The sequence below is a fragment of the Pseudidiomarina insulisalsae genome, from assembly GCF_003987065.1.
Classification (GTDB): Bacteria; Pseudomonadota; Gammaproteobacteria; order Enterobacterales; family Alteromonadaceae; genus Pseudidiomarina; species Pseudidiomarina insulisalsae.
In genome coordinates this window covers 1-57,671 of the sequence record NZ_PIPY01000012.1, presented here as the reverse complement: position 1 = coordinate 57,671, position 57,671 = coordinate 1, and the positions used below count along the sequence as shown (strand labels likewise).

The 57,671-nt window shown below is 52.0% G+C and carries 48 protein-coding genes, 1 tRNA gene and 1 other RNA gene (1 of these 50 running past the window's edge); 29 read left to right on the top strand and 21 right to left on the bottom strand.

The features are described 5' to 3' along the window. The 4 genes in view from CWI71_RS11100 to phoU are tightly spaced (at most 30 nt apart) and all read left to right on the top strand, a layout consistent with a single transcriptional unit that may run on beyond the window. A protein-coding gene (locus CWI71_RS11100; protein ID WP_126755337.1) for an ABC transporter permease subunit crosses the window boundary here: on the top strand, positions 1–170 show its 3' portion. The gene continues 2,071 nt to the left of window position 1, outside the view; only the last 170 of its 2,241 coding nucleotides appear in the window; its start codon lies beyond the left edge, outside the window; its stop codon occupies positions 168–170. 14 nt (positions 171–184) lie between these two features. Next, entirely contained in the window at positions 185–1,840 is a 1,656-nt protein-coding gene (gene pstA / locus CWI71_RS11095) for a phosphate ABC transporter permease PstA (protein WP_126755336.1), read from the top strand. Positions 1,841–1,870: 30 nt separating this feature from the next. Then, a complete protein-coding gene (gene pstB / locus CWI71_RS11090) occupies positions 1,871–2,689 on the top strand; it encodes a phosphate ABC transporter ATP-binding protein PstB (RefSeq protein WP_126755335.1) in 819 nt (272 codons plus the stop codon). A 12-nt stretch (positions 2,690–2,701) separates the two neighbouring features. Further along, positions 2,702–3,430 (top strand): phosphate signaling complex protein PhoU, encoded by a 729-nt coding sequence (phoU, locus tag CWI71_RS11085; protein WP_126755334.1) that lies wholly within the window; start codon positions 2,702–2,704, stop codon positions 3,428–3,430. Between the two features lie 65 nt (positions 3,431–3,495). On the opposite strand, the gene serA is transcribed toward phoU, so the two are convergent. Genes serA through CWI71_RS11070 form a run of 3 tightly spaced genes read right to left on the bottom strand, consistent with a single transcriptional unit; the run spans position 3,496 to position 6,083 of the window. Continuing rightward, entirely contained in the window at positions 3,496–4,737 is a 1,242-nt protein-coding gene (serA, locus tag CWI71_RS11080; protein ID WP_126755333.1) for a phosphoglycerate dehydrogenase, read from the bottom strand. Positions 4,738–4,742: 5 nt separating this feature from the next. Further along, entirely contained in the window at positions 4,743–5,417 is a 675-nt protein-coding gene (gene rpiA, locus CWI71_RS11075; RefSeq protein WP_126755332.1) for a ribose-5-phosphate isomerase RpiA, read from the bottom strand. 45 nt (positions 5,418–5,462) lie between these two features. Continuing rightward, a complete protein-coding gene (locus tag CWI71_RS11070; RefSeq protein WP_126755331.1) occupies positions 5,463–6,083 on the bottom strand; it encodes a 5-formyltetrahydrofolate cyclo-ligase in 621 nt (206 codons plus the stop codon). Between the two features lie 18 nt (positions 6,084–6,101). Between CWI71_RS11070 and CWI71_RS11065 the strand changes: the two genes are divergently transcribed. After that, positions 6,102–7,664: an amidohydrolase family protein gene (locus CWI71_RS11065; protein WP_241967726.1), complete on the top strand. Its 1,563-nt coding sequence runs from the start codon at positions 6,102–6,104 to the stop codon at positions 7,662–7,664. A gap of 21 nt (positions 7,665–7,685) precedes the next feature. Here CWI71_RS11065 and ssrS read toward each other — a convergent pair. Then, positions 7,686–7,868: non-coding RNA, 6S RNA (gene ssrS, locus CWI71_RS11060), on the bottom strand. 10 nt (positions 7,869–7,878) lie between these two features. Then, complete coding sequence (locus CWI71_RS11055) at positions 7,879–8,187, bottom strand: cell division protein ZapA (protein WP_126755329.1); 309 nt, start codon at positions 8,185–8,187, stop codon at positions 7,879–7,881. A gap of 130 nt (positions 8,188–8,317) precedes the next feature. Here CWI71_RS11055 and CWI71_RS11050 point away from each other — a divergent pair, with 130 nt between their 5' ends. Genes CWI71_RS11050 through CWI71_RS11035 form a run of 4 tightly spaced genes read left to right on the top strand, consistent with a single transcriptional unit; the run spans position 8,318 to position 12,582 of the window. After that, a complete protein-coding gene (locus tag CWI71_RS11050; RefSeq protein ID WP_126755328.1) occupies positions 8,318–8,905 on the top strand; it encodes a UPF0149 family protein in 588 nt (195 codons plus the stop codon). A 34-nt stretch (positions 8,906–8,939) separates the two neighbouring features. Continuing rightward, entirely contained in the window at positions 8,940–10,265 is a 1,326-nt protein-coding gene (gene pepP / locus CWI71_RS11045; RefSeq protein WP_126755327.1) for a Xaa-Pro aminopeptidase, read from the top strand. Further along, complete coding sequence (gene ubiH, locus CWI71_RS11040) at positions 10,247–11,446, top strand: 2-octaprenyl-6-methoxyphenyl hydroxylase (RefSeq protein WP_126755326.1); 1,200 nt, start codon at positions 10,247–10,249, stop codon at positions 11,444–11,446. The genes pepP and ubiH overlap by 19 nt, the downstream gene beginning before the upstream one ends. Beyond that, the gene (locus tag CWI71_RS11035) at positions 11,443–12,582 is read left to right on the top strand and encodes an FAD-dependent oxidoreductase (protein WP_126755325.1); all 1,140 of its coding nucleotides are present in this window, start codon (positions 11,443–11,445) and stop codon (positions 12,580–12,582) included. The genes ubiH and CWI71_RS11035 overlap by 4 nt, the downstream gene beginning before the upstream one ends. On the opposite strand, the gene CWI71_RS11030 is transcribed toward CWI71_RS11035, so the two are convergent. Beyond that, on the bottom strand, positions 12,563–13,432 hold the full coding sequence (locus CWI71_RS11030) for a LysR family transcriptional regulator (RefSeq protein ID WP_126755324.1): 870 nt from the start codon (positions 13,430–13,432) through the stop codon (positions 12,563–12,565). The two genes, CWI71_RS11035 and CWI71_RS11030, sit on opposite strands and share 20 nt — an antisense overlap. Positions 13,433–13,586: 154 nt before the next feature. Between CWI71_RS11030 and gcvT the strand changes: the two genes are divergently transcribed. From gcvT to gcvP, 3 genes are all read left to right on the top strand, one after another. Beyond that, complete coding sequence (gene gcvT, locus CWI71_RS11025) at positions 13,587–14,666, top strand: glycine cleavage system aminomethyltransferase GcvT (protein WP_126755323.1); 1,080 nt, start codon at positions 13,587–13,589, stop codon at positions 14,664–14,666. A gap of 53 nt (positions 14,667–14,719) precedes the next feature. Continuing rightward, positions 14,720–15,109 carry a glycine cleavage system protein GcvH gene (gene gcvH, locus CWI71_RS11020; protein WP_126755322.1) on the top strand — a complete coding sequence of 130 codons (390 nt, stop codon included), beginning with the start codon at positions 14,720–14,722 and terminating at the stop codon, positions 15,107–15,109. 96 nt (positions 15,110–15,205) lie between these two features. After that, entirely contained in the window at positions 15,206–18,091 is a 2,886-nt protein-coding gene (gene gcvP, locus CWI71_RS11015) for an aminomethyl-transferring glycine dehydrogenase (RefSeq protein WP_126755321.1), read from the top strand. A gap of 39 nt (positions 18,092–18,130) precedes the next feature. On the opposite strand, the gene CWI71_RS11010 is transcribed toward gcvP, so the two are convergent. From CWI71_RS11010 to CWI71_RS10995, 4 genes are read right to left on the bottom strand one after another with little or no spacing between them, the layout of a single operon-like run. Next, positions 18,131–18,766 (bottom strand): polysaccharide deacetylase family protein, encoded by a 636-nt coding sequence (locus CWI71_RS11010; RefSeq protein ID WP_126755320.1) that lies wholly within the window; start codon positions 18,764–18,766, stop codon positions 18,131–18,133. Next, the gene (locus CWI71_RS11005; protein WP_126755319.1) at positions 18,744–19,334 is read right to left on the bottom strand and encodes a YkoP family protein; all 591 of its coding nucleotides are present in this window, start codon (positions 19,332–19,334) and stop codon (positions 18,744–18,746) included. Before CWI71_RS11005 ends, CWI71_RS11010 begins: the two co-directional genes overlap by 23 nt. Before the next feature lie 16 nt (positions 19,335–19,350). Continuing rightward, entirely contained in the window at positions 19,351–20,685 is a 1,335-nt protein-coding gene (locus tag CWI71_RS11000; RefSeq protein WP_126755318.1) for an MGDG synthase family glycosyltransferase, read from the bottom strand. Continuing rightward, on the bottom strand, positions 20,682–21,395 hold the full coding sequence (locus CWI71_RS10995) for a TVP38/TMEM64 family protein (protein ID WP_126755317.1): 714 nt from the start codon (positions 21,393–21,395) through the stop codon (positions 20,682–20,684). The genes CWI71_RS11000 and CWI71_RS10995 overlap by 4 nt, the downstream gene beginning before the upstream one ends. Positions 21,396–21,636: 241 nt before the next feature. On the opposite strand from CWI71_RS10995, the gene CWI71_RS10990 reads away from it, so the two are divergent. From CWI71_RS10990 to CWI71_RS10970, 5 genes are all read left to right on the top strand, one after another. Then, a complete protein-coding gene (locus CWI71_RS10990; RefSeq protein ID WP_338050059.1) occupies positions 21,637–23,838 on the top strand; it encodes a putative bifunctional diguanylate cyclase/phosphodiesterase in 2,202 nt (733 codons plus the stop codon). Between the two features lie 20 nt (positions 23,839–23,858). After that, positions 23,859–25,070 carry an NRAMP family divalent metal transporter gene (locus tag CWI71_RS10985; protein WP_126755315.1) on the top strand — a complete coding sequence of 404 codons (1,212 nt, stop codon included), beginning with the start codon at positions 23,859–23,861 and terminating at the stop codon, positions 25,068–25,070. Between the two features lie 115 nt (positions 25,071–25,185). Beyond that, positions 25,186–26,724 (top strand): S10 family peptidase, encoded by a 1,539-nt coding sequence (locus CWI71_RS10980; RefSeq protein WP_126755314.1) that lies wholly within the window; start codon positions 25,186–25,188, stop codon positions 26,722–26,724. A gap of 48 nt (positions 26,725–26,772) precedes the next feature. Continuing rightward, a complete protein-coding gene (locus tag CWI71_RS10975; protein WP_126755313.1) occupies positions 26,773–29,946 on the top strand; it encodes an amidohydrolase family protein in 3,174 nt (1,057 codons plus the stop codon). 86 nt (positions 29,947–30,032) lie between these two features. Further along, positions 30,033–30,968 (top strand): LysR family transcriptional regulator, encoded by a 936-nt coding sequence (locus CWI71_RS10970; protein WP_126755312.1) that lies wholly within the window; start codon positions 30,033–30,035, stop codon positions 30,966–30,968. A 7-nt stretch (positions 30,969–30,975) separates the two neighbouring features. Here the strand turns inward: CWI71_RS10970 and nhaD are convergent, their stop codons facing one another. The 4 genes from nhaD to CWI71_RS10950 all read right to left on the bottom strand — a co-directional run bounded on the left by nhaD (position 30,976) and on the right by CWI71_RS10950 (position 37,951). Further along, the gene (nhaD, locus tag CWI71_RS10965) at positions 30,976–32,379 is read right to left on the bottom strand and encodes a sodium:proton antiporter NhaD (protein WP_126755346.1); all 1,404 of its coding nucleotides are present in this window, start codon (positions 32,377–32,379) and stop codon (positions 30,976–30,978) included. Between the two features lie 179 nt (positions 32,380–32,558). After that, on the bottom strand, positions 32,559–33,365 hold the full coding sequence (locus tag CWI71_RS10960) for an SDR family oxidoreductase (protein WP_126755311.1): 807 nt from the start codon (positions 33,363–33,365) through the stop codon (positions 32,559–32,561). A gap of 11 nt (positions 33,366–33,376) precedes the next feature. Continuing rightward, positions 33,377–35,512, bottom strand: coding sequence for a sensor domain-containing diguanylate cyclase (locus CWI71_RS10955; RefSeq protein WP_198678780.1), 2,136 nt, complete (start codon positions 35,510–35,512; stop codon positions 33,377–33,379). A 63-nt stretch (positions 35,513–35,575) separates the two neighbouring features. After that, positions 35,576–37,951, bottom strand: a complete 2,376-nt coding sequence (locus CWI71_RS10950) for a penicillin acylase family protein (RefSeq protein ID WP_126755309.1) — start codon at positions 37,949–37,951, stop codon at positions 35,576–35,578. 288 nt (positions 37,952–38,239) lie between these two features. Between CWI71_RS10950 and CWI71_RS10945 the strand changes: the two genes are divergently transcribed. From CWI71_RS10945 to CWI71_RS10935, 3 genes are all read left to right on the top strand, one after another. Further along, entirely contained in the window at positions 38,240–38,995 is a 756-nt protein-coding gene (locus CWI71_RS10945; RefSeq protein WP_126755308.1) for a hypothetical protein, read from the top strand. Between the two features lie 99 nt (positions 38,996–39,094). After that, positions 39,095–39,763, top strand: coding sequence for a LiaF domain-containing protein (locus CWI71_RS10940; RefSeq protein WP_126755307.1), 669 nt, complete (start codon positions 39,095–39,097; stop codon positions 39,761–39,763). Then, positions 39,741–40,118 (top strand): VOC family protein, encoded by a 378-nt coding sequence (locus CWI71_RS10935; protein WP_126755306.1) that lies wholly within the window; start codon positions 39,741–39,743, stop codon positions 40,116–40,118. The genes CWI71_RS10940 and CWI71_RS10935 overlap by 23 nt, the downstream gene beginning before the upstream one ends. 43 nt (positions 40,119–40,161) lie before the next feature. On the opposite strand, the gene CWI71_RS10930 is transcribed toward CWI71_RS10935, so the two are convergent. The 4 genes from CWI71_RS10930 to CWI71_RS10915 form a co-directional block, all read right to left on the bottom strand. Continuing rightward, a tRNA-Phe gene (locus CWI71_RS10930) sits at positions 40,162–40,237 on the bottom strand. Positions 40,238–40,331: 94 nt separating this feature from the next. Continuing rightward, positions 40,332–42,248 (bottom strand): biosynthetic arginine decarboxylase, encoded by a 1,917-nt coding sequence (speA, locus tag CWI71_RS10925; RefSeq protein ID WP_126755305.1) that lies wholly within the window; start codon positions 42,246–42,248, stop codon positions 40,332–40,334. Beyond that, complete coding sequence (gene speB, locus CWI71_RS10920) at positions 42,248–43,183, bottom strand: agmatinase (protein ID WP_241967724.1); 936 nt, start codon at positions 43,181–43,183, stop codon at positions 42,248–42,250. Before speB ends, speA begins: the two co-directional genes overlap by 1 nt. A gap of 104 nt (positions 43,184–43,287) precedes the next feature. Next, positions 43,288–44,322 (bottom strand): ATP-dependent 6-phosphofructokinase, encoded by a 1,035-nt coding sequence (locus CWI71_RS10915; protein WP_126755304.1) that lies wholly within the window; start codon positions 44,320–44,322, stop codon positions 43,288–43,290. Positions 44,323–44,406: 84 nt separating this feature from the next. On the opposite strand from CWI71_RS10915, the gene CWI71_RS10910 reads away from it, so the two are divergent. Then, the gene (locus CWI71_RS10910; RefSeq protein ID WP_126755303.1) at positions 44,407–45,462 is read left to right on the top strand and encodes an Ldh family oxidoreductase; all 1,056 of its coding nucleotides are present in this window, start codon (positions 44,407–44,409) and stop codon (positions 45,460–45,462) included. Here CWI71_RS10910 and pdxH read toward each other — a convergent pair. Continuing rightward, positions 45,459–46,100: a pyridoxamine 5'-phosphate oxidase gene (pdxH, locus tag CWI71_RS10905; protein ID WP_126755302.1), complete on the bottom strand. Its 642-nt coding sequence runs from the start codon at positions 46,098–46,100 to the stop codon at positions 45,459–45,461. The genes CWI71_RS10910 and pdxH overlap by 4 nt on opposite strands. A gap of 12 nt (positions 46,101–46,112) precedes the next feature. Continuing rightward, positions 46,113–47,792 carry an amidohydrolase gene (locus CWI71_RS10900; protein ID WP_126755301.1) on the bottom strand — a complete coding sequence of 560 codons (1,680 nt, stop codon included), beginning with the start codon at positions 47,790–47,792 and terminating at the stop codon, positions 46,113–46,115. Positions 47,793–47,947: 155 nt separating this feature from the next. Between CWI71_RS10900 and CWI71_RS10895 the strand changes: the two genes are divergently transcribed. The 4 genes from CWI71_RS10895 (at position 47,948) to glnB (ending at position 51,182) form a co-directional block, all read left to right on the top strand. Further along, positions 47,948–48,574 carry a LuxR C-terminal-related transcriptional regulator gene (locus CWI71_RS10895; RefSeq protein WP_126755300.1) on the top strand — a complete coding sequence of 209 codons (627 nt, stop codon included), beginning with the start codon at positions 47,948–47,950 and terminating at the stop codon, positions 48,572–48,574. A 1-nt stretch (position 48,575) separates the two neighbouring features. Beyond that, the gene (locus tag CWI71_RS10890) at positions 48,576–49,094 is read left to right on the top strand and encodes a DUF1285 domain-containing protein (RefSeq protein WP_126755299.1); all 519 of its coding nucleotides are present in this window, start codon (positions 48,576–48,578) and stop codon (positions 49,092–49,094) included. 74 nt (positions 49,095–49,168) lie between these two features. Then, positions 49,169–50,869, top strand: coding sequence for an NAD+ synthase (locus CWI71_RS10885; protein ID WP_126755298.1), 1,701 nt, complete (start codon positions 49,169–49,171; stop codon positions 50,867–50,869). After that, a complete protein-coding gene (gene glnB, locus CWI71_RS10880) occupies positions 50,844–51,182 on the top strand; it encodes a nitrogen regulatory protein P-II (protein WP_126755297.1) in 339 nt (112 codons plus the stop codon). Before CWI71_RS10885 ends, glnB begins: the two co-directional genes overlap by 26 nt. Positions 51,183–51,222: 40 nt before the next feature. Here glnB and CWI71_RS10875 read toward each other — a convergent pair whose 3' ends face one another. Next, on the bottom strand, positions 51,223–51,975 hold the full coding sequence (locus CWI71_RS10875) for an outer membrane protein assembly factor BamD (RefSeq protein ID WP_126755296.1): 753 nt from the start codon (positions 51,973–51,975) through the stop codon (positions 51,223–51,225). 129 nt (positions 51,976–52,104) lie between these two features. Here CWI71_RS10875 and rluD point away from each other — a divergent pair, with 129 nt between their 5' ends. The 4 genes from rluD to pssA all read left to right on the top strand — a co-directional run bounded on the left by rluD (position 52,105) and on the right by pssA (position 57,343). Then, entirely contained in the window at positions 52,105–53,073 is a 969-nt protein-coding gene (gene rluD / locus CWI71_RS10870) for a 23S rRNA pseudouridine(1911/1915/1917) synthase RluD (RefSeq protein WP_126755295.1), read from the top strand. Beyond that, complete coding sequence (gene pgeF, locus CWI71_RS10865) at positions 53,060–53,764, top strand: peptidoglycan editing factor PgeF (RefSeq protein ID WP_126755294.1); 705 nt, start codon at positions 53,060–53,062, stop codon at positions 53,762–53,764. The genes rluD and pgeF overlap by 14 nt, the downstream gene beginning before the upstream one ends. Positions 53,765–53,841: 77 nt before the next feature. Next, entirely contained in the window at positions 53,842–56,415 is a 2,574-nt protein-coding gene (gene clpB, locus CWI71_RS10860; RefSeq protein WP_126755293.1) for an ATP-dependent chaperone ClpB, read from the top strand. A gap of 100 nt (positions 56,416–56,515) precedes the next feature. Next, positions 56,516–57,343 (top strand): CDP-diacylglycerol--serine O-phosphatidyltransferase, encoded by an 828-nt coding sequence (gene pssA, locus CWI71_RS10855; protein ID WP_126755292.1) that lies wholly within the window; start codon positions 56,516–56,518, stop codon positions 57,341–57,343. Positions 57,344–57,671: the final 328 nt, after the last annotated feature.

The window sequence follows — 57,671 nt, the reverse complement described above, 5'->3', positions numbered from 1 at the left end:
GCACCTTGTCGGCCAACATCGCCGTTGAAATGCCCGAGTCAGAAGTGGGTAGCTCGCACTACCGTATTCTGTTCCTGGCGGCATTTGTACTCTTTGTTTTCACCTTCGCGTTTAATACGGTGGCAGAACTTGTACGCCAGCGGTTACGTGAAAAATATAGCTCGATGTAAGCGAGAGGATTTCCATGAAGCAATGGTTTAACTCAGGAAAACCCTGGATCTGGCTCACTGCTGGATCGGTAAGTATCAGCTTAATCGCCGTCATTGGGCTGTTGGTTCTGATTGGCTGGCGCGGTCTGTCGTTCTTCTGGCCTACTGCCATTCACGAAATGGAAGTACGGGCCAATGATGGCTCGGTGTCGACCATTATCGGCGAAGTCTATGACACTGAAACTATTCCGCTGGAGCGTTTGCGGGAGTCAGGGGTTGAACTGGCGAACTACGATGAAGAAACGCTGGAACGCTGGTTGATCAAAGTCGGTAACCGCGAATATGTTCCGCTTGATTTTACCTGGGTGCTGGCACCACAAATCGTGCGTGACGAAACACCTGCAGATTTAGCGAAACTTGAGCGCTCGAAAGACGGTAACTTCTACGGTTATGTTGTTGATGTGCTGGAAAACGGCGAGTCTGTGGCACACGGCGAGAACGTACGGGAGGTTCTGGAACAGCGTATTGAGCGCGTGGTTGAACTAAACGAGCAAGCGGCAGATTTGCAGGACAGCGAAATCGGTGCCATCAACTATCAGTTGAACGAATTACGCCTGGAGCGTCGTGCGCTGGAGCTTGAAGGTGAGTTAACCGAGGCAGAGAAAGCGCGTATTGCGGCCGAAGAAGAGCAATTACGTCAGGACTATCAGGTTCTTGAAGACAAGCTTTTTGCCCTGCGTGAGCAGGCCAGCCGAGATGCGGTGGTCATGCGTGATATGCGCGGCGCAGAAGTGACCTTACCTATGTATCGCATGTTGGCGGTGTACTATCCGAATGACATGAATATACTTGAGAAAATCGGTCATTTCTTTGGTCAAATTGGTAACTTTGTCAGCGAGAATCCGCGCGAAGCCAATACCGAAGGCGGCGTATTTCCAGCTATCTTCGGTACTGTCTTTATGGTCTTGCTGATGTCGGTAATTGTCACGCCGTTTGGTGTCGTAGCCGCGATTTATCTACATGAATATGCAGGCAAAAACGCAGTGACACGGCTGATACGCATTGCCGTCATTAATCTCGCTGGTGTTCCGTCGATTGTATACGGAGTATTTGGTCTTGGCTTCTTCGTCTACATGGTAGGTGGTTCACTTGACCAAATTTTCTACCCGGAAGCTTTGCCAAGTCCGACCTTCGGTACCCCGGGTGTAATGTGGGCAGCGATTACGCTTGCTATCCTGACGCTTCCTGTAGTGATTGTTTCCACTGAGGAAGGCTTGTCACGGATTCCAAGTACCTTGCGTGAGGGTAGCCTGGCACTTGGCGCAACCAAAGCGGAAACCTTATGGCGTATCATTATACCCATGGCATCACCGGCGATTATGACCGGACTGATTCTGGCGGTAGCCCGTGCTGCGGGTGAGGTTGCACCACTGATGCTGGTCGGCGTCGTGAAGTCAGCACCGATGTTACCGGTCGACGGCAACTTCCCGTATTTCCATCTGGATCGGAAGTTTATGCACTTAGGTTTCCATATTTATGATGTGGGCTTCCAGAGCCCGAACGTTGAGGCTGCACGACCACTGGTGTACGCAACCTCATTCTTACTGGTTACCGTCATTGTCGGTCTGAATTTAACCGCCATCGGTGTGCGTAACCATTTACGTGAAAAATATCGCTCACTTGAGCACTAATTAACGAAGCAGAAGCGAAAAGGTCTTACTATGATTTCGGTAACTCCGACAAACCAACAGACAGAAAGTCTTGATTTGGACAATTTAACTGCGGAACAGACCGCAATGGAAATTCGCAATTTGAATCTGCATTACGGCGATGCTCAAGCTTTGTATGATATTTCCATGGCGATTCCAAAGAACCGCGTCACCGCATTTATCGGCCCTTCAGGTTGTGGTAAGTCAACGCTGCTGCGCTGTATTAACCGCATGAATGACCTGGTAGAAATTTGTAAGGTGAACGGACAAATCCGCTTGCACGACAAAAATATCTACGACAAAGATGTCGATGTCGCAGAACTGCGCCGTCGCGTCGGTATGGTATTCCAGCGCCCCAACCCGTTTCCGAAGTCAATCTATGAAAACGTGGTGTATGGTATGCGCTTGCAGGGCGTCAATGACCGTCGTACCTTAGACGAAGTTGTTGAGCGCTCACTGAAAGGTGCTGCCCTTTGGGACGAAGTAAAGGATCGTCTTAACGCCAGTGCCTTTGGTCTTTCCGGTGGTCAGCAGCAACGTCTGGTGATTGCGCGCGCTATCGCCATTGAGCCAGAGGTTTTACTGCTCGATGAGCCAACTTCGGCACTTGACCCAATTTCAACACTGACCATCGAAGAGTTGATTACTGAGTTAAAAGAGAAGTACACCGTGGTCATCGTTACGCATAACATGCAGCAGGCGGCGCGGGTATCTGATCAAACGGCGTTTATGTACATGGGTAAACTGATTGAGTATGCCGATACCAACACATTGTTTACCACGCCAACGCAGAAACAAACCGAAGATTATATTACTGGCCGCTACGGTTAACAGGAGTCAGGCATGGATAAACTAAATACAGGCCGGCATATTTCCGGCAAATTCAATGACGAGCTCGACGCCGTCCGTACCCAGGTTATGAACATGGGTGGCTTGGTTGAGCAGCAATTGCGCGACTCGTTAACGGCAATTGAGAAGTCTGACCATGAATTGGCCGAAAAGATTTTGCAACGCGATTACAAAATTAACGCGCTGGAAGTACAGATCGACGAAGCATGTGTGCAGATTATTGCTAAGCGCCAACCGGCAGCCAGCGATCTGCGTCTGGTTATTGCCATCTTCAAGACCATTGCTGATCTTGAACGTATTGGTGATGAGGCAGAGCGCATTGCGCGTGTGGCATTAGAGAGCTTCAACAATGACCAGCAGCAGTTTTTGGTGAGCCTGGAAAACCTCGGCCAGCAGGTATTGGCGATGTTGCACGGCGTACTTGACGCTTTCGCCCGAATGGATCTTGATAGTGCCTACGAAGTGCACCAGATGGATGCACAAGCGGACCGTCAGTACGAAGGCCTTACGCGCCAGTTAATGACCTACATGATGGAAGACCCGCGTGGCATTCCAAAGGTCATGAATGTCCTGTGGTCGGCGCGCTCGCTTGAGCGTATTGGTGACCGTTGTCAGAATATTGCGGAATACATTATTTTCTTCGTGAAAGGGAAAGATGTACGCCACGTGTCGCCAGAATCTATGGCCCGCACCGTGGGTCGCGCACAACCTGACAGCGAGTAATTTCTCGCCGATTAAAAAAACCGACATGACCATCCAGGTCATGTCGGTTTTTTTATGTTCGTCAACTAGTAGAGTACGCGGGCGCGAATCGTGCCTTCAATGGCGCGCATTTGCTGCAATAAATCATCAGCAATGGTGCTGTCTTCTGGCGTATCGACGTCAATGACGACATAACCAACTTCGCTGTCTGTTTGCAGGTACTGACCCGAGACGTTGATGTTCTGTTCTGCCAGTAACTGGTTGATTTTGGTAAGCATACCAGGACGATTCTGGTGAATATGCAATAAGCGCCGCGCACCGTGGTGGGCGGGCAGCGATACTTCGGGGAAATTCACTGCCGACAGGGTCGAGCCATTGTCGGAATAATGGGCGAGTTTGCCCGCCACCTCAACACCGATATTCTCTTGTGCCTCCTGAGTCGAGCCACCGACGTGTGGGGTCAGGATACAGTTGTCGATGCCGCGCAAGGGCGACTCGAACACATCATTATTGCTGCTTGGTTCAACAGGAAATACGTCGATGGCGGCACCACCTAAATGACCGTTGCGCAGGCTGTTGGCCAAATCATCAATTGCCACCACAGTGCCGCGGGAAGCGTTAATCAGCAGTGCGCCTTGTTTCATTTTTGCCAGTTGCGGGGCGCTGATCATCCACTGGGTTTGCGCCGTTTCGGGTACATGCAGGGTCACAACGTCGGCCTGTTCGAGTAAGGTGTCTAATGACTCCACCGCGTGCGCATTCCCTAACGGCAGCTTGGTTTCAATATCGTAAAAACGAACTTGCATGCCTAATTGCTCGGCCAGAATACTTAACTGGCTGCCAATGTGACCGTAGCCGATAATACCCAGCACTTTGCCGCGCGCTTCAAAGGAACCATTAGCTGACTTATCCCACTCGCCGCGATGTGCCGCCGCGTTTTTTTGCGGTACACGACGCAAAAGCATGATCATTTCAGCCAGCACGAGCTCAGCCACGCTGCGGGTATTGGAGAAGGGCGCATTGAAAACCACCACACCATGCTGGCGCGCGGCTTTCAGATCCACCTGATTAGTGCCAATACAAAAACAGCCAACGCCAATCAGTTTTTCAGCAGCGGCAAAGACTTTTTCGGTGAGCTGGGTACGTGAGCGAATACCCAGAAAATGTACATCTTTGATGCGCTCGCACAGTTCTTCTTCGTCGAGGGACGTTTTGACATACTCAATGGAATGATAGTCGCGCTGTTTCAGTACATTAACCGCACTTTCGTGCACCCCTTCAAGTAATAAAACTTTGATCCGATCTTTGGCTAAGGATACCTGGCTCATAGGGCTCACTTCAGGGTTTTGATGCCGGCGTCACCGGCAATGATCGCGATATCAGCACCGCGCTGTGCAAACAGACCGTTGGTGACCACACCGACGATATTGTTCAGTTGTTGCTCCAGGTGAATAGGATCAACAATATCAAGATTATGTATGTCAAGGATCCAGTTACCGTTGTCAGTGGTAAAGCCTTCGCGCCAGACCGGGTCGCCGCCTAGTTTAACGATTTGCCGGGCGACATAAGAGCGCGCCATCGGGATGACTTCGACAGGGATAGGAAAGCGCCCCAGACGACCTACCTGTTTTGATTCATCAGCAATACAGACTACTTTTTTCGCCACTGCGGCAATTATTTTTTCACGGGTGAGTGCACCGCCGCCGCCTTTGACCATGCGCATGTGCTCATCAATTTCATCGGCACCATCTACGTAAATGGGTACTTCGGAAACACTGTTAAGATCCACAACACGAATACCATGCTGCTTAAGACGTTCGGTCGAGGCTTCGGAGCTTGAGACTGCGGCTTCAATGTCCTGTTTCAGTTCGGCCAGCGCGTCAATGAAGAAGTTGACCGTTGAACCGGTGCCCACGCCGATAATTGCCTGTGCGGGTAAGTGGTCTTTAACGTAGTCGAATGCTGCTTGTGCAACTTGTTGTTTTAATTGATCTTGAGAGGTTGCCATGCCTGCTTCCTGAGTGAGTGGGCTATGGCGTTTCAGTATACAAGCTTAACTGCGAAAGTCCCATATTTTTGTCGGCGTAATCACCCGCGGCAACGGGACGTCCCAGGGGGCGATCGGCAAGCGCTCGACGCGTTGACAGTCCAGCGCCAGACCAATCGGCTGTAACTGCGGGAAGTGTCCGGCGCGCCAACCCGCCAGAGTGCGATCGTAAAAGCCGCCGCCCATACCCAGGCGATTGCCAATCAGATCAAATCCCACCAGCGGCACCAGCAGAATATCGACGTGCGCCAGCGGCACGATGTGCCGGCAGTCGAGTTGCGGTTCCGGGATGCCATAAGCGTTACTGTGCCAACCTGTAGCGTCACTAATGGCTAACAGCAACAAATGATTTTTGACCACCGGATGTAGCACCGGTAGGGCAAGTTGATGTCCCTGTTGTTGTAGCTTCTCATTAATATCGCCGGTTGGCAGCTCGGCGCGCACACTGTAGTAGCTTCCAACGGTACGGGTCCGTTGCATTTCAGGCAGGGCCAGAAGCTGCCGGGCGATTGCCTGGCCGCCCTGTTGACGCTCTGCGACACTTACCTGCTGCCGTGCGGCTAACAACTGCTTACGCAATTGCTGTCGCTCGGTGCTGCTGTTATTCTGGCTGAATTGTCTTTTCATAGAGCGATTTATAGCATGATGAAACGGTTCCTGACTACGTTAGTTTTAACCGCAGCGCTGAGCACTCAGGTGCTGGCGGCGCCACCGAAAGCACCTCCCCGTGGCGATCAGGGTGAAGGCCCGTACGAGCGGCTGATCCTGCGTGGCGTTAATTTAATTAACGGCGAAGGTGCTCCCATGCAGGGGCCGGTTGATATCGTTATCGAAAACGATCGTATTACCAAAGTGGTCAGTGTCGGAAATCCCGGCGTACCGGTCATTCCCGAGCGCCGCCCGCAGGCGCAGCCGGGTGACAAAGAAATGGACTTAACCGGCCATTACGTATTGCCGGGTTTTGTTGATATGCACGCGCATATCGGTGGCTCTGCTGAGGGCATTCCGGCCGAATACGTGCTGAAGCTGTGGCTGGCGCATGGCATCACGACAGTGCGCGAACCCGGCAGTTTTAACGGTCTGGACTGGACCAGGTGGCATCAGCAACAGGCGCAGAACAATACTATTGTTTCACCGCGCATTATTCCTTATGTGGGCTATGGCATGAATGCCAATGAGCCGATTTTTAAGGCTGAGCAAGCGCGCGAATGGGTACGTGATATCAAGCGCCAGGGCGCGGCCGGCATTAAGTTTTTCGGTGCCCGCCCGGAGATTATCGCCGCCGCGCTTGATGAGGCCCAGCAGCAAAATCTGGGCACCATGATGCACCACGCGCAGCTAAATGTGGTTCGCACCAACGTGGTTGACTCGGCGCGACTGGGCCTTGGCTCCATGGAACACTGGTATGGCTTGCCCGAGGCACTGTTTACCGACCAGGTTATTCAGGATTACCCGGCCGATTACAATTACAATAATGAGCAAGACCGGTTTGCTGCTGCCGGCCGCCTGTGGCAACAAGCCGCAGAACCTGGTAGCGCCAAGTGGAACGCAGTGCGTGACGAACTGATCGCGCTCGACTTTACCATTAATCCAACTCTGACGATTTACGAGGCAAGTCGCGATTTAATGCGCGAGCGGCAGGCCATTTGGCATAACGAATACACGCTGCCACAGCTGTGGGAATTCTTCGAGCCCAGTCGCTATGCGCATGGCTCGTACTGGTTTGACTGGACCACCGACGAAGAAATCGCCTGGCGCAAAAATTACCAGAAGTGGATGACCTTTTTGCAGGACTTTAAAAATCATGGCGGCCGGGTGACGACAGGTTCGGACGCGGGTTATATCTACAAGATTTATGGTTTTGGTCTGATCCGTGAGTTCGAACTGCTGCGTGAGGCTGGTTTTAATGCCCTTGAGGTGATTCAGGCAGCTACGCTGAATGGTGCCGAGGCGCTGGGTCTGGAAGCGGACATCGGCAGTATTGTCCCGGGTAAGAAAGCGGACTTAGTAGTGGTAGCGGAAAACCCACTGGATAACTTTAAAGTACTTTACGGCACCGGTCATTTTAAACTCAATGATAATAATGAGCCGATGCGCACCAAAGGTGTGCGCTATACCATTAAAGACGGCATTGTCTATGACGCGCAGCAGTTACTGGCTGACGTGCGGCGTATTGTGGCGCAGGCAAAAGAAAAAGAGCAACCCTAGGGTTGCTCTCTTTTGAATGGGTGATCACCCGGGATGCCGCTGCGTGCTTTGGCCCTTGAACCCACTGGTTCAAGGCGGGGCGCAAATACACGGCCGTAGGCTTCTCGATACAAGTCGAGCTTGCTCAGTAGCCGCTCAGTGAGCCCCTTTACTGATGACATCGGCTCAGGGACATTAGCGTGCTGGCGAACATCCCAGGCGATCAAAGCTGATTTTATTTCCGCCCTGGTCGCTGTTCGCTGGTAACCTGCTCCAGGGTCTCTTGCAACAACTTCACTTTCTCTTCCAGTTCCTGGATGCGTTGTTGCTGTTCATGTTCTATTTTACTACTTTCATGGCAAAGATTCAGTGCCGCCATGACGGCAATTTGCTCCGGATGACTCAGTCGGGTTGCCTGCCGAATATGTTCCAGCTTCTGATTCAGCTTGTCAGCCGCCTGCTGCAACGCAACCTCTTGCCCGTCGGGGCAATTCACTTTGTAGTGACGGTCCATCAACTTAATGTCCATGGTGCGTTGACTCATCTCACAGTTCCTTGCTGTCTTGTTTGTATTTGCCGTTAGTATGCCATATTCAGGGGGCCGTTGTCAGCTAGCCTGAAAAGCCGGACAGTGGTAGGATGCAGAGTATTATACAGCAATGGAAGACACCGCTATGTCTGATAACACGTCTGCCAGCAGCGATCTGGAAAGTTATGATCGTCTTACTGAATTTTTCGAACGTCACGACCTGCTCTCAAGTGGTGCCGAAGTGCATGGCATTCTGACCGGCATGGTCGCCAGTGGGGCCAGCATTGAGGGTGACGACTGGCTTATGTTGTTAAGTGACTTAATTAACGAAGGTAATTCCTTTGCACCGGACGTCAGACAGCGTCTGAAACTGATCGCTGAAAATACCTGTGCGAGCCTGCTTGATCCGGATCTGGGTTTTCAGCTGATCTTGCCCAGTGACCATGAGCCTTTGCCAGAGCGGCTGCAGGCACTGACCGCCTGGGTGCAGTCATTTTTAGTTGGCTTTGGCGTGAATCAAACCAACCTTGCCGGGCTCTCGGCCGATTTGCGCGAGGCTATTGACGACATGGTTGAGATCGCCAAGCTAGATATCTCCGTAGAAAATGATGAAGAAGCCGAGCGGGCCTATTTTGAAATTGTCGAATATTTACGCATTTCGGCCATGCTTTGTTTCAATGAGCTGGGTCAGCACGCCAACAGTACTTGCACGACCAATAAAACACTTCATTAAAAAGCCCGGTTGAATCAGAAGGAGTGACGCATTTATGACAGTGACGCTGTCGCAAGCTGAATTTCAACAACGCCGGCAACGCCTGCTGGATAAACTGGCAAAAGAAAAGCAAAGCGCGATGGCGATTATTCCCAGTGCGCAACTGCAAACCCGCAGCCGTGATACGGAATTTCCTTTTCGCCAGGACAGCGACTTTTACTACCTGACCGGCTTAAACGAGCCTGATGCAGTGCTGGTGTTAGCGCCCGATACTGAGCTGCCGGTACAGTTGTACTGTCAGCCGAAAGATCCACAGCAGGAAGTCTGGCACGGTCGGCGAATGGGCGTGGCTCATGCTGTTGATCGTCTGGGCGTGGACATTGCCCACCCCATTGATGATCTGGATGAACATTTGTGGCATTTGCTGGATGGCGTGCATAGTGTTTATACCGACCACAGCAAACTCGAATTTTTGCAGCATTGTCAGAGTATTGCCGCAGAACTGCGCGCTGAAGGTAAGCGCGGTGCACAGCCCCCGCGCGCCTGGCTGGATCTTGCGCCCTGGCTGCACCAGTGGCGTTTAACGAAATCAGCGGCTGAGCTTGACATGATGCGCGAAGCAGCACGCATCTCGGTAGCTGCGCATCGTCGCGCCATGCAATTTGTTGAGCCGGGCCGGTTTGAATATCAGGTCGTGGCCGAGCTGCATCATGAATTTGCCATGCAAGGCGCCGCGGGCCCGGCGTACGGCACTATTTGTGGCAGCGGTGATAATGCCTGTATTTTGCACTACACCGAAAACAGCGCGCAGCTTCGGCACGGTGACTTACTGCTGATAGATGCCGGTGCTGAGTATCAGGGCTACGCCGGTGATATTACCCGTACGTTTCCGGTCAGTGGACGCTTCAGCGATGCACAGCGCCAGGTATATGACATCGTGTTGCGCGCACAGGAAGCTGCGCTGGCAACGGTCAAGCCGAAAAGTACCTTAATGCGCGCCCAGGACGCCGCAGCGGAAGTGATTACCGCAGGTTTGATTGAGCTCGGTATTTTGTCGGGGTCAGTAAAAAAGCATATGGAACAGGCCAGTTACCGGCGATTCCTTATTCATGGCATTGGCCACTGGTTAGGCCTTGACGTGCATGACGTCGGTGACCACCAGCAGCCCGACAAAACCACACCTTTTGCGCCGGGCATGGTGATTACGATTGAGCCTGGCGTTTATATTCCTGCCGATGCCCATGATGTCGCTGAGCAGTGGCGCGGTATCGGTATTCGTATTGAGGATGACCTGGTCATCACCGCCGACGGTTATGAAAACTTAACCGCCGACGTGCCAAAAACCATAGCAGAGATAGAAGCGTGGATGCAGAGCAAGTAACACCTATCGTAATTGCCGGTGGCGGCCTGGTCGGGTCGCTCACGGCGGTGTTGGTAGGTCGCAGCCGACCTGATGTTGCGATCAAAATTATTGAGCGCCAACCCCACGGTCCGGTCCCCGATAAGCGCACGATAGCGCTGGCTGCGGCAACCGTGAGGTTGCTTGAGCAACAGCAGTTATGGGGTGAGCTGGCCGCGCAGGCCGAGCCGATCCGGCATATTCATGTCAGTGACCGGGGGTATTTAGGTACCACGCGCTTACATGCTAAACACGAGGGCGTGGCCGCGTTGGGTTATGTGGTTTCTGCTGCAGCGCTGAATCGGGTGTTGTACGCTGCCATTGCCGCGATGCCGCAGATCGAATGGTATGGCGACAGTGCGGTTACCGAGCTTAAACAAGAGCAAAACTACTGCATTTTAAAGGTGCAAGGTCCCGAGGGAATAGCACAGTTACGGACGCAACTGCTGGTGGGCGCCGACGGACAGCGCTCCTTCGTTCGCGAGCAACTGGGTATTAAAATGCACAGTACCGACTATGACCAGGTGGGAGTTATTGCCAACGTGCAACTGAGCGAGTCGCTGGATGGTTGGGCGTATGAACGCTTTACTGAAACCGGGCCAGTGGCGCTTTTACCTTTGCCTGAGCAGCAGGCATCACTGGTCTGGAGCGTGACGGAAGCAGAAGCCGCAGAGCTCATGGCGCTGCCTGACGGGCCTTTTTTAACCCGCTTACAGCAAGCTTTTGGCTATCGCGCCGGCCGTTTCAGCGCGGTGGGCGAGCGGCTACAATTTCCCTTGCAGCTTCATCTGGCCGAACGCAGTATCAGCCATCGCGCGGTTATTGTTGGCAATGCCTCGCATACGCTGCATCCGATTGCCGGGCAGGGGTTCAATCTTGGCGTGCGTGATGCCATCTGCTTAAGTGAGCAATTAACCCGGGCCATTGATCCGGGTGCCTACCGCACTCTCGCGTCCTACTGGCAACAACGCGATGGCGATTACCAGCGGGTGATCGGTTTGACCGATTTGCTGGTGCGCGGTTTTTCCAATCATTACTGGCCGTTAAACAAAGCGCGTAATCTGGCGTTGCTGGGGTTAGATGCCGTAGCCCCTTTACGCCATAATTTTGCGCGCCAGACCATGGGCTGGGCACCTCTTGCCAGCCGGGGAGAGCGATCATGAGTCAACGCTTTTTAATTGTCGGTGGCGGCATGATCGGCCTTACCGCTGCCTTAGGTTTACGCTTGCAGGGGCATCGGGTGACCCTGTTTGAACGCGGCGCCGCGCCAGCGTTTGGCGAGGCTACGGAGCTTCGCGTCAGCGCCATTGCTCATCACAGCCGCACGTTATTGCAGCAGCTTGAGGTCTGGCAAGCTCTACCAGAGGAGCGTATTGGCCCCTATCAGGCGATGGAAGTATGGGATCACGATAGCTTCGGGCAGATTCAGTTTCACGCCAGTGAGGTGAATCAGGATGATCTGGGTGCCATTGTCGAAAATAAAGTACTCGAAGCAGCCCTCTGGCAGCAGGCGCAACGTGCCGGAGTCGAGCTCTTGGCGCAGACCGAAGTCAGCGGACATGTGATTAGTGACGACCAGGTGACCTTAACCACTGCGAGCGGAGACTATGTTGGTGACTATTTGATCGCAGCAGATGGCACCCACTCGCCGTTGCGTCAGGCTGCCGGTCTACCGCTGACCTTCTGGGATTACCAGCAGCAAGGCTGCGTTGCTGTGGTGCGCTGCTCGAAGTCGCATGACGGCTATGCCCGGCAAGTCTTTTTGCCGACCGGGCCGGTCGCCTGGTTACCGCTTGCTGATCCGCATCAGGTTTCGATTGTCTGGTCGGCAGACAATCATCATGCCGAACAGCTAAAGGCGTTATCCGATGTCGATTTCAGCAAACAGTTACAGGCCGCAAGTGACGGCGCTTTAGGGCAACTGGAAGTGATGTCAGAACGGGCCTACTTTCCGCTGCGTATGCAATACGCGCAGCGCTGGCTGCAGCAACGTTTACTGTTGCTTGGTGATGCCGCGCATAGTATTCATCCGCTGGCCGGACAGGGCGCAAACCTTGGCTTTGGCGATGTCGAGGCGTTGCTTGAAATCACCGCAAGTACCTTTGGCCAGCGTCAGTTACGTAACTGGGAGCGCGAGCGGAAAGTCGCTGCGCTGCAAATGATCGCTACCATGGAAGCGTTTAAGCGTGGCTTTGGTAATGATCAGCCGGCGTTTAAGTTGCTGCGCGGCGCCGGACTGCGCCTGGTCAACAAAGTGGCACCCCTCAAACGCGCGTTGATTAAATCCGCTCTTGGATAAAAAGCGCTAACTGCTCTGCGGCGGAGTTTTCCGCCGCGCGTTTTGACAACATGACCCCAACCTCACCGAGTTCAGGTAACTGGATGCCATCACCGCCACGTTGTAACTTCTCCAGATGCGCAGGTACGGTACTTTGCGCCAATACCGTAATACCAAGGCCACTTTCGATGGCTGCGGTGAGACCACTAAAGTCGGTATTGGTATAGGTAATGCGTGAGCTAATACCGGCCTGACGTAACGCGCGCAAGGCTCGGCGGCGGTAAATACAGCCATCAGGCGCAACCACCAGTGGCAGTGGTGAGGGCATCAGCTGACTGTCGGCGTTGCCAACCCACACCAAAGGTTCCTGGCGTAGCTCCAACCACTGCATAGGATTGGCAAGTTGCGCCGCGTCGCGCCCCCCACTTTCAGTAAGAGCGATGATAACGTCAAATTCATCGGCGCTGGCGATAAGATGCCGGCTCAGTGCTGAGGTTACTTCCAAGGCAACGTTAGGATATCCCTGAGCAAACTGGCCCAATACCTGCGGCAGCAACTTACTGGCGAACTCACTGGTAATGCCCAGGCGCACACGGCCGCTTAATTCAGGCTCCGTTAAGCGCGCAATAATCTGATCGTTCATACTCAGCATGGCGCGCGCTGTTTCCAGTAGTTCGGTGCCAGAGGGCGTCAACTGAATGCGGCCACCGACGCGCGCGTACAGGCGCACGCCGAGCATTTCTTCAAGGCGCTGCAGCTGTAGGCTGATAGCCGGCTGCGAGCGGCCTAACTGCTGCCCGGCGGCCGTAAAACTTTGCAGGTCATAGACACTGACAAAGGCACGTAAACTGTCGAGAGATAACTGCTGCATGAATGACCCGCTGAAATAGTTGTATTAAAAAAAGAAATACAAGCCAGGCAAATATAATAAATATAAATAATAGCATAAGGAATTTTAATTTGTTGCCAGCGTCATAGAGTTCTATAATTGCGCCAAATTTTTCCGACAACAGGACGACGTAGCCATGGCAAATCGTACCCCTCTTTATGACGCGCATCTGAAAGCTGGCGCAAAAATGGTCGACTTTCACGGCTGGGACATGCCGCTTAACTACGGCTCGCAAATTGAAGAGCACAATGCCGTGCGTAAAGACTCAGGTGTCTTTGATGTGTCACACATGACCATCGTTGACGTTGCGGGTGTCGACGCCAAGGCTTTCTTACGTTACATGCTGGCGAATGACGTAGCGAAACTGACGGTGCCGGGTAAGGCGCAATATAGTAGTATGCTGAACGAAAAAGGCGGCGTGATTGACGATCTGATTGTCTACTATTTCTCTGATGAGTCGTACCGTCTGGTCGTTAACTCTGCCACCCGCGAGCGCGACATGGCCTGGATTGAATCGGTCGCCCGTCGCTTCCAGGTAACAGTAACCGAGCAATCTGAATTAGCGATGATCGCACTGCAGGGCCCAAAGGCTGCTGATAAGTTGAAACTGGTTCTGGGCGGCGAAGCATTTGCTAAAGTTGAAGGCATGAAGCCGTTTATGTCAGTGCAGGTCGGTGAATTATTTATCGCCACCACCGGTTATACGGGGGAAGCCGGCTATGAAATTATTCTGCCGGCACATGCAGCCGAGAAGCTTTGGAATGAATTATTGAACGTAGGCGTACAACCGTGCGGTCTTGGCGCGCGTGACACCTTGCGTTTAGAAGCTGGCATGAATTTATACGGTCAGGACATGGACGAGAACATTACGCCGTTAGAAGCCAATATGGGCTGGAGTGTGGCGTTGGAGCCTGCCGATCGTGACTTTATTGGTCGCGAGGCACTGGAAAAGCAAAAAGCTGAAGGTCATGCAAAACTGGTGGGCCTGGTAATGCGCGAAAAAGGCGTACTACGCCATGGCCAGAAGGTCGTCGTTGATGGTGGTGAGGGTGTGATTACCTCAGGTACTTTTTCTCCGACCTTGGGCTTTTCGATCGCCATGGCACGCGTACCGAACTCTGTCGGCTCGACTGCAGAAGTGGAAATGCGCAAGAAATTCGTTACAGTTAGCGTGGTGAAACCAAGCTTCGTCAGAAATGGCAAAGCTCTGGTATAATTGCGTCCGCATCAGCTACGTACAACAGAACAATTAAAACTGAGGATCAGAACATGAGCTCAATCCCTAAAGAATTAAAGTATGCAGCAACCCACGAGTGGGTGCGCAATGACGGCGACGGTGTTTTCACCGTTGGTATTTCTGAGCATGCGCAGGACCTTTTAGGTGACATGGTATTTGTCGAGTTACCAGAAGTGGGTGATAACGTTGCCGCCGGTGACGACGTGGCAGTTGCAGAATCGGTCAAAGCAGCCTCTGATATCTATGCACCGATTGCCGGCGAAATCGTCGCCGTCAACGAAGAGCTCGAAGACTCACCGGAAACCGTGAACAGTGATCCTTATGGCGACGGCTGGCTGTTTAAGATTAAAGCCGATGACCCGAGCGAAGTCGAAAGCCTGCTTGATGCTGAAGGCTATCAAGCCGTTATCGACGAAGAATAATCAGGCAATGGAATGCGCAAACCCCGGTCACTGACACCGGGGTTTTGTGTTTCCTTAGCCACTGTATTAACCCCGAAACCGAGGGACGAGAAGTAAATGACCACAGCAACGCTTAAGCAGTTAGAGAATCATGGCGAGTTCATTGGCCGTCACATTGGCCCAAGCGCCGATGAGCAGGCTGAAATGCTGGCCGAACTAGGTGTAGATTCACTTGCAGCCTTAACTAAAGATACCGTGCCGGGCACCATTTTGCGTGAGCCTTTTTTACAGGTCGGTGAGCCGTTATCTGAACGTGAAGCATTAGCCAAGCTGAAGACCATTGCGCAAAAGAACAAAGTTCTGACCTCGTTCATCGGTATGGGTTACTACGACACCCTGGTACCGAATGTTATTTTACGCAACGTGCTGGAAAATCCAGGCTGGTACACCGCTTACACACCGTACCAGCCGGAAATTGCGCAGGGTCGCCTGGAAGCCATTCTGAACTTCCAGCAAATGACCATGGACCTGACGGGTCTGGATCTGGCCAGCGCCTCACTGCTCGATGAAGCTACTGCAGCGGCAGAAGCCATGGCAATGGCAAAACGGGTCAGTAAGAGCAAGTCAAATACCTACTTTGTTGCTGATAACGTGTATCCGCAGACCATCGACGTGGTGAAGACCCGCGCTGAGATGTTTGGTTTTGAAGTGATTGTTGGCCCGGCGCGTGAAGCCACCGAACATGATGTGTTCGGTGCGCTGCTGCAATATCCGGATCGTTTCGGTCAGTTACATAATATTGAGCAGCTGATTGCTGACATTCAGGCGCAAAAAGGTGTTGTTGCCGTAGCAGCTGATATTATGAGCCTGGTAATGCTGAAGTCACCGGGTGAAATGGGTGCCGATATGGTTCTGGGTTCAGCCCAGCGCTTTGGCGTGCCTATGGGCTACGGTGGTCCACATGCTGCCTTCTTTGCGACCCGTGACAAATATAAGCGTTCGCTGCCAGGGCGTATTATCGGTGTGTCAAAAGACAGCCGTGGTAAGCTGGCATTGCGTATGGCAATGCAAACCCGCGAGCAGCACATCCGCCGCGAGAAAGCTAACTCAAACATCTGTACCGCGCAAGTGCTGCTGGCCAATATGGCCTCGTTCTATGCGGTCTATCATGGCCCACAAGGCCTGCGTACCATTGCTGAGCGCATCCACCGCTTAACTGACATTGTCGCGCTTGGCCTGCAGGAAAAAGGCGTACAGCTGGAAACCTCGCACTGGTTCGATACCCTGACCTTTAAGCTCGAAGGCGACGCCGAAGGTATTGCTGCGCGCGCGGTGCAACAAGGTCTGAACCTTCGCATCGACGGTAACAATCAGTTTGGTGTGAGTCTTGATGAAGCGAAAACCCGTGACGACGTTGAAAAGCTGTTCATTGCGCTGTTCGGTGCTGCGCATGGTCTTGATATCGACGTGCTTGACTCGCGCGTTGCATCAGGCGAGCTGACCTCTATTCCAGTTGAGCTGGTGCGTCAAAGCGAAATTCTGAAACACGAAGTCTTCAACACGCATCACTCAGAAACTGAGATGCTGCGTTATATCAAGAAGCTGGAAAACCGCGATCTGAGCCTGAATCACAGCATGATCTCATTGGGCTCGTGCACCATGAAGCTTAATGCTACCGCGGAAATGATTCCGGTCACCTGGCCTGAGTTTGGTCAGTTGCACCCGTTCTGTCCGCAAGAACAGGCTTCAGGTTACTACGAACTGCTACAAACCTTGTCCAACTGGCTAGTTGATATTACCGGTTATGACGCTATGTCAATGCAGCCAAACTCAGGTGCACAGGGCGAGTACGCAGGTTTGCTGGCAATTCAGAAGTACCATGAAAGCCGTGGCGAAGGGCACCGCAACATTTGCTTGATCCCAAGCTCGGCACACGGTACCAACCCGGCTTCAGCACAGATGATGAGCATGAAAGTTGTGGTCGTTGACTGTGACAAGAACGGTAACGTGGATCTGAATGACCTGAAAGCAAAAGCGGCCGAAGCGGGCGATCAGCTGTCATGCATCATGGTGACCTACCCATCAACGCATGGTGTTTACGAAGAAGGTATTCGTACTATTTGTGAGGTGGTTCACGAGCATGGTGGCCAGGTCTACCTTGACGGCGCCAATATGAACGCTCAGGTAGGCGTGACCTCGCCGGGTTACATTGGCGCTGACGTATCGCACCTTAACCTGCACAAAACCTTCTGCATTCCACACGGTGGCGGCGGCCCGGGTATGGGTCCGATTGGCGTGAAGAAGCACTTGGCGCCATTCCTGCCAAACCACACTGTGGTACCGATTCAGGGAACAGGCCTGGATAATGGCGCAGTGTCAGCAGCACCTTTTGGTAGTGCCAGCATTTTACCTATTTCATGGATGTACATTGTCATGATGGGCTCACGCGGCCTGCGTGAAGCAACCGAAGTTGCGATTCTGAATGCCAATTACATTGCGAAGAAACTGGGCGGCCACTATCCGATTCTGTACAAGGGTCGTAACGATCGTGTCGCACACGAATGTATTATCGATCTGCGTCCGCTGAAAGACAGCTCTGATGTTACCGAGATGGACATCGCCAAGCGCCTGCAGGACTACGGTTTCCACTCACCTACCATGAGTTTCCCCGTAGCGGGCACGCTGATGGTCGAACCAACTGAGTCAGAATCGAAGTTCGAGCTGGACCGCTTCATTGAAGCGATGATCAGCATTCGTGAAGAAGTGCGTAAAATTGAACAGGGCGACTGGCCGAAGGACAATAACCCGCTGCATCACGCACCGCACACGCTGGCGGACATTACCGATGCGAACTGGGAGCGTCCATACGACCGCAACACCGCAGTCTATCCGGTAGCTGTAGTTGCCGAGAACAAGTTCTGGCCAAGCGTAAACCGTATCGATGACGTGTACGGTGACCGTAATCTGATGTGTAGCTGCCCGGCAGTGGAAAGCTACCGCTAAATCAGACGTCAACTGTGAAACGCAAAAAAGCCCTCTGATTTAAGAGGGCTTTTTTATGAGCTGGCTGAGGCCGCTAAAACTCAGACGGGTGGCTTTGTCGCTCCGCAGAAACTCCCGCAAGGCGATTTGGCTATTTTCCGGTCGGTTGGCATCGGGTCTGGCATCATGCATTAACACGATATCGCCCGGCTTTACCGCATTAAGGCGTCGGCTGATACCCGCTAAAGTCCCCCATCGACCCCAGTCGACAACGCTGCGATTCCATAGCACGGTAGTTAACTGTAACGCCTTGGCTTCTTGCAAAGTGGCGGGCCGGAACCGGCCGTAAGCAGGGCGGAATAATGTGGGCGGGCTGCCGGTTATGTCGGCCAGCGTATGGTAGCAGCGCTGCAATTCGGCGCGGGCTTCCGCTGCGCTTAAGCGCCAGGGGTGGTCGTGGGTGTAGCTGTGAATACCAATATCGTGGCCACCCTCCGCTAGTTGTCGTATATGCTTAGGATAGGCCTTACAAGCCTCCCCGAGCACAAAAAAACTGGCCCGGATCTCATACTCTGCAAGCAGATCCAATAGCGGAGGTGTGAACCGAGGGTCAGGACCATCATCGAAAGTAAGGTAAACGCGCGGCTCAGAAGATGCTCCCCGGGTGGTAATATTAAGAAAGCCGTTGGGCCACATAAGAGCTTTTTCCTTCAATCGTATCGCGTAGTTGCGTCGGTGTGAGCCAGAACTGATGAGGGATGAGCTGACGGTTCTGATGCGCCTGTAACTGCGGGAACAGCGCTAACAGTAACAGCCGAAAATGCCAGTGCAATAGCCAACGTCGCCAGCCCGGTGGTAACGGGTGGCTCTCGAAGCCTACTTTTTCGCCATGCGTTTTAAACCAGGTCACGCCAGTGATGGCTTTAATCTCATGCTCCGCATAACGTTTTTGTAAGTCGTCGTGGAGTTGCTCCATCGACTTTATTAACGCTTTGCCAAACGCCCAGACCACGCGGCGCGACGAGGTCTGCTTGGGGTCTTGATGCAACTTCGCCATAAAGTCGTTGTTAAAATGCAACACCAGAATTGCATCACCCGGTGCCACCTTGGTACCGTCCTGAAATACCTGAGGCTGGCCCTCGTAGTATTGTTTTTTGACCTGTAAAAAATCGTCCACCGCTTCTAATTTATGCCAGCGGCGATAGGCTCTGTCGTAGCTCAGGTAGCAACTGTTTAAAAGTCGCCAGAGGTGTGATCTCAGCATAATTCGAATCCCTGATTTAATGGGCGATTTTCGGCTCTGTCACGGAACTGCTTGAGGCCGGTAGCACTTCCATAATACGCATGGCTACTTGCTCTGCAGCATTACGATGACCCGCTTCATAGGCACGCTTTTGTGTGGCAGCGAGTAATTCAGGTTCCGCAAATAACTGTGCGATCGACGCGCAAAGTTGTTCAGGAGACAGTTTATCGCCGATACCATTCTGCTTTAAAAACTCGACATTATGCGCTTCCTGTCCACCTAGCGAACAGGTCGCGAAAAAAGGCCGCCCGCACGCCAGCGCCTCGCTCACTGATAAACCGCCGGGTTTACCTACCACCACGTCTGCAGCGGTAATTAGCTGCGCCATATTTTCTACCCAGTCGAACAGTATTAACTGAGACGGGTAGGCTTGCTGTAAACTGCGCAAGCGATGGTAATCATCGCCGCTATTTCCGGCAGTAACCAGTATTTGTAAGTTGCTTCCGGCTTTACACAAGCACTCTACGGTAGGCACCAGCCCAATGCCGTACTGACCGCCGGTGACCAGTGCCGTCGGTTTGTCGCTACTTAGTTTTAATGCGGCCCGAGCCGCACTTTGGGACGGCGGCGTTCGAAACTGCTGATCCAGAGGGATTCCGGTTTCGAAGATACGGTTCGATGGTACGTCCCACGCTGCTAATTGTTCAGCAACAGCACGTGAGGGCACACAATAACCATCGGTCGTCGGTCTGACCCACACTTTTTGCAGGCCGTAATCGGTAAGTACGCTTAGAGCAGGAATATCTCTGAACTGTTGTTTTTCTTTTAGTCGTGAAAATAACGCAGCAGGATACATTTGCGTGGCCACTACCACGTCGGGAGCAATGGCTTCTATGCGCTCCTTTATGCGGCGTAGTAGCACGGTTCGCTTTAATAATAACAGGCTACGTAGTATCAGTGAGTAGTTACTCCGCTCATTCTGGTTTACCAACAAATGAACATAGCTATTTAATAGCGCAGTATCGAGATTATGTTGGCCGATAGACCGCCAGCCGGTCTGACGCGGAAACCAGTGCGACAGCTGGTCGGCTAAGAACTGTTTAATGCCGTTGTCTAACGGAGCCTCGCCACTGAGCTGTTGCCAGACACCTTTGTCAAGATCGTAAAGCTTCTGATAATAGTCCGGGTAGTCCTGGGTCATTCGAAGGTAGCCGCCTTTTACCGCAGCGGCGACTTTCTCATCCATCAGCGACCACAAGTCCAAATATTCACAGCTTAAGGTTGGGAAGTGTTCGTGCAACGCCTGCTCCACCGCATTGGCGGCTCGAATATGACCGTAACCTAGCTGCGAAGTGAGAAATAATACTTTCATCGCGACTCCTTATTCGGAGAATAACTGGCCGACTTGGCGTATTTGGTTAATATCAGTAAAGCAAATGACAAGACGATTCCAAGTCCAATCATACTGTACTGCCAGGGGCCGAGAGAGTCTCCGGCGCTGTAAATGACACGACCAGTCACGCCAAAGTAAACCAGCGCCAGGGTAAAAGGGGCACTGCCCAAAAAAGTGCCCCATAAATACGGCCGCAACTCGGTTCTGGCAGCACCATACAGATAATTGTGTAAGCTGAACGGTACTAAGGGATTTAATCGCAATAAACTGATGATTCTGATATTGCCACTGGTCAGCAGGCGCATGGACTTGGATCGGAATACAGTGACAAAGCGATCGCTTGTTAACCAGTGACGCGTGATTAAGAAGCTAATTAAAGCGCCAACATTTACGGCGATAAGTGCAATGACAGAGCCTTGCAAAAAACCAAAAAAAAGACCTGCTGTTAGCGCAAAGGGCGAGAGTGGCAGCATTAAGATAACGGCCAGAATATACACGCCGGTCAGTGTCAGGCTTGCCGCCCATCCCTGATTTTTAAGCAGATTCTGCAGTAAACTTTGCCACTGTTCAGTAGAAACAGTGATCGCCAGAATAATTGCCGCTGATATGAGAATTAATGCCCCCATTATCTGCCAGCGCGCCAGCTTGGCCGGGGATATCCTGGTTCTACCCAAACGTATTTTTTGCATATCGCGCTATCCTTGACTGCTGGTCGTTTAAAGCATAGACAGAGATCCTCTGCATTACCAATGACATAATGGCGAGTGGAAAGGGACGCGCGACGAAAGGGTGTCTTAAAGCGACCGCATGTGCAACAAAATCCCGCTTTTTTTGTCGTGAACTTTGTTATTGACCTTTGTATGAGTTCCGCTAATCTGTATACATAAGTTAAAAAATAGCTATATCAAAGTGTTGTAGGGAGAACTCACGATTAAACGCATCGATATAGATAAAGCTCTCCATTTACTTGCCGAAAATCTCCGTGAAGCACGGGAGCTCAAGTTTATCGAAAACCTGGCGAAGTTGCTCAGTGAGTTGCTTGACGCTGACCATGTGGTGATTGCTGAAATATTCAGTGATGACCCCACCACTGCCCACATGGTGGCCTGCTTCTCGGGCGGCAGTTATCACCAGCCAGTCAGTTATAGTTTGGCAGGCTCTCCCTGTGAGCAAGTGCTGAGCAATCAGTCTTGCATATTTGAAAATGGCATCTGTGAGACCTTTCCCAACGACGAAATGCTGCAGGACTTAGGCGCGGAAAGTTACGTCGGTGTACCCATGTTAACCGCAGATCGAACTAAGTTGGGTCTGTTAGCGGTGCTCAACAATCAGCCCTTAAATTATCCACATGCTGCGCTTGAGCTGCTACAAGTAGCTGCAGCACAAGCGGCAGCTGAACTTGCGCAACTGCGCATCAGCCGCAACCTGCATGAAAGCCAACGGCGGTTGCAAACCTTAATGAACTCACTGCCGGGCATGGCCTACCGCTGTAAAAACGATGAGCTGTGGACCATGGAAATCGTCAGTCGGGGTGCTCAGGCATTGACCGGCTATCATTCCACCGAGCTGATCGATAATGCGGTGATTGCCTGGGGCGATATTATCCATCCCGAAGATCATGCCACCGTCGTCCAGGCTGTGGATGACGCCGTTGCGCGCGATAAGTATTTTAAAGTGGCATACCGGATTATCTGTGCCGAAGGTCAGATCCGCTGGGTTTGGGAGCAGGGCAAGGGTATTCGCAATCCAGACGGCAAAGTTACCCACTTCGAGGGATTTATCCTCGATGTTACTGAGCAACGGCAACATGAGCAGAACATTGCCGCGATAGCCTTTCGCGATGAGCTGACCGGGCTGGCGAATCGTGCTGCGCTGCTGGAGCATCTGCAACGCGAGTACGAACAACATCCTGATCAGGATTATCTGTTGGTATTGGTCGATATCCGCCATTTTCGCAATATTAATGAACGCTTCGGCTTGCATGCCGGCGACCGGCTGTTAAAGGTAGTAGGGCAACGCCTGGACGAGGGCGCGGCAGACTTCGATGATATTGTGCTCGTAGCGCGGGTTACGGGTGACGAGTTCGTGGTGCTGGTCAAGAGCAGTTTTGAGAAAGTTGAGCAGTTTCTGACAGTTGCGAATAGTCTGAAGCGCTTTTTTGATGATCCTGTACTGCTTGGTGAGCAGAGTCTGGCGTTACAATTACGTATGAGCGGTGCCTATAGCCATAGTGCGAGTTCGGCAACTGAGCTTTTGCAGCAGGCCAGTATTGCCATGTACGAGGCGAAGCTGCATGAACTGTCATTTTGTATTTTTGATGAACAGCTGGAGCGTAAAGTCTCGGCTGAGCGGCATCAAACTGAGCGTTTTTTAGCGGCGCTGGAGAAGCATGAGCTGACTATTTATCTGCAGCCACAGATTGATCTTAAAAGTGGTGAATGTGTCGGTGCCGAAGTATTATGCCGTTGGTTTGATCAGGAACTCGGCACCGTCAAGCCAGATGTATTTATTGACATCGCGCGTAAGCAAGGCGTACTTGCTGAGCTTGGCATTCAGGTATTGAGTAAAACCACTGAGGTATTGCGCAAATGGCAGCGGGATTACGAAGCCATTCCTAAGGTCTCAGTGAATGTCGGCGCGCAACAGTTCACTTCTCCCGAAATAGTAGAAGACTTTCTGTATTGTATCCGAGACGTCCGTCCTGAGCAGATCACGCTGGAAATAACCGAAAGCGATCTGATGGTGGATCCCGTGCTGGCACTGACAGTCACGCGTCGTCTGCGCGACCATGGTTTTAAACTGGCGATTGATGACTTCGGTACTGGCTACTCTTCCCTAGCCTACCTGCAGCAATTCGCCGTCGATATTCTAAAAATTGATATCTCGTTTGTGCAGGCCATGTTGCGTGATGAGCAAAGTAAAACGTTGGTCAACACTATTATTGCCATGGCCCGTTCACTGGGTCTGGAGACCGTTGCTGAAGGCGTTGAGACCACTGAGCAGGCGGCACTGCTAAAAGAACTTGGCTGTCACTTCGGACAAGGCTATTATTTTGGTCATCCGGTGTCACCGGATGATTTCGAAAAACAATGGCTGGCGGACAAAAAAGCGGCCGTGTCCCTTAAAACCTAATAATAATAAAAGTCTTCATTATGATGGCATCAACTTCTCAGCACCGGCTTAAAAGCCTGGGGCCGGGTATCATTCTCGCCGCCGCCGCGGTGGGCGCATCGCATCTGGTGGCCGCGACGCAGGCCGGGGCACTTTTTGGCTGGCAGTTGTGGTGGCTCATTTTGCTGGTGAATGTGCTTAAGTATCCGTTTTTCCGCTTTGGCGTAACTTATACACTGACGCACAATGAAAGCTTAGTAAGTGGTTACTATCGCAAGCATAAGCTTTATCTTTGGGGCTTTATTGTTCTGAACCTGATTGCTGCGGTGGTCAACACCGCAGGTGTTTTGCTTTTAACCGCGAGCTTATTGCAGCTCTTCCTACCGCAACTGAGCCTGACGCTGCTGTGCTGGCTGATCTTACTGGCATGTTTATTGGTGCTGCTGGGCGGGCAATACCGCAGCCTTGATGCCATTTCGAAGTGGATCATGGTCAGCCTGTCGCTGGCTACTTTGGCAGCAGTGGTTATTGCCTGGGTAGGACATCAGCCGCCCCCTGCCGACTTTGTCGCACCGTCACCCTGGGAGCTGTCCGCGCTGGCATTTCTGGTCGCCATGATGGGCTGGATGCCAGTGCCGATTGAACTGTCAGCTATCAATTCATTGTGGTTGCGCAGTAAGCAAAAACTGACGGCGGTAACGCTCAAGGATGGCCTGTTCGATTTTAACCTCGGTTACTGGGCAACCGCGGTGCTGGCGCTGGTATTTATGGCCTTAGGTGCCATGGTGCAATTTGGTGCGGCGCAACCCATAGCCATGGCCGGCAGCACCTTTGCGCAACAGTTTGTCGCCATGTACAGCGCGACCATTGGTGCCTGGTCCGAGTATCTGGTCGGCGGTATCGCGTTTTTATGCATGTTTGGTACTACACTCGCGGTGCTTGACGGTTACGCCCGTACCTTACGTGAAGGACATCGCTTGTTGACGAAGCGTCGCACAAGCTTACGCGGGTGGATTATCGGACAGTCGGTGGCCGGTATGTTAGTGATTCTTTACTTCCAGACCGCGTTAGGCCCGATGCTAAGCTTCGCGATGACCCTGGCGTTTCTGACGACGCCGTTCTTCGCCTGGCTGAACTGTATGCTGGTACGTAAACATGCGATGCCGGGTCTGATGCATGGCTATGCGTGGCTTGGACTCATTTACTTGATCGGCTTCGCCCTGCTTTTTACCTATTGGTTACTGGCCTACTAGCACCTGAAAAGGTGCCAGTTATCCGCAATTCCGTGGCGTTGAACTCACAGCACTTGAGCTTTCGCCACGCATCTCTTTAAATGGTACGACGCTTACAAGAATGAGGTTAAATCCGATGAAATTAGTTTCGCATGCTATCAGTGCAAGTTGTGTGGCTGCCACACTGTTGCTGAGCCCTATGGCGAATGCTGTGCAGGCGCCGGAATTGCCGGTTGCCAAAATCGCTGCCGATGACGTCGTGGTCACCAGTCATCAGGCCACTATTAATGGCGAACGTTTTGAATACACCGCAACGACCGGAACCCAGCCGGTGTTCAATGAAAACGGTGAGGCCACCGCTGCGCTGTTCTTTACTTATTACGAGCGCCAGGGCATAAAAAATCGTGAAAACCGGCCGTTACTTATTTCATTTAACGGTGGCCCTGGCTCAGCCTCAGTCTGGATGCATGTTGCCTACACCGGACCTAAGTCACTACGGGTCGATGATGAAGGCTTTCCTATCATGCCTTACGGCGTAAAAGATAACCCTCATTCGGTGCTTGATGTGGCCGATATTGTCTTCGTAAACCCGGTCAATACTGGTTATTCGCGCGTACTGCCTAACGCTGAGGGTGAAATGCCATCGCGTGACCAGCAACAAAAAATGTTCTTTGGGGTGAACGCCGACGTGCGCTATCTGGCCGACTGGATCAATACCTTTGTCACGCGCCAGGAACGCTGGCGCTCACCGAAGTACCTGATTGGTGAAAGCTACGGTACTACCCGGGTTTCAGGTCTCGCGCTGGAACTGCAAAACCGCCAGTGGATGTACTTAAACGGTGTGGTTCTGGTGTCACCAACTGAAATTGGTATCGACCGTCAGGGACCCGTCGAAGCAGCGAACCGCCTGCCTTATTTCGCCGCGACCGCGTGGTATCACAACGCCCTTGATAATGAACTGCAAAATAAAGATTTGCTCGACATGCTTGAGGAAGTTGAGAGCTATACGTTAAACACCTATCTTCCAGCCTTAGCGAAAGGCACTATGCTACCAGAGGCTGAGCGTGAGCAAGTCGCAGAGCAAGTTGCCCGCTACTCAGGCTTAAGCAAGCAGACGGTACTGCGGGCCAATCTTGATATCAATCCGCGTTTCTTCTGGAAAGAACTGCTGCGCGATCGCGGCCGTACCGTAGGTCGTCTGGATTCACGTTATCTGGGTATCGACCGTGATGATGTCGGTGACAGCCCGGATTACAATTCAGAGCTAACCTCGTGGTTACACTCATTTACGCCGGCAATCAATTATTACCTGCGTGAAGAGCTGAACTATGAAACAGACGTGAAATACAACATGTTCGGTCCGGTGCACCCATGGGATCGCACCAATAACAACACAGGTGAGAACTTACGCCAGGCAATGGCGCAAAATCCTTACTTAAATGTGTTGATTCAGTCGGGCTACTTTGACGGCGCGACCAACTATTTTGACGCCAAGTACACCGGCTGGCACATCGACCCAAGCGGTCGCATGGAAGATCGCATTGACTTTAAAGGTTATCGCAGCGGTCACATGATGTATCTGCGCGCGGAAGATCTTGAGTTAGCTAATGACGACCTGCGCGACTTCATTAAGTCGACGCTGCCAGGCAAAGGCGAGGCCGCCAAATACGACTAAAAGGCCGCCTGAACCGCGGTACCCTGCAACAAATATAAAGGTCTGACTATGAAAAAGTTATCTACGCTGGCCCTTGCGGTCAGCGTTGCACTCTCGCTACCTGCGTACGCGCAGGACGACACCAGCTGGGATGTTCAAAATCCACAAGGCGAATTTAAAGACGTTCAGATTAAGGTGAACGAAGGCACCTGGATGAATGTCGATATGAGCCCCGATGGCCAATATATCGTCTTTGATTTACTGGGTGATATTTATCGCATGCCTGCGAAAGGTGGCGAGGCAGAGTTGCTGGCTGGCGGTATCGCCTGGCAGATGCAACCGGTGTACTCACCTGATGGCAAGTACATTGCGTTTACCTCTGACGCCAGCGGTGGCGACAATATATGGGTCATGGATGCCGACGGCAGCAACGCCCGGGTCGTCACCAACGAAACCTTCCGTTTGCTGAATAGCCCGGCCTGGAGCCCTGACAGCCAGTTTCTGGTTGCCCGTAAGCACTACACCGCACGTCGCTCGCTGGGTGCCGGCGAGGTCTGGATGTATCACGTCAACGGTGGTTCTGGTGTGCAACTGACAGAGCGCCCGAATGATCAGAAAGATCTGGGTGAGCCTGCGTTTTCACCCGATGGGCGGTACATTTATTTTTCTCAGGACGACACGCCGGGCAAAACCTTCCATTACAGCAAGGATTCGCTTGAAGGTATCTACACGCTGAAGCGTTTTGATCGCGAAACCGGTGACATCGATGTTATCCGTGGTGGCCCTGGCGGCGCGATTCGTCCGACACCTTCGCCAGACGGTAAGCACCTCGCTTACATTAAGCGCGAAGACTTTGACAGCGTACTTTACCTTTACAACCTTGAGACAGGTGAAGAGCAACGCTTGTATACCCAGTTAGATCGCGACATGCAGGAAACCTGGGCTATTCATGGCGTGTATCCGACCATGGATTGGACGCCGGACGGCAAAGAACTAGTATTCTGGGCCGATGGTAAAATTATGCGCCTCGAGGTGGCCTCACGGCAGACCCGCGTGATTCCTTTTAGCGTTGAGACCACCAAAAAAGTGCAGACCGCATTGCACTTTAAACAGAACATTGAAGCTGACGACTTTAAAGTGAAAATGCTGCGCAACGTACAGGTCGCACCTGATGGCAGCAGCGTGGTGTACGAGGCGCTAGGTCATTTGTATGAGCGCAGCTTACCTGACGGTCAGCCAAAGCGCCTGACCGAGCGCGAAGGCCAGTGGGAGTTGTACCCAAGTTACTCACGTAGCGGTGACAAGTTAGTTTATGTAACCTGGGATGATCAGGAGCAGGGCCAACTTATTGTTCGTGATCTGCGCAGCGGTAAAGAGCAGATTTTGCCTACCGGCAAAGGAAAGTTCATTGAACCGGTATTCAGCCCCGATGGCAAGGCCGTGGTTTATCGTAAAGTACGTGGTGGGTACATTACGCCTGACAGTTATGGCGTGAATCCGGGCGTGTATCATTTGCCCCTGCAAGGTGACGCGACGCCGCGTCTGATCAGTGAAAATGGTTTTCAGCCGCAGTTTGGTAAGCGTAACGATCGCGTTTATCTGATGGATTCTTCAGGCGCGCAGAAGCTGCTGGCCGTCGACATTGCAACGAAAGATCAACGCACCTTGTATAGCTCGGAGCACGCCACCGAATACCGCGTCTCGCCGGATGGCCAGCACCTGGCTTTTGCGGAGCGTTTTAAGGTATTCGTCACGCCACTAGTGGAACGTGGTGCACCGATCACTATCAGTCCAAACGATAAGCAGTTCCCGGTTGAGCAACTCTCCGTTCGCGCCGGTGAAAATATTTCCTGGACCAAAGACGGTAAATCGATTTACTGGTCACTGGGCCCTGAACTCTATCACGCCTCGGTTGCCGGTCTGTTTGCCATTGACGCCACCGATTCTGAGTTCGATAAAGTCGCCAGCGGTACCGATATCAGCTTCACTCAGGACAAAGCGATTCATGATGAGACCGTAGCGTTTGTGGGTGGCCAGGTCATCACCATGAACGGCGACAAGGTGATTGCTGAGGGCACCGTAGTTGTGCGAGGCAATAAAATTGTGGCGGTGGGTACGAAAGATGATGTTCAGGTGCCTGCAGGCGCGATTATTATTGATACAGCCGGCAAAACTATTATGCCAGGCCTGTTTGATGGTCACGCGCACGGACCTGCCGGTGAATATGAAATTATTCCTGAGCAGAATTGGCAGAGCTATGCGAATCTGGCATTTGGTGTGACTGCCATTCATGACCCGTCGAATGACACGTCGGAAATTTTCACCGCCAGCGAAATGCAAAAAGCCGGTTTGATTGCCGCTCCTCGTACGTTTTCAACAGGTACGATTTTATATGGCGCGAATGGACCCGGCTACACTTCGCACATTGATAGTCTCGATGACGCGAAATTTCATTTAGAGCGTCTGAAGAAAGTCGGTGCGTTCTCGGTGAAAAGCTATAATCAACCGCGCCGGAATCAGCGCCAACAAGTGATTCAGGCTGGCCGCGAGCTGGAAATGATGGTCGTTCCTGAGGGCGGTTCACTACTGCAACATAACCTTTCGATGGTAGCTGATGGTCATACGACCATTGAACACTCGATTCCGGTTGCAGAAATTTATGACGACATTGAGCAGTTTTGGAAACAAACCGATGTCTACTATACGCCTACTTTAGGTGTTGCTTACGGCGGTATCTGGGGTGAGAACTACTGGTATGCCGAAACCGAAGTCTGGAAACATCCGAAGCTGAGCAAATTCGTTCCGCAAGATGCATTAGTGGGTAAAGCGATGCGCCGCGAGAAAGCACCGCATCATCACTATAACCACATCAACAATGCCGAGGTGGCGAAGCGCTTGACTGATGCCGGTGTGAAAGTGGTTTCAGGTGCCCACGGGCAACGTGAAGGCCTGGCTCAGCATTGGGAGATCTGGATGATGGCGCAAGGTGGCATGACCCCACTTGAAGCACTTGCGACAGCAACCATTAACCCAGCAACTGAGTTCGGTATGGGTCACGCCATCGGTTCACTTGAGGAGGGCAAACTGGCCGATATCATCGTTATTGACGGTGATCCGCTGGCCGATATCCGGGTGACAGATCGGGTTACTCACACCATGGTAAATGGACGTCTGTATGATGCGACGACCATGAATCAGCTGGTGCCTGCTGCCGCGCCTCGGGCGAAATTCTTCTGGGAATAGACCAAGGTCGTAACAGCCACGGCTGTATATTTTGGCGAAGCTAGTTATAATCCCGCTATATTCGTATAGCGGGATTTATTTTTTTTATGAATAACATTAAAGATATCGACCTGAATTTGCTGGTTTATCTCGACGTGCTGCTGCGCGAACGTAATGTCACCAAAGCCGCGGCCCAGTTAAACATCACCCAACCCGCAATGAGTAACGGGCTGAAGCGGCTACGTAGTTTACTCAATGATCCTATTCTGGTGCGCACCAGCGAAGGCATGATTCCGACCGAGACGGCAAAACGTATGCAGGAGCCGGTGCGGCAAATCCTTTACTCAGTCGAGGAGATGGTACAGCCAGCCCGTGAATTCGATCCGGCGACGACCGACAGAGTGTTTCGCATTATGGCTTCTGATTATGCCGCATCCACGCTGTTACCAAGGTTATTACCGGCAATTCAGCAACAGGCGCCCGCGGTGACTCTGGATATCATGACCCCCAGCGACATTAGTTTTCACGATGTTGAAAACGGCAAGGTCGACCTGGCGATTAACCGGTTTGAGAAATTACCGCAGTCGTTTCATCAAAAAGCCTTATGGGAAGATGATTTTTCCTGCCTGATGCGTCATGACCACCCGCTACTGGACGACTATTCACTGGATAATTATCTTAAAGCCGAGCATGTCTGGGTCAGTAAAACAGGTTTTGGGGTGGGCGTCGGGATGGACCCGCAGGACGTACAGAAGCTGGGCTGGGTGGATGAAGCGCTGGCAGACCTTGGCTGTAAGCGTGACATCCGGGTTTTTACCCGCAACTATCATGTGGCCATGCACTTAGCGCGACAAGGTCTGATCGCGACCTTGCCGACCCGCGCGGCAAATCTTTATCAGGACGATGACACGCTGACCATCCGCCGTCCGCCATTTGCAATCCCTGATTTGGATCTGGCCATGATCTGGAGCCCGCTATTGCAGCATGACGCCGGCCACCGCTGGTTCCGCCAGTTAGTAGCGGAAACCGCGGCGAGCGGATAATTACTTATCAGTTAAAAACAGCGAACAGCTGCTCGTTCAACCAAAGGTGCACCACGATGCTGGCAAAGAAGCCAACCGCAATAGCTGGTGCCCATTTCAGATGACTGGCAAAGGTGTAATAGCCTCTGGCCTGTCCCATCAGTGCCACACCTGCCGCTGAGCCAATCGACAGCAGGCTGCCGCCAGTGCCGGCGGTCAGTGTGATCAGTAACCATTGGCCATGCGACATATCCGGCTGCATGGAAAGCACGGCAAACATTACCGGAATATTATCGATAACTGCTGACATTAAGCCCAGAGCAACGTTGGCGTAGGTGGGCGACCATTCGTTGTACAGGGTGTCGGAGAGCAGGTGCAGGTATCCCAGGAAACCGAGGCCGCCGACGCACATAACAATACCGTAAAAGAACAACAGCGTGTCCCATTCGGCGCGCTGAACTCGGCTGAAAACATCAAAAGGCACCACGCTACCCAATCGTTTGAGGCGTTCCATGTCGCCGGCGCGCTCTGCCATTGCACGTTTGCGTGCCAAAGAGCCCGGCAGCGTCATGCGCAGGAAGTAACCGAAGAACTGTAAGTAGCCGAGGCCCATCATCATGCCAAGCACCGGTGGTAAATGCAGGAACATGTGGCAGGCCACCGCCGTTGCGATAGTCAGCAGAAAGAGTCCGGTAATGCGCAGGGCGCCCCGTTTTAGCTCAACTTCTTCGTAATGGGCATGCGGTTTTTTATTGTCAATAAAGAAGTTCATAATCAGTGCCGGTAACAGATAGTTCACAAGTGACGGCAAGAACAATACGAAGAACTCCTGAAACTCTACAATGCCAGCCTGCCAGACCATAAGGGTGGTGATGTCACCAAAGGGACTAAAGGCGCCACCGGCATTTGCTGCGACAACAATACTGACGCATGAAAGGCCGATGAACTTTTTATCACCATCAGCAACTTTCATCACCACCGCACACATGAGCAGGGCAGTGGTCAGGTTGTCGGCGATAGGTGAGATAAAAAACGCCAGAAAACCAGAGAGCCAGAACAGCTGACGATAGGTAAAACCTTTCTTTACCATCCAGGCGCGCAGCGCGTCGAACAAACGGCGCTCTTCCAGCGCGTTGATATAAGTCATCGCCACCAGCAGGAACAGCATCAGCTCAGCAAACTCAAGCAGGTTATGGCGAAACGCATCTTCTGCTACGCCGGGAAAACCTTGGTCGACATAGACCCAGCCAATCATAATCCAAATCAAACCGGCGGCGACAAGTACCGGCTTGGACTTACGCATATGCAGGCGCTCTTCGCCCATAACCAATATATAAGCAGCGGTAAAGATGATGATGGCAACAATGCCAACGGTTGAGGTGGTTAAATCAAGCGGACCGGCTGCAGCGAAGGCTGCCGGACTTACCAGCATAGCCGCGAAGGCGAACAAAAGTAGCTTCCACATGTGTCGATTTCCTTGCACACAAAGGTTCTGGGGGAGTTTTGCGCGCATACTAGCACAGAATATGAAGAAGCCGTTGCTGACATTATGAATTTGTTACAGGTCTTTAGGCGTACCTCGGAAGAGGTACGCCGTTACTTGTTTTAAACCTATGATTCATCGTGCTTTTTTACTTGTTTATGCAGCACCCGGCGGTACCAGGCGCGGGGCAGGAAACGCTTCATATACCAGGCAAAACGGCCATGCCGGTGGGGTAATGTATAGCTTTGTTGACGTTCCAGCGCCCGCATGATCGCTTTGGCGATATCGGTCGCATTGAGCTTGCTTTGGCTCATCAGTTTCTCAAGTTTTACGTCCATGCCTTCAATACTTGAGCGCATGCCTTTACCCAGGTTGGTCTTAAAGAAAGAGGGGCATACAGCGGTCACTTTAATATTGTCAGCGGCAAGCTCGTTTTCCAGGGTTTCCGACAGACTTACAACCGCAGCCTTGGTGGCATTATAAGAGGTCATATTAGGGACATCGAGTAAACCGGCCATTGATGCTACGTTAACGATATGACCGCCACCTTGCTGTTGCATGAGCGGAATAAACGCTTTACAGCCCCGCACCACTCCAAGCAGGTTAATATCGATAATCCATTGCCAGTCACTGATGCTGGTATCGGTAAGTTTGCCCACCTGCGCGACGCCTGCGTTATTGACCAGCACATCAACACCTTGCCAACGCTGTTCGAGTACCCTGGCGACATTCTCAAGGTCGCTGATGCGGGTCACGTCGCAGGGAAAGAATAACGTCGCAGGCTGCAGTCGTTGTAAACTCGGCAGTACCGCCTCACCCCGTTCAGTGTCACGGTCGAGAATGGCAACCTGCCAGCCTTTTTGTGCTGCCATTTGTGCCAAAGCATAGCCCAGACCACTAGCACCGCCTGTGATAACAATACGTTTTGTTTGCATGAAAAGACCTGTTAAATGGTTTCTAACGAGATGCGGTTTCGCCCGTTATCTTTACTTTGATACAGTAATTTGTCGGCCTGCGCAACCAGACGACGGAAGCTACCGCCACTGAAATTGTGCCGCACTTCTGCAATGCCCATACTTATGGTAACCGGTATTACCTGGCCGTTGACTTCGCAGTAGGTAGCGAGCTTGTTCTGGAACTCCTCAACCAGTTCCAATACGTTTTCACTGGCACTGACAAAAAGGGCAAATTCTTCGCCACCATAGCGACCGCAGAGACAGCCACGCCGTTCAAAATGTTCTTTTATGAGTGCGCCAACACATTGAATACATTCATCGCCCACCGGATGCCCCATGGTGTCATTGATACGCTTAAAGTGATCGATATCCATCAGAATCAGCGCAATCGGCTCACGGGTCGCCATTGCTTCGTGATAGCGCTGCTCAGCAAGATCATCAAAGGTACGGCGGTTTAATAACTCGGTTAAGCCATCTTCACGCGCAAGCTTTTGCAGCTTGAGGTTCAGGCGCTCGAGATCCGCAGTTTTTTCATTTACCTGCTGCTGTAGCTGACGGTTAAAGTCGACCATGACTTTACGTGCGGCAATAAGGTTATCAGCAATGGTGCGTACTTCGCGCGTCATTTCTCCGCGCTCTACAGCCAGCGGAGTTTCGGTATTATGCCGCAGTTGTTTGGCCAATTGCTCGAGAGGACGATTAAGATCTTGCGCGAAGCGGCGGGTGACAAAGGCAAACAATAACGCGATTAATGCTAAAAACAGCAGCAGAATGATCAGGTTATCAAGAAATAACTGAGTAATAATATGCGGGCTGGAAAATACGTAAACATGCCAGCCGTAACTGTTCAGGCGTTGAGTGTACAGCAGATCGCGACTTTCGATGCGGGTCAGCGGCAAGTCCTGGGTGTATAAGTTAGGTAATAAAACAGGCTCGTAGGTACTTAAGGAGCGCAAGTTAAGTTCGGGTGTTGCGAAAATCACCTGATGTTTATCGTCCGTAACAATCACGGACTGGTAGTTGGCGTCGATATCGGTTCGATGTACTAGCACGGATAATTCGGGCACATTCAGCGAGCCTTCGATAATGCCCCGAAATTCGCCATTCACCATCAGTGGTTCGCTGATCGCAATAATGGGCTGGGTACCAAACCCGCGGCCCCGGAACGCACTTGAGACATAACCAAGACCGTTGGCTTTGGGGGTAAAGTAATACGGGCGATCACTAATATCCCGGTTAACTGCCGGGTTATTTTGCAGTACGGCAAATTGCGCAGCCGGAACACCATGCACAATCTGCCCCTCGTCATTGGCCAGCAGCATTGAGATAAAGCCGGGATGATTCTGCTGAGTGACTTCCATCAGCTTTATTTTCTGGTCGAAGTCCTGCACCACCAGCATGCTGTCGCGGAGATTGTGAACTGCCACCACATAATTATTGACGAAGTCTTCGCTAACCTGACGCAGGCTATTGGCTTTCGCGCCAATGTCCGAAACGATTTGTTGCTCCACCTGCTGCGCCGAGCGCACGGTGTAGAGCAGCGAGAACGAAAGTGAACTGATGATGATGCAGAGAAAGCTTAGATAGAAAACCCGCCCGCGTAGTGAGTCGGACACTGGCTTCATGGCGACGTTGCGCCACGACTTCGGAACCAGCTGGTAAAGTAGTATCGCCAAAGCGGTGTAAAGCAAACCATTGAGTAGCAACTTCGCCAGCACCAGTATTAAAAAACTTTGCGGCACATCAATGATGGTGGGTAAGTAGGCATAGCTTAGTGGCGCACCAATTACCAGCCAATAAATAAGATCCGCCATTAAAATGGGTACGCGGCGCTGATATAAAAACCAGACAACGATGACTTCAGCGGCTAAGGTAACGAAGAAAAAAGAGTTATAGGTGTATAGATAAACCGCAATGGCGGCAATAAAGGTACTGACTAACGCTGCCAGCAGGCCCCGGGTAAAGAGGGCCAGGAACACAAAGGTCTGGCCGAGTAAAATAGTGACAGAGCCGTAGAGTTCGAACGCCAGAAAATAATTGATCAGTGCGGCCACGGCACCAAAGCCAATACCGGCAAAAACCTGGGTCAGCTTGTCGCTCACATTGCCTGCTGGAAGGGCTGCCACGGCGCGTTTATCCTGCCTGTTCATCATATTTCGAGACTACCACAAGTTCGCAACACAAAGATATTAATTTTGTAAAGCGACATGTGGCTCTCGATTTCCCTGAACTTGCTGAGTTTCGACCGTATTTGCTTCGACTTCGCGCTGCATAAAAATAACCTGTCGCCACTGTTTATCTGCGAGCAGCTGCGTCTGTTCAGCATAAAAGGGACTGTCGGGATCTTCAGACTGACCGTAGGTCAGCAGCGCCTCCGCGTGCGGACCTTCAGGAGTAAAAGCCACAGTAAAAATAAAGCTGCCGCCACCGGTAATTGGATAGCCGCGATCGGTGAGTGTTGACCAAGGCTTCAGCCGGTTTGACTCGGGAAACGGCCCGATGGTATCGCTGCCACGTTGGTCCATCATGTTAATGACGCCGTCGTAATGATGCCCGCCATGCAACGGAATGAGTTGTTCATTGCGCGGGGCCTTTTGTTGTTCTCCTAAGCGCGCGTCGAGGGAAATCTCTTGTTGTTCCAGTAGATCCGCAGCGAGCTGGAGTGCCGCCATGGCCTGCTCTGCATTACCTAAACCGCGCGGTGTGGCATAAGGGTCGTCTGCTGAAAAAGGTACCCGGTAGAGTTGTGCCTGCTCAGCATTGACCAGATGTTGGTAAGCGAATATCCACTCGCGGAACAACACGGCCCCACGGCTGGAAATATCGTAATTGCCGGTAAATTGCGACAGTGCCGCGCAGGCCTTGCTGAGCGGTAATTGTTGCGCGCACACATCGGTCAGCTCGGTATAAAAAATGCGGTAGGCCATTGAGCCATTGGTAAAAAGTGCCTGTTGCACTTCTTTTAAGTCAAAACGGGCATCAGTGCCCCGGTACGCCGGCTCGGTCAGATAGTGTAAATTCATCCGTGAGCGCCAGCTTATTGCACTATCAACGGGCCCATACAGCGGACTGCGCTGGATATCCCGTGCATCTTTGTGCGCCACCCAATAGCTGTCGTTGGCATTAAAAACGTAATCGTCACGGATCAGACGTGGCCGCTGCGCAAAAGGAACCGATTCAGCAAGCGGCTGGCCAGAGGTCGGTTGCCAGCGAAAATCGGAGCGACTGCCGTTGAATAACATTAGTTGCCGTTGGTCGTATAGCTGTTGAATTGTCGGACTCTCACTATACATTTGTTGCCACTTTTCAATCGCCTCTTCACTGAGGTTGCCGACGCTGGAGCCGTCAATATAAACCGCTTTGCCCTCACTACCGGTAGCAATGGTATTGACCCAGGGTAAGGCATTCCAACGCTCATGTGCGGCGATAAATTGCGCCATGTTGTCGGCCCTGGCCATATCAAGCCATTGCTCGAGAATGACAAAGTTATCGTAGTTCACGTCGTTGATGGCAAAAGCCGTGGTCTCAGTCCAGTCAAAGCCGCCGAATTTGACCAGTGGACCATATTCACTGAACCATAGGCTATGTTGTTGTTCCGACGTGGCGCCGTCCGGACCTTTAACTTTCACACTAACCTGGCGCTCTTCAAGCTTTCTACTCTGGCCATCAACCATGTAACTTAACGGATCATTTGCAGCCAGTTGCAGCTGATAGACCGCCAGACGGCGACTGGCAGAAACCGTGTGCGACCAGCCAAGGTGCTTATTAAAGCCAATTGCAACCCCGGGAATGCCCGCCAGACTGACCCCGTATACGTCATATTCATCCGGAATGGTCAGGTGCTTTTCCCAGAAGCGATTGCTGCCAAACCATGGGTAATGAGGGTTCCCCATCAGCAGACCCCCCTCATGGGCGGTCAGATCATTGCCGATGGCCCAGGCATTGGAGCCCAGATGATCTAAAGCAAAAGCTGATTCAGCCTGTGCGAGCAGCGCCGCGCCGGCGTCACGACCCGTGATTTCTTGCTGTGGCGGTGTAGCCTGATACATGGCTCCGGCGAGTAAAGGCAAGTTAGTGGTGATCAGGTAGCCTCGCGCAAAGATATCGGTGGCTGACACCTGACTTACCCAGCTTTGTCCCTGACACCAGCTACCGGGCTTATTAGTAGTCGCCAGATAATGGTTCACGCCCGCAGCATAGCCGCTTAACATGTCTCGTAACTGTGGACGCAAGGTGGTAAATGCCTGTTCCGCCCGCTCATAAAGTCGCAAACTTTTCACAGCGGCGTCACTAATAGCGAACCGTTGTTGTGGACCGGCGCCTAAATGCTGTGCCAGCTCGCCTCGTACCTGCGTCACCACGTAGGAAAGATTACAAATCTGATCTCGGGCGGCAGCGTAACCTTCACCGAAGCCTAAACTGCCATAATCGTTTGCTTTTATATGGGGTACACCGTGTGCGGTATAGCGAATTTCAGCCTGATAACCGGGCGTCTGAACTTGCTTGCCAGTGGGCGAGCAGCCAATAAGGGTAACCGCCAGCAAAGGCAGAAGCGTTTTGTGCATGTTATGACTCCGGAACAGACTGAATGTTTATTCAGATGTTAAATCAAATCGCAGAACTTCGGATGCTAAATGCTAACTTTAAGTTTTAGTAAGAAATTTTCCTACCCGCAACTAAAAAGCACGGACAACGACATTCATCTTTGCATCACAAGTTATTCAACAACGCCCACGACAGATGCGTTAGTCCGCAATGCTGCTTGATTTTTGGTCTATTATTCAACGCTTAGGACAGGAGGACCTTTGTAGTGAGGGATGGACTAGCTAAAAGGTGTTTCTGGAGGAATACCGATGCAAAAATTACCCTTTTTACTAACCCTAATGGCATTTGCAATGGGTTATTACCCCAGCACTGCAAGTGCTGATAATCATGAAGACGACGCGAAGTTTTACCTTTCAATGAGCGAAGTGCAGGTCAAGCTCGGCCACAGCACGGCATTCCTTGACGCAGTAAAGGCCTGGAAAAGCTGCTATGAAGGAGCCGGTGGTACCTCACCCTGGAATATCTGGCGCCGCTTACAAGGTGAAAGCAATACTTTTGTATTAACCAGTTCTCATAAAAACTGGCAAGCTTTCTTTGCTGAGGATGAAGCGTCAAAGGCGTGCGAATCTGTGGCGCGTGAACAAATTGTACCGCATATGGAAAAAGCCTGCTTTCACGTGGCTAGCTTTATACCCGAGTGGAGCGATAGTTCTGACGCATCGAGCAGTTATGTTGCCGTTTACAATTTCAAGGTACGCGACTACAGACTCTTCGACAGCACCGTTGAAGCCATCGAAAAGGCCATCGACGATGACGGTGGAACTGATGCTTTCTGGTATTACGGTATGGGCGGCCGCGATCAGGCAGACTACTTTGTGGTAGAGACTTTTGCTGACACGGCAGCGCTGGACGCTGATGACCCCGGCGTGTGGAAACGTCTCGAAGCGGCTGTCGGTGAAGAGAAAAAGAATAAGTTACAAAGCGACTTTATGAAGTCAGTCGATGAGTGGTGGAGCTACCTTTATATCCGCCTGGAGGAGGTAAGTTATTCTGGTGCCGAATAAAAATTAGTCTAATATTAGGAGTAAAGCAGCGAGCTGGTATTCCAGCTCGCGCTTGTTTTGACTTTTTAAAGTTGTTAATCAAGAAGAAGGAAACCGCGGATGCCGGTAAAACTCGAAGACCGACCTATTGCGCAGGTCCGTGAAGAGACCATAGATAAACTGATCGTTAATTACAGTCACGATGTTATTTCGCAAGAGGCGTTTGAGCGTCGCCTGGATGCGGTGATGGCCACCGAAAGCCATCAGGAGATGGTTGACTTAGTAGCGGATTTGCCTCTCGCAGCGGATAGCGAGTACCAACAGCGCAAAGAAGCCACACTCGGCAAACGCGAGCATCGCGAACCCGAGTCAAAGGTGACCTGTATTTTAAGCAATACCAGCCGCAAAGGCTTTTGGGAGGTGCCCGAGCGGCTTAAAGTAGTTGATGTATTGGGCTCGATCACCCTTGATTTTACTGAAGCACAATTACCGCAACGGCATGTTGAGATTGCGCTGAGTAGTTTTCTGGGCTCGGTCAGCATAGTGATTCCTGAGCACTTCAGCGTGACTTCCAGGGTTGGCGATGTTTTGGGTTCTAGCGAAGCTTACGTACCGCCCAGTGACGTTGAAACCAGCCATATTATTACAGTGACCGGCTGGTCTGTTTTAGGATCTGTCGATGTCTCGGTGAAACGCAACCTGCGGGAACGCTGGGTGGCGTTCGCTAATGCCATGCGCGAGACCTTCGGAATGGGGCAGCGAAATAATGGCGACAGTAGAACTAAATAAACTACGGCAAGTTGCGATTACCGTGTCCGATGTCGAGCAGGCATTGGCGTTTTACCACGAACAGTTTGGCCTTGAGCTACTTTTTAAAGCGGGACCGAACCTGGCGTTTCTGGACGCCTCCGGAATTCGCATCATGCTCACCACACCACAAGGTGCCGGCCAGGTAGGCGCCAATTCCATTTTATACTTTCAGGCCGAAGATATTGTCAAAGTGCACCAACAGCTGGTCGAAAACGGTGCCACCGAAGAGCGCGCGCCACAACTTGCCGCAAAAATGCCTGATCATGAGCTGTGGACTAGTTTCTTACGTGACCCCGACGGTAACCTGGTAGGGCTGATGGAAGAGAAGCGCTAAAACGAAAAAAGCCCCGCACATGAGTGCGAGGCCTTTAGAATAATGGTGCCCAGAGGCGGAATCGAACCACCGACACGAGGATTTTCAATCCTCTGCTCTACCGACTGAGCTATCTGGGCAACGGGGCGTATTAAACGAGTTTTTCGGCTTCGAGTCAACCGCTTTTTCGCGATTTTGTGCCGTTTGCTCAGTAAATACGCACTTTGCTCGTTTTTACACCTTAAGGTAGGTGCTACCGGCTAAACATTTCTCGTAATAGTCGGTCCAGCGCACACCTTCCCGAGGGGCAATGTGGCCTTTGCGAACTTCACGGTCAATGCATTTTTTTACGGTTTTCGCCATAAAGTCGGTGTTGTACTGCATAGTTTCGAGCACTTTTTCAGCGGACGTTCCAGGCACGACCTCCTCAATGTAGAAGTCACCTGGCTCGTCGTCGTGTACGTAAACGTGCACTTCGGTCAGGCGGCCGAATAGGTTATGCATGTCGCCCATCACGTCCTGATAAGCGCCGGTTAAAAACATTCCCACATAATAATCCTCACCTTTTTTCAGGGTGTGCATAGGAATGTTTTCACTAATTTCAGTGCCCTCAATATACTTGCTCAGCTTACCGTCGCTGTCACAGGTAATGTCAACGATAGAGCAACGCACCTCAGGCTTCTCCTGTAACCGGCTGACCGGCACAATCGGTAGTACTTGGCCAATGGCCCAAGTGTCAGCAGCCGACTGGAAAATCGAGAAGTTACACAGATACTGGCTGGCCAGCATGTCTTCAAGTTCTTCGAGTTCCTGAAAAACGAAGGCTTCACGGTCAAGTGAGCCATGCAGCTCGCTGAGTAGACGCCAGTACATGGTGTCGAGCTTGGCCATTTCAGTCAGCGACAAAATCCCCAGCTTAAACGCTTCATAAGCGCTTTGCTTAAATGAGGCCGCGTCATTATAACGCTCCTGTGGGTGCAGCTCGGTCGCGGAGACCAGCTCACGCATGTTGCTGACCAGAATGTGCTCGCCGTCTTCGGCGCTGATATCAAACTGCGCGCCGGTATTTTTAATTTCGCCAACAATGTTGGTAACCACGCAGCTATGGTGAGCCGTGATTGCTCGGCCACTTTCACTAACCAGATTCGGGTGCGGAACATTTTCCAGATCACAGATCTGTTTTACGCCGTAGACCACGTCTGCCACGTACTCTTCGGTCGAGTAGTTGCGCGAAGAGTCAGTCGCTGAGCTGGTGCCATCATAGTCAATGCCAAGACCGCCACCGATATCCAGGTATTCCAGCGGCACGCCTTCCTGCACCAGCTTCGCATAGAGGCGCGCGCCTTCAGATACCGCTTCTTTCACCTTACGAATATCAGACATCTGACTGCCGATATGAAAGTGCAGCAGCTTGGCGCAGTGCAGCATGTTCTCTTTCTTGAGCAGCTCGATAATGTTCAGAATTTCAGTAATGCTTAAGCCAAATTTTGCCCGATCGCCACTCGAACCAGCCCATTTGCCGCTGCTACGGACCATCATCTTGCTGCGCAAGCCAATTAGAGGCTCCACGCCAAGCTTTTTGGCCAGCGGGATCAACATTTCCAGCTCACTGAACTTCTCAATGACGATGATCATTTTGCGGCGCAACTGACGGCCGAGCAGGGCGAGCGTCAGATAATCTTCGTCTTTGTAACCGTTCAGTACAGTCAGCGCCTGCGGATTTTCATTATAGGCAAGCACTGCCATAAGCTCAGGTTTTGAGCCGGCTTCAAGGCCGTAGCTGTAGGGTTCGCCCGCGTCGATGATTTCTTCAACCACCTCACGCATTTGATTCACTTTAATCGGGAATACACCCGAGTATTTACCGTCGTAGTTAGCTTCTTCGATGATTTTCGCGAAGGTTTCATTCAGGATCTCAACTTGTGAGCGCAAAATATCATGAAAGCGAATGACCGCCGGCAACTGAATACCTTCAGCGCGGATCTCGTCCAGCACGTCTTTCATATCAATGGTGACGTCCGGCAAGCGATGATTCGGTGCAATCTGAATATTACCGTTATCGCCAATGGAGAAGTAGCCAGCGCCCCAACGGTTCACGCCGTAGAGTTCTTCTGCGTCGTCAATACTCCAGTCGGTGGTGGTATCGCCCATTAGCGAGCTCCTTTTTCGTTTAAAATGATCAGTAATTCACGGACGATTTTTGCTGCAAATACGTCTGAGTTGCCAGTTGGGTCAATCTCCGGAGACAATTCCACGACATCTGCGCCGACCAGGTTTTTATTGCGCAGAATCTTCATCAGACTCACATAGGAATGAAAGTCTTCACCACCTGGCTCAGGCGTACCGGTACCAGGCAAGAATGACGGGTCAAAATAGTCCAGATCTAAGGTCAGATAAATAGGACGTTCGTCCGCAATCGCCGCGACACTCTCAAGAAAGTCTTTGCGCGAGGTACGCACTGTATTGTGCTCTTTCATGTACTGGTATTCTTCGCGGGTACCAGAGCGAATGCCGTACTGAATTAGCTGGTGCTCAGGACCGAAGTGGTCCAGGCAGCGGCGCATAATCGATGCGTGCGAGTAATGGTAGCCCAGAAAACCGTCACGCAGGTCTGCGTGGGCATCCAGGTGCAACAGCACCAGATCAGGATACTGCGCCAGGTACTTGCGAATAGGCGCATATGAAATGGAATGCTCACCGCCCAGGGTCAGCACACGGACGTTGTGCTTGGCCAAATCAAGGTCGCCAAACAAGGTATCAAATTGATCGCTGGCATGCTGCCACTGGCCCTCAATATCCTCGCCATGACCTAAGGATAAATTACCGAGGTCATAGAATGGCAGGTCGAATAAGTCGGCGTCGAGGTAAGGCGAGTACGATTCGATATCTTCGGAAACCGCGCGCAGGCCATCAGGGCCATTGCGGGTGCCTTTACGAAAACAGGCCGTACCGTCAAAGCCGAAACCAATCATGTGAGTCGAGTTGGCGTGAATGGCGTCATCTACTTTGGCGCCAAAAAATTCGCGCACCGGGCTCACAGTCTGGATAGTTACGGAAGTTACCGCGTCAGTTTGATGTTGGCTCAAGGTCAATCACCTCCGTCGTTGCAACAGGGCAGCATAGGTCATAGAAAAAAGGGGGGCTATTATCTGTGCAAAAGTCCCGAAAAGCTATACCTGTGCTGCGTTTTTCAATCTGTTTTTGTACGCCGATCTTTCTTCACTGGATTAAATATTTCATGCTGAATACGTAGCAGATTCTGATCCAGCGGATTTTTCTTCTGCCAGGTGTCCGGTAAAGGTACTGCCACGCACTGATTGGCCTTCTTTCCCGCCATTACCCGGTGCTCGCCGTTTAGCAATAATTCGATGGCATGCACGCCCAGCTCGGAGGCCAGGATGCGGTCGGCCGGAGCAGGGGCACCGCCGCGTTGAATATGGCCTAGCAAGCAAGGACGACACGGCAGATGATGCTCGGCTTCAAGTTGTTCAGCTAAAGCAACCGCGCCACCCGGCCACTGATGCTCGCTCAGTACCATCACGTAGCTGCCTTCACCGCGAATTTCCTGTACCCGCTTGATGTGCTTTACCAGCGCTGCGACCGTCAGTGGCTTGTCCTTTTGTAGCTCGGGTAAAATCATCCGCTCGGCACCTGCTGCCATGGCGCTGCCAAGTCCGATAAAGCCAGCTTCACGGCCCATGACTTCAACAATAAATACGCGATCCATCGCGTCTGCCGTATCGCGAATTTTATCCAGTGCATCCATCGCGATGTTTACAGCAGTGGCATAGCCAATAGTGGCATCAGTGCCATATAAATCATTATCAATAGTGCCCGGCACGCCAACAATTTTTCCCTGCCAATGGTTGGCCAAATGATCAGCGCCACGGAACGAGCCGTCGCCGCCAATAATCACCAGCGCGTCAATAGCTAAAGCATCCAGGTTTGCCGCAGCTTCCTGTGCGGCTGCTGCATCTTTAAAGCGTTTGCAGCGCGCACTTTTAATGATGGTGCCGGAATATTGCAGAATATGCAGCACGTCTTTTGCCTGCAGGACAACATGATCATTATCAAGTAAGCCCTGATAGCCGTGCCGGAAAGCGACGGTTTCAATGCCGTAATGTTCCGCTGCCAACACCACGGCGCGCAGTGCTGCATTCATCCCTGGGGCGTCACCGCCACTTGTCAGTACACCAATTCTTTTTATTTTTTTTGTCGCAGACACGTATCCCTTACTCCTGTGCATTGTGTGTCCTAAGTTATTTGGTAAGCTTATCGAACTAATTACGAATAACAAGCGATCGAGTTGATGACAATAGAAAAAAAGCCTTCAGCAGAGGCAATGCAGGCCTGGGCCACACGTTGTTTGCGCAAACAAGGCGCAAGCGGGGACGTGGCGACGGCGATGGCGGAACATCTGGTGGCCGGCGATCTTCTTGGTTTTCGCACCCACGGCTTATTGCGCTTGCGCTACAACCTACAGGCTTTACAGCGCGGGCATACCAAAGGTCACGGCGCGCCAGAGGTAGTAAAACGTCGCGCGGCCATTGAACTGTGGGACGCGCAGTTACTTTCCGGCTTATACGTATTGCCCCGGGCGGTGGAGAGGGCTATGCAGATGGCTCGTGACTATGGTACCGGAACTCTTGTCGTGCGCCGGGCGCAACATGTTGCGGCATTGGCTGTTTATCTTGAGCAGGCGACGGATGCCGGCATGTTGATACAAATGATGTGCAGTACGCCCGCGCAGCAGGTCGTCGCGCCTTTTGGCGCAAAGTCAGCCTGTTTCTCGCCGAATCCTTTTGCTATTGGTGTTCCGACGTTGCAAGAACCGGTACTGCTGGATATGAGTTTGTCGATGACGGCGGCAGGTAAGGTTCGTACGGCGCTGGCTGAAGAACGCCAGTTGCCGTACCCGGCGCTGATTACTGCCGCAGGGGATTATACCTGCGATCCAGCGACCTTTGTGGCAGATCCGCCGAGTGTGCTGGCGAGTCTGGGCGGCGAGCAACTGGGCTATAAAGGAACCGGCTTAAATCTGTTCAGCGAATTCTGGACCCTCGGCCTGAGCGATTACGGCCGCGAAGACGCGGCTGCGGAAGATGGCGATGCCAATACCGTGTGGCTACAGGTGGTTGACCCAACTGCCATCAGTGAGCCCGGCGCTTTTGCCCAACAGGCCAGTCAGTTAGTGACGGCAGTTAAAAAGGCCGAGCCTATTGATCCTAAGAAACCCGTTCGAGTGCCCGGTGCTGGTGCACTGGCAACGCGGCAGCAGCAATTAGCTGAAGGCATCAGTTACAGCGCAGCCACCTGGCGTCAGTTGCAGTGGTGCGCTGAATTTTGTGATGAGCCGTTGCCCTAGGGCTGCAGGCGTTCGATAACCCACTCACCGTTTGCCTGGCGGGTATAAGTGAAGCGGTCATGCAAACGGTATTTTCCACCTTGCCAGAACTCAAAGAATTGTGGCTCAATGCGATAGCCGCCCCAGCTGTCGGGCATCGGAACCTGTTCGCCTTCATAGTCTGATGTCAGCTCATGATAGCGTTGCTCCAGCTCGTCCCGGCTAGCAATGGGCGAGCTTTGCGCCGATGCCAATGCGCCTAACTGGCTGGCGCGCGGGCGGCTGTGAAAGTATGCCTCACTTACCTCGCGGGTGACCTTGCTGGCGCGGCCTTCAATGCGCACCTGCTGCTCGAGTTGCAGCCAGGCAAAATGCATAGCCACGCGGTCATTGGCAGCAATGTCATCGCCTTTTTGACTGGCATAGTTAGTGAAAAAAACAAAGCCTTGCTGATCGAAGTCTTTCAGTAACACGATGCGCTGGTGAGGCTGGCCCAACGCGTTGACCGTAGCCAGGGTAAAGGCTGTCGGATCAGCCAGCAAGCCACTTTCTTTTGCGCTTTCGAACCATTGCCCAAACTGCTGGAAAGGGTCGGCGCGCAAAACACTGCGACGCAGTTGCGCGCGCTCATAATCCCGACGTTCGTCGTGTAACTTCATAGTGCTTGTTTCCTACTCTTGATTGCGCTGATAAACCGCTTCCCCGGCAACATAAGTGGCCAGGACATCGGCCTGCCATAGTTTATCGTCGCTCACGGCAAAAGGATCTTGATCCAGAACAATAAAATCGGCCCATTTGCCCGGCTCCAGACTACCAAGTACCTGTTCCTGGCCTGAGGCATAGGCGGCGTCAAGTGTGAAAGCACGCAGCGCCTGCTCTAAGGTCATTGCCTCATGCGCATACCAGCCACCTTTGGGCTGATCGTCGCGGTCCTGACGCGTCACAGCGGCGTGCACACCGAAGAACGGGTTGGATAACTCAACCGGAAAATCTGAACCTGCAGCAATAATAGTGCCCTGTTCTAAAAAGGTCTGCCAGGCATAGGCACCCGCCATACGAGCTTTACCTAGACGGTCTTCTGCCATGTTCTTGTCAGAGGTGGCATGAGTCGGCTGCATTGAGGCGATAATGTCGAGCGCTTTAAAGCGCGGAATATCGTCCGGGTGAACGACTTGTGCATGCTCAACACGATGGCGTAAATTGCGTCCGCCAATGGTGGCGAAGGTCTTTGCAAACTTGTCGAGCGCGATACGGTTCGCCCGGTCACCGATGGCGTGAATATTGATTTGGAAGCCGTGTGGGATGACCAACTCAAAGAGCGCCTCAATGGCGCCGGGTTGGGTGACCAACAAACCACGATTATTTGGGTCGTCATGATAAGGTTCAATCAGGGCTGCGCCGCGACTACCAAGCGCACCGTCGGTATAAATTTTCACGCTGCGTACTGTCAGGCGATCATCTGCAGTGGTAATCGCACCTTGTTCAAGCAATTGTGGCAGTTTCGGCTCAGTAGCGCTTAGCATCGCGTAAACGCGTACCGGCATTTGCTGCGCCTGCGCTAGTTCCTGGTACACCTCCAGGTTGAGCGCATCAATACCGGCATCATGTACGCCGGTAATACCTTCAGATACCAGGTGATCAAATGCTGCCTTTAACGCACGACGATGATAGTCGGCATCCTTGGCTGGAATTTTGCTCTCCACCAACGCCATTGCGTTATCAATCAGCACACCGGTCGGTTCACCGTTCGCGTCGCGAATAATTTCACCGCCTTCAGGGCTGACCGTGTCTGCGGTGATACCGGCAAGTTCCAGCGCTTTGCTGTTGGCCCAGCCGGCATGGCCATCCACCCGGGTCAGCCATACCGGACGGTCGCTGACAAACTCATCAAGACTGGCGACAGTAGGAAAGCGCTTGGCAGACCAGTTCTCCTGATTCCAGCCCCGACCAATTACCCAGGGGCCCATTTCGGTGGCGGCGAAGTCGACCACCTGCTTGACCGCTTCTGTTTCAGAGCGAGCATTGCGCAGGTCAACCTGCATGAGATTTTCACCTAAGCCGAGCATATGACCATGGGCATCAATAATGCCGGGTAATACTGTTTTACCGTTCAGGTTTACTTTATCTGCCGCGGCGACGGAGTAAAGCTCTTGTAGTTCTTGAGCGTCGCCCACCGCTGCAACCTTACCGTCTTGCACCAGCAGGGCGTTGAACTCGCGAAGCTCGGCGTTGTTCCCGGGCTCGCCGGTTAGAGTATAGCCTTGTAAATTAAAATAGAGTTTCGTTTGTGCATTTACTGAACAAACGACTAAGCTAAACACAGTAGCTAACAAGGTTAAAACAATTCTCATAGTTTACTCTCTGTAGGGTTTATAACTATATTCGTATTACTTGTTTGATATTTATATTTATTTACAACTAAAACGTTAACTTAATTTTTTTACACTATTTTTAGGTGTAGACTAACTTCACTTTGGTACTTAACTCAGTAAGAGTGCAGAACGCCATGAAAATTCTAATAATCGATCCACAGTTTTTCACTCGCGCCGGCCTGATCCACTTATGCACGAGCTACTGCTCCGAACTGGCCATCTTCGAGGCCCCCAACTTTGAGCTTGCAACTGACTATTTAAAGCATACCAGTCAGTATAATTTAATCTTTCTCGATATCGACTTACCTGACGCCGAACTGCGGCCCACTTTAGCATTTATCAAGAAATACGCACCTACTGCTCATGTGGTTCTGTTTTGTTGGTCGCGACCTATGTCGGAAATCCGGCAGGCATTGAGTGCGGGCGTCCGCAGTTATCTGCCTAAAGATTCCTCCTCGGAAGACGCTAAGTACGCAGTGCGGGCCCTGCTAAAAAATGATCGTTATGTTCCTGATGAATCGCGGCTGACTGAAATTGCTCCGCGCAGCGCTCAAGCTGAGAGTTTCTTATCGCCGCGGCAACTCGAGATCATGCAGCTTCTGGCGCAAGGACTTTCGAATAAAGAAATTGCGACGATTCTGGGTATCACCGAAGGTACCATCCGGGTTCACTTATCTGCTATCTTTAAAGCTATCAAGGTCTCTAACCGCACTGAGGCGACCTTATGGTACCTTTTACGACAGAAACGCCTGGTAAGTTAACATGCAATTAAAGCAGCTTCTAGAATCTTTAGAACTGCGTCACCATGCCCCGACCGAGCAGTGGGACCCGCAATATTGCGGTGAAATTCCATTGCATATCGACGGGGAGGGCAACTGGTTCTATCAAAACTCTCCGATAAAACGTCAACGTCTGATCAAACTTTTCGCGTCTGTTTTAATCTGCAAAGATGGCGAGCACTTTTTAGTGACGCCTGTCGAGAAAGTAAAAATATCGGTGGCAGATGCACCGCTTATTGTTACCCAGTGGCAGCGTGTTGCGGCCGATAACCAGACGGTTATTCAGGTGACGACCAATATTGATAGCAAATATCCGCTGTCCGCAGATTATCCTTTAGTTTTAAAAGAAGACCTGCCTTATATTCAACTTGATCATGGTCTGCTGGCGAAAATACACCGTAACGTTTATTACCAGTGGGCAGAGATTGCTGAGATCGATTCCGCGTCCGGCACCGCCCGGTTACGCAGCGGCAGCGAGGTATTTACGCTGGGTTATGTCTAAGTTCTTGATTTGCTCGCTGCGGGCGCCTGCTATATTATGCGCAGCTTAAATAAGCGCAGAGGTAAATACACTCTATGAAACCGATTACGGTTGCCATCGCGCAACTCGACTTCACTGTTGGCGCAATTAAGCGCAATACTGAGACGATTTTGTCCGTACTGGGTCAGCAAGAAGACGCTGATATCGTCGTTTTTCCCGAGCTGGCGATCACCGGCTACGCGCCTGAAGATCTACTGTTTCGTGCTGATTTCGAGCGTCTGGTCGATGCCGCCGTGCAACGAATTGCCGATGCGGCGCAGCATCAGGTGGCGGTCGTAGGACACCCGCATCGGGTTGGCAATGAGCTGTTCAATAGTGTTTCGGTGCTGCACCGCGGTAAATGTCTGGCGCGTTATCAGAAGCAGCGCCTTCCGAATTATGGCGTATTTGATGAACAGCGCTATTTTATCCCGGGCCACGCGCCCTGCGTGTTTGAATGGCAGGGGCACCGTATCGGTTTGACCATATGTGAAGATCTCTGGCGTCCTGAGCCGCTTGCCCGTACTGTCGCCGAGGGCGTCGACTGGGTGATATCTATTAATGCGTCACCATTCGAAGTGGATAAGCATCCGCAGCGCATGCATGTCATGCAGCAACGGGTACACGAAAGCGGCTGCCCGATCATGTACGTCAATAATTGTGGCGGCCACGATGAGCTGGTATTTGATGGCCACTCTCTGGTGGTCGACAGTGACGGTGAGCTGGTTGTTGAGTTACCGCATTGTGAGCCTTGCTGCGCGCTGGTGCGCTTCGACGCGACCGGTATACGTCCGCTGGACGAAAGGTTCGCTCCTCGTCCGGAGCCGCAGAGCAAAGCTGAACAAGAACAGCTTCGCTACCAGCAAATTCACCAAGCACTGGTGCTGTCGATTCGTGATTATGTGTACAAAAATGGCTTTACCGGGGTTACCCTTGGTTTATCCGGTGGTATTGATTCGGCCCTGACGCTGGCTCTGGCCGTGGAAGCCCTGGGAGCAGAGGCTGTACATGCGGTGATGATGCCGTTTCGTTACACCTCAAAAATGAGCCTTGAGGATGCCCAGCAACAGGCTGAAACCCTTGGCGTACGCTATGATGTCATCGCTATTGAACCGATTTACGAAAGCTTCATTAAGCAGTTGGCCCCGCAACTGGCGGGCTACGCGCCGGATAGCACCGAAGAAAACCTGCAGGCACGGGCGCGCGGCGTAATATTAATGGCTATTTCGAATAAAACTCGCTCACTGGTATTAACCACCGGCAACAAGAGCGAACTGGCCGTGGGTTACTGTACCCTTTACGGGGATATGTGCGGCGGTTTCGCCCCGATCAAAGACGTGCCGAAGATGATGGTTTATGCACTGGCGCAATATCTTAATGACCGGTCTGACATTGACGTGATCCCACAGCGGGTAATTGACCGGCCGCCGTCGGCCGAGCTGGCGCCGGGCCAGAAGGATCAGGACACGCTGCCGGATTACGAAAGTTTAGATCGCATTATCAGTCTTTATGTTGAGCATGACTGGTCGCCCAATGAAATTATTGATGCCGGCTTTACTCATGCGGATGTCTTGCGTGTTGTGCGTCTGATTGATATTAATGAATACAAGCGCCAACAAGCCGCCGTGGGCCCGAAGATTACCGCGCGGAATTTTGCGAAAGATAGACGCTATCCTATTACCAATCATTTTCGCTATGAATTAGAGCGGGAGTTAACCTTAGAGGCAGCAAATGAAAAAAATCGAAGCAATCATTAAGCCGTTTAAACTTGACGATGTGCGCGAAGCCCTGTCTGAGGTTGGTATTGCCGGCATGACGGTCACTGAAGTCAAAGGTTTTGGCCGCCAGAAAGGTCACACCGAGCTGTATCGCGGCGCCGAATACATGGTCGACTTCTTGCCTAAGGTAAAACTTGAAATTGTTGTCGCTGACGATCAGGTCGAAGATTGTATCGATGCAATTATGGAAACCGCGCAGACGGGTAAAATCGGTGATGGTAAGATTTTTGTCAGTACCATTGAGCGGGTGATTCGTATCCGCACCGGTGAGGAAAACGAAGACGCCGTGTAATCACGGCGTCAGTTTGAACTATTAAGAACTTCTCGGCGGCTTACAAATAGCGGCTGCCCGGGAAGTTTGTCTCAAGGGTCGCGCGGGCACTGTCACGTAACTCTTCCAGCCCCAGCACGTCATAACTTTCCATCATAATCGCCAGCGCTTGTTCCGTTTGTGGCACATCAGGATAGTTTTCCAGAACATACTTACCGCGATTTGCCGCTGCCAACCAGGCATCACGCTTCATGTAATACTCTGCTACGGCAATTTCATACTTTGCCAGACGGCTTTTAATAGCGATCATCCGCTGCTTCGCGTCGGCCGCATATTTAGAGTCAGGAAAGCGGCGTAACAAAGTTGAGAAATCATTGAACGCTTGCTCAGCCTTGCTGGGGTCGCGGTCAGAACGATCAATACCGACCATTTCCTGAATCACGTTCGCGTCTGCGCGCTGATTGATCAAGCCACGCATGTACATAACATAATCAAGGTTCGGGTGATTCGGGTTTAACTGCATAAAGCGATCCACTTCGGCCAGCGCTTTATCGATATCACCGAGCTTGTAGTTCACATAGATCTGGTCCATTTGCACCTGGTGGGCATAAGGACCAAACGGGTAGCGCGTGGCGTGTTGTTTCAGAATACGCTGGGCGTTACTGAAGTTACCCGCGGCAATATTGCCTTGCGCGCGCTCGTATAATAACGCGGCGTCGTTAAGTACCTCAGCAGACAAGTCTTCATCCGGAGAACTGGAGCATGCGCCGAGCATGATGGTAAGCGCTAACAGCAAACTAATACGCAGTTTCATAAGTTATTGTTCTGATCTCTGTTGATTTAGTTTTGGTGCATAGCGCGCCAAACAGGTACACTATTCACTTCGAAATTGCATGCATTCTATCGCAGCCTTGGCTGCTTTCACAGGTCCATTGTTTATTTTATGAGTGAACATATTGAATTAACTGGTACGGTCCCTGCCTCTTGCAATGGCAAACGCTTGGACCAGACGCTCGCGGAGTTGTTCCCGGATTACTCGCGCTCGCGCTTAAAAAACTGGATTACCGACCAGTGCGTAAAGGTCGACGGAAAGCTTGTCGATAAGCCCCGCGAAAAAATGATTACCGGAATGACCGTTGAAGTCACCGCTGAGCTGATTGAAGAACAAAGGTTTGAAGCGCAACCGATTCGGCTCAATATTGTTTACGAAGATGACGCCATTATGGTGATTAACAAACCGGCAGGCCTGGTCGTACACCCCGGTGCCGGCACGCCAAGCGGCACCTTGTTGAACGCTTTGCTGCATCATTATCCGGCTATTGATCAGGTACCGCGTGCCGGAATTATTCATCGCCTCGATAAAGATACCACCGGCCTGATGGTAGTGGCGAAAACTCTGCCGGCCCAGACCCATCTCGTGGCAGCCATGCAGGAGCGGGAGATCACTCGTGAATACGAGGCGGTCTGTAACGGCGCGATGACCGCCGGCGGACATGTCGACGAGCCGATTGGCCGCCATCCGACGAAGCGCACGCATATGGCGGTGGTGGCAATGGGAAAACCTGCGTTGACCCATTATCGTGTGGTGGAACGTTTTCGTAATCATACCCATCTGCGACTGCGCCTTGAAACGGGCCGGACACACCAGATACGGGTACATATGGCCCATATCCGCCATCCGCTGGTGGGTGATATCACCTATGGCGGACGTCCGCGCCCACCGCAGGATGCCAGCCCGGAGTTACTTGCCTACCTGCGTGGCTTTAAACGTCAGGCATTGCATGCGGCGCGCCTGTCGCTGCATCATCCGATAACCGGTGAATGGCTGTCGTTTGACGCGCCGACCCCTGATGACTTTGTCGAGTTAGTAAAGTTACTGCGCGCCGACCGCAACGCCCATGCCGAAGAATAGTATTACCCCGGCATGGGTGTTACCAAAGGGCGTGCGCGCTTGCGTCACTACCACCACGGAACCGGGTAATCTTGCCGCGCATGTCGGCGACGACCCGGCGACTGTATTGCGGCACCGCAGGCAGTTACAGCGGCGTTTGCATTTGCCGGTGCAGCCAAAATGGTTGGCGCAATGCCACGGTACCCGCGTGGTTCAGTTTGAGACCGCGCGGCAGGGTGCGGTAGCCGATGCTATCTGGACACAGCAGCCAGCATCGGTCTGCGCTGTACTAACTGCTGATTGCCTGCCGATTCTGCTCTGTAGTGACGACGGTCAGGTAATTGCTGCTATTCATGCCGGCTGGCGCGGTCTGGCGGCGGGCATTATTACGACGACGCTGGCCCAGCTACCCGTTGCTCCGCAACGACTTAGTGCGTATATCGGCCCGGCAATTTCGGTGCGTTATTTTGAAGTCGGCGACGAAGTTCGTCAGGCGTTTGCGACTGCGCAACTGGTTGACTCGGCCACCTTCCATGCGCATAACGACCGTTGGCTCGCCGACCTACCGTTACTGGCTGAACGCATGCTTGAACGGTCAGGTATTGCTGATGTCGTGCAAAGTGGTTTGTGTACTTTCTCTGACCCGCGCTTTGACTCCTACCGGCGCGATCGAAACTGTGGCCGCATTGCCAGCCTGATTTGGAAAATTTAGCCTACCCTGCTTGAAATCGTCTATTTTATACCCACATAGGCTACAAGGACTTATTAGCGTATGTGAGGTTATAAATCATGCGATTCGACAAATTAACCAATAAATTCCAGATGGCCATTGCCGATGCGCAGTCGTTGGCGCTTGGACGTGACCATCAATATATTGAGCCTGTGCATATTATGCAGGCTTTGTTAAATCAGGACGGCGGTACCCTACGACCGCTACTGACGTATTTACAGGTCGATACCAATCAGCTGCGTGCGGCACTTAGTGAAGCACTCGATAGCCTGCCTCAGGTGGAAGGTATTGGCGGCGAGGTGCAGGCATCGTCAGCCACCGGCACCTTATTGAACCTTTGCGATAAGTACGCGCAAAAGCGTAACGACCAATATATTTCATCAGAGCTTTTTGTGTTGGCGGCGACTGAAGACAAAGGCAAACTCGGCGACATTCTCAAGCGTCTTGGCATTACCCGTAGCAAAGTTGAGCAAGCAATAGAACAAGTGCGTGGTGGCCAGAATGTTAATGAACAAAGCGCCGAAGACCAACGCCAGGCACTTACGAAATACACCATTGATCTGACCGAGCGGGCAGAATCGGGCAAGCTTGACCCCGTCATTGGGCGCGATGATGAGATCCGCCGGACTATTCAGGTTCTGCAACGCCGCACCAAAAATAACCCGGTACTGATTGGTGAGCCTGGCGTTGGTAAAACCGCTATCGTCGAAGGTTTGGCGCAGCGTATTGTCAATGGCGAGGTTCCCGAAGGTCTGAAACATAAACGCGTGCTCTCGCTCGATCTTGGGGCGCTGCTTGCCGGTGCCAAATACCGCGGTGAGTTTGAAGAGCGGTTGAAAGCCGTGCTGAACGAGCTTAGTAAAGAAGAAGGCCGCATTATTCTGTTCATTGATGAACTGCATACCATGGTCGGTGCCGGGAAAGCCGACGGTGCCATGGACGCAGGCAATATGCTCAAGCCAGCCCTTGCCCGCGGCGAGCTTCATTGCGTAGGTGCGACGACACTGGATGAATACCGCCAATATATTGAAAAGGACGCCGCGCTCGAGCGACGTTTCCAGAAGGTACTGGTAGATGAGCCTTCAGTAGAGGACACCATTGCAATTTTGCGCGGTCTGAAAGAACGTTACGAAGTGCACCACTCTGTACAAATTACCGACCCGGCAATTGTCGCTGCGGCGACACTGTCTCATCGCTATATCAGCGACCGGCAGTTGCCTGACAAAGCCATTGACCTGATCGATGAAGCTGCGTCGAGTATCCGTATGCAAATTGACTCGAAGCCGGAAGATCTTGATCGACTTGAGCGCCGCATTATCCAGTTGCAACTGGAGCAAAAAGCGCTGCAAAAAGAGGACGATGAAGCCAGCAAAAAGCGCCTGGAAACCTTGGAGAAAGAGCTCGAGGAGCAACAGCGTAAATATGCCGAGTTAGAAGAGGTCTGGTTGTCCGAGAAAACTGCGGTACAAGGCGCGCAGAATATTAAAGCGCAACTTGAGCAGGCGAAAACGGATCTGGATATCGCGCGCCGCGCGGGTGATCTGAACCGCATGTCCGAACTGCAGTACGGCAAAATACCGGAGCTTGAGCGGCAACTGGCTGCGGCGGTCGAAGCGGAAGATCAGGAGATGACGCTGTTAAAGAACAAGGTGACTGAGGAGCAGATTGCCGACGTGCTATCGCGCTGGACTGGTATCCCGGTGAGTAAAATGCTTGAAGGTGAGCGCGAGAAATTACTGCAGATGGAAAGTCAGTTGCATCGGCGCGTGGTGGGACAAGACGAAGCAGTGACTTCGGTCGCGAATGCGATTCGCCGTTCACGTGCAGGGCTTGCTGATCCGCAACGGCCGATTGGTTCGTTCCTGTTCCTCGGCCCTACCGGTGTGGGTAAAACGGAACTGTGCAAATCGCTGGCAGCGTTTTTATTCGATACCGAAGATGCAATGGTTCGCATTGATATGTCTGAGTTTATGGAAAAACATGCTGTGTCACGCTTAGTCGGTGCGCCCCCGGGCTATGTAGGCTATGAGGAAGGTGGTTACCTGACTGAAGCTGTGCGTCGCCGTCCGTACTCGGTCATCTTATTAGATGAAGTTGAAAAAGCGCATCCGGATGTCTTCAATATCCTGTTGCAGGTGCTGGATGATGGACGTCTGACCGATGGGCAGGGGCGTACGGTTGATTTCCGTAATACGGTGATCATCATGACCTCGAATCTGGGTTCTGATGTCATTCAGGAAAAGGCGCACGAGCAGACCTATGAGGAAATGAAGGCCAATGTCGTGGAAATATTGCAACACCACTTCCGGCCGGAGTTCCTCAACCGTGTTGATGAAACCGTCGTGTTCCATCCACTGGCAAAATCGGAAATCCGTTCGATTGCCGAAATTCAGTTACAACGCTTACATAAGCGCTTAGCTGAACGGGATTATCAGTTGGAGTTAACCGACGCAGCCTTAAATCATCTTGCGGCGGCAGGGTTTGATCCGGTGTTTGGCGCACGCCCGTTGAAGCGAGCGATCCAACAAGAAATCGAGAACCCTCTGGCGCAACGACTGCTGGCAGGCGAGTTGCTACCTGGTCAGGTAATCAAGGTTGATTATCAGGATGAGGCGATAGTGATCACTCAGTAATCGAGCGCAAACGGTAGCTGCGGGCTGCAATGGCTATTTATTGCAGCTCGCATGCTATGCTATTCTTCACGGTCTCAACTTTTTGTAATCGGGAAGCTTTATGCCAAATAACGCATCGACTAAGAATCGCGGAATCTTTTTACTACCTAATTTGCTGACCACAGCAGGTCTGTTCTCGGGGTTCTTCGCGATTGTCGCCTCAATGAATAATCAGTTTGAATCAGCGGCGATTGCTGTTTTTGTGGCGATGGTATTCGATGGCCTGGACGGCCGGGTGGCCCGCATGACCAATACCCAGAGCGACTTTGGTGCCGAATACGACAGTATGGCTGATATCGTCTCATTCGGTATGGCTCCGGCACTGGTTATGTATAACTGGGCGTTATCTGATTTAGGTAAATTTGGCTGGCTGGCTGCATTTATATTTGTTGCCGGTGGGGCACTGCGACTTGCACGCTTCAATACGAACCTGGCTACCTCTGACAAGCGTTATTTCCAGGGCCTGGCAATTCCAAGCGCCGCTGCCATTGTCAGTGGCCTGGTGTGGGTTGGTTCTAAATATGAAATCGAACCAAGCTCCATTAGTTATTTAGCTGCCATTATCACGATTTGTGCTGGCTTGCTTATGGTCAGTAACTTCCGTTACCACTCGTTTAAAGATGTGGACTGGCGTGGGCGCGTTTCCTTTGTCGTGATTCTGGCGATGGTTCTGGCATTTGTGGTCGTTGCGACCGAGCCTTCACTGGTCTTGTTCAGTATCTTCTTTATTTATGCGCTATCGGGTCCGATTCTGACGGTGCGTTCAGTGAAGCGGCTGGAACTCAAACATGTCGTTGGCGATACCGACGAAGACTGCGAAGACGAGAAAGAGACTGACAACAGCTCAAAAGATGCGCAAAAAGAAGAGAAAAAGAGCGCTTCTGAATAAAAAGTAAGCGATCAAATCTTTTTTCGAAAAAAGATCTTGCGCCGGCTTTCATGATCCTTATAATTCGCCGCCGTTGTCACCGAGGGCAAAGCCCCAGAGATAACGGCTAGCGGCGCTTAGCGCCTGAAAAAAAAGATCGAAAAGGATCTTGACGCTGGCAAAGGATGACGTAAAATACGCATCCCGCTTCAGAAAGAAGCGAACGTTCTTTAACAATATATCAAGCCAAGCAAACTGTGTGGGCACTTACCGGATTCAGGCAGAGAAAAAGCATCTTCGGATGCAGTATCTTCGGATACACCTGACTGATTGGAAAAGTGCTTAACAA

Bases quoted from the DNA above. Each gene is read 5' to 3' on its own strand.
- CWI71_RS11030 (WP_126755324.1), bottom strand. From the start codon at position 13,432: ATGCAGCAGTTATCTCTCGACAGTTTACGTGCCTTTGTCAGTGTCTAT.
- CWI71_RS10940 (WP_126755307.1), top strand. From the start codon at position 39,095: ATGCCGGTAAAACTCGAAGACCGACCTATTGCGCAGGTCCGTGAAGAG.
- CWI71_RS10945 (WP_126755308.1), top strand. From the start codon at position 38,240: ATGCAAAAATTACCCTTTTTACTAACCCTAATGGCATTTGCAATGGGT.
- pstA (WP_126755336.1), top strand. From the start codon at position 185: ATGAAGCAATGGTTTAACTCAGGAAAACCCTGGATCTGGCTCACTGCT.
- gcvH (WP_126755322.1), top strand. From the start codon at position 14,720: ATGAGCTCAATCCCTAAAGAATTAAAGTATGCAGCAACCCACGAGTGG.
- pgeF (WP_126755294.1), top strand. From the start codon at position 53,060: ATGCCGAAGAATAGTATTACCCCGGCATGGGTGTTACCAAAGGGCGTG.
- CWI71_RS10885 (WP_126755298.1), top strand. From the start codon at position 49,169: ATGAAACCGATTACGGTTGCCATCGCGCAACTCGACTTCACTGTTGGC.
- CWI71_RS11035 (WP_126755325.1), top strand. From the start codon at position 11,443: ATGAGTCAACGCTTTTTAATTGTCGGTGGCGGCATGATCGGCCTTACC.
- speA (WP_126755305.1), bottom strand. From the start codon at position 42,248: ATGGGCGATACCACCACCGACTGGAGTATTGACGACGCAGAAGAACTC.
- CWI71_RS11005 (WP_126755319.1), bottom strand. From the start codon at position 19,334: ATGCTGAGATCACACCTCTGGCGACTTTTAAACAGTTGCTACCTGAGC.
- serA (WP_126755333.1), bottom strand. From the start codon at position 4,737: ATGAGCCAGGTATCCTTAGCCAAAGATCGGATCAAAGTTTTATTACTT.
- CWI71_RS10950 (WP_126755309.1), bottom strand. From the start codon at position 37,951: ATGCACAAAACGCTTCTGCCTTTGCTGGCGGTTACCCTTATTGGCTGC.
- CWI71_RS10980 (WP_126755314.1), top strand. From the start codon at position 25,186: ATGAAATTAGTTTCGCATGCTATCAGTGCAAGTTGTGTGGCTGCCACA.
- CWI71_RS10935 (WP_126755306.1), top strand. From the start codon at position 39,741: ATGGCGACAGTAGAACTAAATAAACTACGGCAAGTTGCGATTACCGTG.
- phoU (WP_126755334.1), top strand. From the start codon at position 2,702: ATGGATAAACTAAATACAGGCCGGCATATTTCCGGCAAATTCAATGAC.
- CWI71_RS11065 (WP_241967726.1), top strand. From the start codon at position 6,102: ATGAAACGGTTCCTGACTACGTTAGTTTTAACCGCAGCGCTGAGCACT.
- CWI71_RS10890 (WP_126755299.1), top strand. From the start codon at position 48,576: ATGCAATTAAAGCAGCTTCTAGAATCTTTAGAACTGCGTCACCATGCC.
- pdxH (WP_126755302.1), bottom strand. From the start codon at position 46,100: ATGAAGTTACACGACGAACGTCGGGATTATGAGCGCGCGCAACTGCGT.
- gcvT (WP_126755323.1), top strand. From the start codon at position 13,587: ATGGCAAATCGTACCCCTCTTTATGACGCGCATCTGAAAGCTGGCGCA.
- CWI71_RS10960 (WP_126755311.1), bottom strand. From the start codon at position 33,365: ATGCAAACAAAACGTATTGTTATCACAGGCGGTGCTAGTGGTCTGGGC.
- CWI71_RS10910 (WP_126755303.1), top strand. From the start codon at position 44,407: ATGACAATAGAAAAAAAGCCTTCAGCAGAGGCAATGCAGGCCTGGGCC.
- nhaD (WP_126755346.1), bottom strand. From the start codon at position 32,379: ATGCTGGTAAGTCCGGCAGCCTTCGCTGCAGCCGGTCCGCTTGATTTA.
- CWI71_RS10875 (WP_126755296.1), bottom strand. From the start codon at position 51,975: ATGAAACTGCGTATTAGTTTGCTGTTAGCGCTTACCATCATGCTCGGC.
- CWI71_RS10970 (WP_126755312.1), top strand. From the start codon at position 30,033: ATGAATAACATTAAAGATATCGACCTGAATTTGCTGGTTTATCTCGAC.
- CWI71_RS11050 (WP_126755328.1), top strand. From the start codon at position 8,318: ATGTCTGATAACACGTCTGCCAGCAGCGATCTGGAAAGTTATGATCGT.
- CWI71_RS10900 (WP_126755301.1), bottom strand. From the start codon at position 47,792: ATGAGAATTGTTTTAACCTTGTTAGCTACTGTGTTTAGCTTAGTCGTT.
- pssA (WP_126755292.1), top strand. From the start codon at position 56,516: ATGCCAAATAACGCATCGACTAAGAATCGCGGAATCTTTTTACTACCT.
- gcvP (WP_126755321.1), top strand. From the start codon at position 15,206: ATGACCACAGCAACGCTTAAGCAGTTAGAGAATCATGGCGAGTTCATT.
- pepP (WP_126755327.1), top strand. From the start codon at position 8,940: ATGACAGTGACGCTGTCGCAAGCTGAATTTCAACAACGCCGGCAACGC.
- CWI71_RS10895 (WP_126755300.1), top strand. From the start codon at position 47,948: ATGAAAATTCTAATAATCGATCCACAGTTTTTCACTCGCGCCGGCCTG.
- CWI71_RS10995 (WP_126755317.1), bottom strand. From the start codon at position 21,395: ATGCAAAAAATACGTTTGGGTAGAACCAGGATATCCCCGGCCAAGCTG.
- glnB (WP_126755297.1), top strand. From the start codon at position 50,844: ATGAAAAAAATCGAAGCAATCATTAAGCCGTTTAAACTTGACGATGTG.
- CWI71_RS11000 (WP_126755318.1), bottom strand. From the start codon at position 20,685: ATGAAAGTATTATTTCTCACTTCGCAGCTAGGTTACGGTCATATTCGA.
- rluD (WP_126755295.1), top strand. From the start codon at position 52,105: ATGAGTGAACATATTGAATTAACTGGTACGGTCCCTGCCTCTTGCAAT.
- CWI71_RS11055 (WP_126755329.1), bottom strand. From the start codon at position 8,187: ATGAGTCAACGCACCATGGACATTAAGTTGATGGACCGTCACTACAAA.
- CWI71_RS11010 (WP_126755320.1), bottom strand. From the start codon at position 18,766: ATGTGGCCCAACGGCTTTCTTAATATTACCACCCGGGGAGCATCTTCT.
- CWI71_RS10985 (WP_126755315.1), top strand. From the start codon at position 23,859: ATGATGGCATCAACTTCTCAGCACCGGCTTAAAAGCCTGGGGCCGGGT.
- CWI71_RS10975 (WP_126755313.1), top strand. From the start codon at position 26,773: ATGAAAAAGTTATCTACGCTGGCCCTTGCGGTCAGCGTTGCACTCTCG.
- rpiA (WP_126755332.1), bottom strand. From the start codon at position 5,417: ATGGCAACCTCTCAAGATCAATTAAAACAACAAGTTGCACAAGCAGCA.
- CWI71_RS11070 (WP_126755331.1), bottom strand. From the start codon at position 6,083: ATGAAAAGACAATTCAGCCAGAATAACAGCAGCACCGAGCGACAGCAA.
- pstB (WP_126755335.1), top strand. From the start codon at position 1,871: ATGATTTCGGTAACTCCGACAAACCAACAGACAGAAAGTCTTGATTTG.
- clpB (WP_126755293.1), top strand. From the start codon at position 53,842: ATGCGATTCGACAAATTAACCAATAAATTCCAGATGGCCATTGCCGAT.